We start from the raw sequence: 57,671 nt of genomic DNA on the forward strand, positions 1-57,671 counted from the left end.
CGCTCGGCGGCAAGGGCCAGTACGCCCACGTCGTCAACAACACGGGCGCGCCCACCTCGGGCACGGACACCGTCCCGTCCAAGGTCACGCAGTTCCCGTGATCCTGGACGGCGCCTGCTGACAGGCGCATGGGTGCCGGTGCTCCACCCCGGTCCGGGGGAGCGCCGGCGCCTTCGCGCGTCCGGCGTTCAGGGCCGGGCTCCCGTCGTCGTCCGTTCGGGCCGCCCGCTCACACCGAGCGGGAGCGCGTCACGGTCCACGCCGTGCCGGGAGACGTGTCGAGCGGCAGGTCATGAGCCCGGGGCGGCTCCTGGTCGGGCGGCCCCGCCGGTTCCACCCCGGCGGCGTGCACGAGGAGACGACGGGCGAGTTCACGTGCCTCGGCGGGGGTGAGGGAGGCCCACACCCCGTGCTCGTCGCCCTGGTCGGGACCCACGTCCAGCGTCACGCGGCCGATCGGCCGGCCCGGTGTGGGCAGCCTCAGTTCCTTCACGAAGATCCTGCGGCCACAGGACGTCACCAGGGGCGACTCTCCCGCCCCGGCCGCTCGTGACCGCCGCTGTCCGGACGCCGTCATCTCTCTCACGCCTTTCCACGAGCAGGACCGCCGGTGGGTCCACCGCACCGGACGGAACTCCGTGCTCCGGCATCCGCCGGGCCGTTCACGTCAGCGCCGAGTGGTCCGGGTTTGTTCCCGGCCTCCGCGCGCCGCGCGTCCCCGCGACCGGTCGCCGGGAGCCGTGCGTCGGCCCGTGCTCCTCCAACCAGGCCCGGTGTCCACGCCCTTGGCGGATGTCCACGCGGTACGCGAACGGGGAGGCCCGGTCCCGCGACCGGCCGGCGACCGGTCGGTGCCGGCCGGTCGGTGCCGGCCGGTCCGTGTCAGCGGTCGGTGGAACGCTTGCCGCGCAGCGCCCCGAGACGCTCCAGGAGGAGGCCCTCCCTGGTGGACCAGGGTGAGATCTCCACGCTCGTGGCCCGGCAGGCCTCCATCAGGGCTTCCGCGACCAGCGCCCCGGCCAGGGACTGCCCGGCCCGGTGACGTGAGATGCCCGGCAGCCGGCCGCGCCCCGCGGACCCGTTCTTCGCGAGAACGCCCACCGCGGCCCGCACCTCGTCGAGGGTCAGCCGCTGCGGGGCCCGGGAGCGGTCGCGGCCCGCGGTGGTGTAGCGGGCGAGCTGGGTGAAGGTCTTGGAGCAGGCGAGCACGCGCCCGTCCCGCTCGGCGTGCGGCAGGTCGGTCACCTCGGCGAGGCGGGCGCTCAGATGGTCGCGCACCTCGGCGAGCCGCCGCTTCGAGGACACGGCCTCGTCGAGCTTCCAGGCACGGGTGACCGTACGGGCGCCCAACGGCAGGGAATGGGACGTCCGGGGCTGCCCGGACGTCCCGGACGCGACCTCCACGGTCCCGCCGCCGATGTCGAGCACCAGCAGGGAACCGGTCCGCTCGCCCGCCCAGTGGCGCGCGGCCACATAGGCCAGACGGGCCTCCTCCTCACCGGACATCACCCGCAGTCGGGTGCCGGTGGCGCTGGCCACCTGGGCGAGGACCTCGTCGCGATTGGGCGCGTCGCGGATCACCGACGTGGCGAACGCGTACACCTCCGGCAGCGAGTCCCGGTCCTCGGCCAGCGTTTCGGCCACGGCCCGCTGCACACTGCGTACGCCCGACTTGCCCAGCCGGCCCGTGGAGTCCAGCGTCTCGTGCAACTGGAGTCGTACCTTTCGGGACAGCACCTCCTCCATGGCGACCCCGGCACGGCGCCGCGCCACGGTGAGCAGAGCACTGTGACACCCGACGTCTAGTACACCTGCCTGTCGCACTGTGTTAACCACCCGTTTCCTTGTCGAAGGCGACCCACGAACTCACCATTGTCCCGCAATGCGGCCAGGGTGACGCGACACGATTTCGTTTCGGCTCGTCAGGCACCTTTCAGGGCGTCAAAATGGCGCCGGGCGGCGGCTGGAGGGGACTTCGGGAGCGCCGCCGTGTGTCTGCGGTCACACCGGTGGCGGGGGCGGGCGTCAGGTGCCGGAGGGGCTCATGTCGGTGTCCGGCGTGTCGGCCAGTGCCACCACGGCGGTGATCCGTTTGCCGACGGGTTCCCGGTGCACCTCGAAGGCGTGGCACACGGCCATGACGATCTCCAGCCCGTGCTGGCCGACGCGGCCCGCGTCGGCGGCGCGCGCCACCGGAAGGGCCGGGTCGGAATCCCACACGGTCGCCCTGACGGAGCCCCCGTCCACCTCCAGGGTCAACAGGCACGGTCCGCCCGCGTACTTGACCGCGTTGGTCACCAGTTCGCTGACGACCAACGGGACCGTGCCCATCACCCGTCCGGAGACGGGCAGCCCGGCGACCGCCTGCACCCGCGTCAGGAATTCGCGGGTGAACGCCCGCGCCCGGGCGATGCACGCGGAGTCGCCGTCGTACGCGACGGAGGCCTCGATCAGCGCACCCCGCCGCCCCCGCTGTCCCTGCTGTTCCGCTTCGCTCACCGGCTGGCCCATACGATCCGTCCTGCGTCCACCTCTTCGACGTTCGCCGTCTGCCCCGGAAATCCGGCTTCACTCCATCCGGCCGCGCGGTCGTCGAAGGCCGCCGCACCGGGGCCCGGCGGGGTCAGCCGTCGGCGACCGTCACGGTGACGGGGGTGCCGGCCTCGATCGTGCGGCTGACCGTGCAGAGCCGGTCGTGCGAGGTCTTCACGGCACGGGGGAGGATGGCACGGGCGCGGTCGCCGGGTTCGCCGTCCGGGAACGCCACGGAGAAGGTGACCGCGAGGTCGGTCATCCGGTTCCCGTGCTCGTCGCTGATCTTGTCGCCGGTCACCGTCAGGGTGAACCGCGTGGGCTCCGCGTGGCGGCCAGTCGCGACGTCGACATCGGCCGCGGTGCAGCCCCCGATGGCGGCGAGCAGCAGCTCGACCGGGGTGAACTCGTCCTCCCCGGTCGTCCCGAAGGCGATCGTCCCGCCGCGCGCGTTCGTCGCGGTGAAGTGCCCGGTGCCGGTCCGTTCGACGGTGACGCGGCGCAGGTTGTCGTCAGTCATACCGCCGACCCTAATGTCGTACCGCGTCGCCCGCCTCGGCGGCGCCCTCGGTTCGGTCGGGGGAGGCGAGTGGTGCCGCGGTACCGGTCGGCCACGTCTCTCGGACGACCTTCACCCGCCAAAATGGCAGGGCTGACAATTGACAGACCCGGCGCGTGGTGGTGAGGGTGGCCCCATGCCAGAGAGAACCGAGAAGCCAGGGCTGCGCGAGCGGAAGAAGGAGGAGACCCGGCGCGGACTGCGCGAGGCCGCCGGCCGGCTCTTCGCCGAACACGGTTTCGCGCAGACGACGGTGGCCGACATCGCCGCGGAGGCGAACGTGTCGGAGCGGACCTTCTTCCGCTACTTCGACAGCAAGGAAGCGCTGCTCCTCCCGGACGGGATCGAGCTCTTCGCCCGCATAGAGGAAGCCTTCCTGGCCCGGCCGGACGGCGACACACCGCTCGAAGCGGCCTGCGGCGCCATCACGGACGCGGTCTTCTACTTCGCCACCAGCAGCCTGACCGCGCTCGCCCATCCGCTCGGCGAGATCCGCGAACAGGCGCGCGAGGGCCTGTCCCGGCAGTTCCAGCAGTTCGAGGCGCGCCTGACCGCGCTGGTCCTGGAGCGCCTTCCGGAGACGGAGCCGGACGCCGACCTGCGGGCCGCCGTGATCGCCAACTGCGCGCTGGGAGCCGCGCGCGCCGTCCTGCGGACCCTGCGCGACCGCCGTACGGCCGGAGTGCCGGTGGAGCCCGACCGTCTGCTCCCGCAGGCGTTCACCTTCCTGACCATGATCGGAGCCACCCCCTCGTGAACCGTCGCCGTCGTTACTCCGTCACCGCCGTATGTCTGACCGCCGTGGTCGCGGCGGCCGTGACCACCGACCTCGTCGTGGAGCACAAGGTGCGGGGCCGGGTCGCGGAGACCGCCGCGTGCCGTCTCGGCGCGACCAAGGGGGTGCGGGTGGACCTCGACGACACCCTGGCCGGACTCAGGGCGCTCACCGGCACGGTCGGGGCCGTCCACGTCAGTGCCGAGGGGGTGCGCCGCGAGGGCACCGAGATGGACGTCGACGCGCACCTGCGCGACGTGTCGACCGGCGGCGCCACCTCGGGCGGGACCGCCACCGCCACCGTCGCCTACGACGCGCTGGACCGGAGCGTCGGTGTGCGGGGCGGCGCCGACGGGCTGAGGACGGGTACGGACGGCACCCGTCTCACCCTCACGGGCACGGCGGGTACGACAGGTCTGCCCGTCACGGTGGCCACCACCCTGTCCACCACGTCCCACAGCCTCACCATCACCCCCGCGAGCGTCCTGGTCCTCGGCCGCGAAGTCCCGGTGTCGCAGCTCTCCGCCCTGCCGGGCGCCGGGGGGCTCGCCGCCGAGCTCGAGCCGCGCACCATCCGGATCAGGGAGCTGCCCCGGGGCACCGCGCTCGTCGGCGCCCACGCCGAAGGCGCCGGTCTCGTCCTGGACTTCACCGTGGCACCCACCGGTGCGCGGCAGGCGGCGCGGACGGCGAGCGAGGCGTCCGCGTGCGTGTCGGGGAAGGGGCGGGCCGAGAGCTGACTCCGCCGCGCCGGGCCTCGGCCGCTCGTCCGCGAGGCCCGGCGCGCCGCCGCCCGTCCGGGAGGCGGCGCCCCGTCCGCGCTCCGTGTGTCCGGGGGGCGCGGGGCGTCGATAAAAAATGGCAGAGATGACAATTGACGGTGCTGTCATCTTCCCGGTTAAGTTGTGGCAGCCCTGTCACTTCTTCTGGAGGCGCGGTGTCCCTTCCCCCTGCCCAGCTGTCCCCGGCTCCGCTTCCCGTCGTGCCCCGGCCGTCCGTCCTGCACCGCACGGGTGCCTTCTGCGCGCGGCACGCCGTGTGGGTGGTCGCCGCCTGGCTGGTGGTGCTGGCGGCCGCGTTCGCGGGCCGGCACGCGGTCGGCGCGAGCTTCGGCGACGAGGTCACCCTCCCCGGCAGCCAGGCGGGCATCGGTGCCGACCTGCTGGCGAAGTCCGACCCGGCGGCGGGCGCGCCCGGCGGAAAGGTGGTCTTCCATGTCGGCTCGGGCAAGGTGTCCGACCGCGCGGAGGGCCTGGAGTCGACGCTCGGGCGGCTGAGGGACCTGCCCCACGTCACCGCCGTCGCCGCGTTGGTGACCGGCACCGACGGCGCGACCGCGTACACCGCCGTGTCCTTCGACCGGAAGCTCAAGTCCCTCGGCCACGGTTACACCGAGCGGCTCGACGCGGCGACGGCTCCCGCCAGGGACGCCGGGATCGGCGTCGGCTACGGAGGCGACCTGCACGACATCGTGCGCGCCCCCGCCGACGACGCCACCGCCGAGGCCATCGGCGTCGGCGCCGCCCTGATCGTGCTGCTGCTCGCCTTCGGCAGCGTCGCCGCCGCCCTGATGCCCCTGGTCACCGCCCTGATCGGGGTCGGTGTCGGCCTCGGCGTGGTCGGCATCGTGGCCGGCACGCTCACCTTCGCCACCTCTGCGCCCACCCTGGCCACGATGATCGGGCTCGGCGTCGGCATCGACTACGCGCTCTTCCTGATCACGCGGTTCCGCCAGTACCTGATCGACGGGGACGATCCGCCGACGGCGGTCGGCCGTACGGCCGCCGTCAGCGGCAAGGCGGTTCTGGTCGCCGCCGGCACGGTGGCCGTGGCCCTGCTCAGCCTGTACGCCTGCGGTCTGACCATGATCGGGCGGCTGGGTCTTGCCGCCACGGTCGCGGTGGTCGTGACGGCGGCCGCGGCGCTCACCCTGGTGCCGGCGGCCATGGGGCTCGTGGGCCGCCGGATCGACGTCCTCCGTGTCCGCCGCAGGCCGGTCGCCGAGAGCTCCGGCGACCACGACGGGTGGCGCCGCTACGCGCGCCTGGTCGCCCGGCATCCGTGGAGGTTCTTCACCGCCGGACTCGCCGTCGTCGCCCTCTGCGCGACACCGCTGTTCTCGATGCGCCTCGGGCACATCGACGACGGCGCGGACCCGGCGGGCAGCACCACCCGCGACGCCTACGACTGGATCGCCGACGCCGACGGTCCCGGCTTCGGGCCGGGTGCCAACGGCCCCTTCACCCTCGTCGTCGACCTCACCCGCGCGAGCGTGTCCGCCGACCGGGTCGCGGGCCTGGTCGCCGACGGTCTGGCGGGGACGGACGGCGTCGCCCGTGTCACGCCCCCGCGCACCAGCCCGGACGGCAGGATCCTCGTCACCACCGTCGTCCCCGCCACCGGCCCCCAATCGGCCGCAACGGACGCCCTGTTCGCCACGCTCACCGGTACCGCCGTGCCCGGCATCCTCGAAGGCACCGGTGCGACCGGGCACTTGACCGGCAGCACCGCGGGCCAGCTCGAATTCCGCGACACCGTCACCGAACGCCTGCCCCTGATCGTCGGCATCGTGCTGGTCGCCGCGTTCCTGCTGCTGACGGCCGTCTTCCGCAGTGTGGTGATCCCGCTCAAGGCGGTCGTCCTCAACCTGCTCACGACGGGCGCGTCGTACGGCGTCCTGGTCGCCGTCTTCCAGTGGGGTTGGGGCGACGGCCCGCTCGGCCTGGGCGAGCCCGTGCCGATCGAGTCCTACGTCCCGATGATGATGTTCGCCATCGTCTTCGGTCTGTCGATGGACTACGAGATCTTCCTGCTCTCGCGCATCGCCGAGGAGTGGCACGCGACCGGTGACAACGAGCGGTCGGTCGGCACCGGTCTCTCGCTCACCGGGCGGGTGATCACCTGTGCCGCGCTCATCATGACGGCCGTGTTCCTGTCCTTCACCGGCTCCCCGGCCGTCGTGGTGAAGATGCTCGCTCTCGGCCTCGCCGTCAGTGTCGTCCTCGACGCCACCGTCGTACGCCTCGTCCTGGTGCCGTCCCTCATGTTCCTGATGGGGCGGGCCAATTGGTGGCTGCCGGGATGGCTGGACCGCCGGCTGCCGCGTTGGACCGTCTGATGCCGGGGGACCCGGGGCGCGGCTGCCGGCCGGGGACGCGGCGGGCCCCGCTCGACGCCGGAGCCGCTGAGGGCGTGCTCGAGGGCGGTCTCGATCCGGAGGACGTCCTGCTGCGGCTCGGCGCGCTGTGGAGGATCGCCCCGGCGTGGGGGGAGAGGTCCGTGCGGCGCGCGTCCTCGGCCCGATCGTCGACGGTTTCCGGCGGCCGCGTCCCGGACCGGCGGTCTGACGGATCCGGCGGGGAAGCGCCGATGTCGGACCCCGCCATCGCGGTCGTTATCATCCAGTAGAGACGCTTTGTCGATATTTATTTGATGTGTGGCTTTCATTCCGGAGTGGTGGATGTTCCGCAAGCCGTCGACGGGTGACGGCGACGAGCTGCTCGCCAGGCTCGGATCGCTGACCGCCCAGGCGCGTGAACGCGCGCAGTTCCAGCGCTCGCAGGTCGAACTGGCCATCGCGCTGCAACGCGGCATGCTTCCGGGAGACCTGCCCTCCGCCCCGGGGTTCGACGTCGCCGTCGAGTACGCGCCCGCCTGCCACGGCCTCAACGTGGGCGGGGACTGGTACGACGCCTTCGAACTGCCCGACGGGCGCATCGGCCTGTCCATAGGCGACGTGCAGGGCCACAACATCGAGGCCGCCGCGTTCATGGGGCAGGTCAGGGTCGGCCTGCGGGCCCTCGCCTCCGTCACCGGCGACCCCGGGGAGCTCCTCGAGCGGACCAACGACCTCATCCTCTCCATCGGCTCCGACCTCTTCGCCACCTGCACCTTCATGAGGCTCGACCCGGTCACCGGCGTGCTGGAGAGCGCGCGGGCCGGGCACATACCCTGCGTCTGGGCCACGGCGGACGGGAAGTCCGGCGTCACCGATGACGAGGGCGGGCCACCGCTCGGCATCGGGGCCGGGACGCGGTACCCGGTGACCCGGCACCGGCTCACCACCGGCGGAGTCTTCGTCCTGCTGACCGACGGCGTCGTCGAGGGCCCGGCGATGGACGTGGACGACGGGCTCGACCAGGTCGTACGCCTCGCCGGAGTCGCCGTCGGCGCGGGCCTGTCGGCCGGTTCGCTGGCCGCGGCGGTGATCAAGGGCGCCGAGGGGGTGGGACACGAGGACGACGCGGCCGTGCTCGTGGTCCGCCACGGCGCGCCCGCCGTCCCGTTCCGGTGAGGCGGCCGACGCCGTTCGCGGCGCGGGGGCGCTCGCCTCGCCGACAGGGCTCCGGCGGTGTCTGATGACTCTGTGGTGGCTGCACAGAAGATGCGCCGGCCGGCCGTCGTCGCCCTTCAGACGCTCGTGATCGCCGCCTGCTACTACGGAGCAGGACGGCTGGGACTCATGCGGCGGCTCACAGTCGAAGGGGCGGTGTTCACGCCCATCTGGCCGCCCACCGGTGTGGCCGTCGCCGCCCTGCTGCTCATCGGGCTGCGGGCATGGCCCGGGATCGCGATCGGGGCCCTTCTGGTCATCCTGTCCCTCTCCTCGTTCTCCTCGCTCGAACTCTCCGCGGCGGGCATCGTCGCGGGCAACACCGTCGCCCCCGTGTGCGCCTGGCTCCTGCTGCGCGCGGTGCACTTCCGCACCGATCTCAGCCGGTTCCGCGACGGACTGGCCCTGGTGTTCCTGGCGGCCCTGGGCGCCATGACGATCAGCGCGAGCGTGGACGTCGGCCTGCTGGTGGTCACGGGCAAACTCGCCCTGGGTGACTTCTGGCCGGTCTGGCTGGCGTGGTGGGTGGGCGACGCGATGGGCGTCCTGATCGTCACCCCGGTCATCCTGATGCTGTACACCGTACGGCCCCCGATAAGCCTGGCGCGGTGGAAGGAGGCCGCCGTGATCATCGTCGCGGCCGGCGTCATGGTGCCGGTCGCCACCCGCAGTTCCATCAGCATGCTGTTCCTGATCTATCCGCTGCTGATCTGGGCGGCCCTCAGATTCGAACTCCCGGGCAGCCTGGTGTGCGCCCTCTTCGCCTCCGTCATGGCCACCGTCGCGGCCACGGAGGACGCCGGTCCGTTCCACCGGCTGAGCCATACCGAGGTCATGATCAAACTACAGGCCTTCAACGGGACCATGGCCCTGACGGCCCTCCTCCTGTCCGCCGTGATCACCGAACAGCGCAACACCCGGCGCTCCGTGGAGCTGGCATGCCAGGAGCTGGTGGAGGTCCTCGAGCACCTGACCGCCGGGAACCCCACGCCCAGACCGCCGCCCGAGGAGGGAGAAGGCCGGGGCTGACGCCGTGGTCTCCCACCGTTGTCCGGACGCCCTCCCGGAGGCACCGTGCCACCACGCGGCCCGGTGGGGAAAGATGAGACCACCAGCGAGGAACCACCGACGTGGAGGTACGGGCACATGCAGCACGAGAGAGCGGGCCGGCCGGCCGACCCCGAGGACCTCGTCGACGTGGCCCGTCTGGTCACCGCCTACTACGCGCTCCACCCCGACCCGGCCGAACCCGGCCAGCGCGTCGCCTTCGGCACGTCCGGACACCGCGGCTCGTCCCTGGCGACCGCGTTCAACGAGGACCACATCGCCGCGACGAGCCAGGCCATCTGCGAGTACCGCGACGGCCGGGGCACCGACGGTCCGCTCTTCCTGGGCGCCGACAGCCACGCGCTCTCGGAACCCGCGAAGGTCACCGCCCTGGAGGTGTTCGCGGCCAACGACGTGACGGTGCTCCTCGACGCCGCGGACGGCTACACGCCCACCCCGGCGGTGTCGCACGCCATCCTCACGTACAACCGCGGACGGTCCGCGGGTCTCGCGGACGGTGTGGTGGTCACCCCCTCCCACAATCCGCCGGCGGACGGCGGCTTCAAGTACAACCCGCCGAACGGCGGCCCGGCCGGCTCCGAGGCGACCTCCTGGATCCAGGACCGGGCCAACGAACTCATCAGGGACGGCCTCAAGGACGTACGGCGCGTCCCGTACGCGAGGGCGCTCGCCGCACCCGGCACCGGCCGGTACGACTTCCTCGGCACCTACGTGGCCGATCTGCCGCAGGTGCTGGACCTGGACGCGATCCGCGCGGCCGGGGTCCGTATCGGCGCCGACCCGCTGGGCGGGGCCTCGGTCGCCTACTGGGGGCGCATCGCCGAACAGCACGGGCTGGACCTGACCGTGGTCAATCCGCTCACCGACCCCACCTGGCGGTTCATGACGCTGGACTGGGACGGCAAGATCCGGATGGACTGCTCCTCGCCGTACGCGATGGCCTCGCTCATCGAGCGGCGCGACCGCTTCCAGATCTCCACGGGCAACGACGCCGACGCCGACCGCCACGGGATCGTCACCCCCGACGGCGGCCTCATGAACCCCAACCACTATCTCGCCGCCGCCATCGCCTACCTCTACACCCACCGGGAGCGGTGGCCCGCCGGGACGGGGGTCGGCAAGACACTGGTGTCGTCCGGAATGATCGACCGGGTCGCCGCAGACCTCGGCCGGCGCCTGGTCGAGGTGCCCGTCGGGTTCAAGTGGTTCGTGGACGGGCTGGTCGACGGCTCCCTCGGGTTCGGCGGCGAGGAGTCGGCGGGCGCCTCCTTCCTGCGCCGCGACGGCTCCGTCTGGACCACCGACAAGGACGGCATCATCCTGGCCCTGCTCGCCTCCGAGATCACGGGAGTCACCGGGAAGACGCCCTCCGAGCACTACGCGGGCCTCACCGAGCGCTTCGGGGAGCCCGCCTACGAGCGCATCGACGCCCCGGCGACGCGCGAGGAGAAGGCCCTGCTGGCCAAGCTCTCGCCCGCGCAGATCACCACCGACACGCTCGCCGGGGAGACGGTCACCGCGGTGCTCACGGAGGCGCCCGGCAACGGCGCGCCCATCGGCGGCATCAAGGTGACCACCGAGAACGCCTGGTTCGCGGCCCGCCCGTCGGGCACCGAGGACGTGTACAAGATCTACGCGGAGTCGTTCCTCGGAACCGATCACCTGCGCCGGGTGCAGGACGAGGCGAAGGCGGTGGTCTCGGCGGCGCTGTCCGGCTGAGACCGGGCCGAAGGCGCCGTGGGCCCCGCGCCACGGCGCCTTCAGCCGTACATCGCCACCCGGTACAGCGCCGCGAGCGCCTCGTCGACGGGATGGGGCTCCGGCATCCCGGAGGAGTCGAGCCCGTTCCACCGCTGCGCGTTCACCGCGACCGCCAGCTGCCTCCGGCCGTCCGCGCGGGTCATCGCCAGCGCCCCACCGCCCCAGACCGTGCCGCCGTGGCCCCAGAAGGGGTCCCGCCCGGGACCCTCCGTCGGATGCAGGCCCAGGCCGTAGTCGATGGTCCTGAGTTCCTGGGAGACGACCGGGACCGTGCGCCGCATCTCCGCCAGCGACGACGGTCCGACGATCTCCCCGGCCAGCAGCAGACCGTAGAAACGGTTGAGGTCCGAGACGGTCGATATCAGCGAGGCCGACGGTCCCACCCATGACATGTCGAACACGCTGTAGTCGCGCGGCGGGTCGATCATGCCGAACCACATCTCGTAGAGCCGTGAGTGCGGCCCGTCGACGTACGGCCCTTCGGGGAACCCGGTGTCCCGGAGCCCCGCGCGCTCGATGACGTCCTCGGTGACGCGCCGCTCGGCCGTCGTGCCGGTCACCCGCTCCAGGAGCTGGGCGAGGAGCAGGTAGTTGGTGTTCGAGTACACCCCGGGGGTGCCGCCCGGGGCGCCGGACGCGGGTGCGGTGACCCCCGTCTCGATCAGTTCGAGGGGGTCGAACCGCGTGAACCGGTGGTCGTCCAGGCTCTCGGGTCCGGTGTCCGCGAGGACGGGGTACGGCTTGAGCGAGGGATAGGCGTACGGCAGGTACTCGGCGAGGCCGCTGGTGTGGTTGAGCAGCATCCGGACCGTGATCGCCTCGCCGCGTTCGCCGGGAACCAGCTCCGGAAGGTACCGGCCGATCGGTGTGTCGAGTCCGATCCGGTCCTCCTCGACCTGCCGGAGCACGGCTGCGGCGGTGAAGGTCTTGGTGATGCTGCCGACCCGGTGCCGCATGTCGGCGGTGACGGGGCGGCCGGTGGTGACGTCGGCGACCCCGGCGGCGCCGCGCCAGACCTGGTCGCCGTCCCGCACTTCGGCGAACAGGCCGGGCATCCCGGCGCGGTGGACGTTCTCGAGGGCGGCTTCCAGTGCCGCTGGATCCAGTGCGTTCTTCACGTCATGCGTCCTTTCGCACGTCCTGGAGCGGGCTCCGTCCCGGCCGCCCGACCCCGGTTGCCCGAACCCGGGCGACAGGGCACGAGCGGCCTGCCGGCCCGCCTCCCGTCGAGGTGTCGGGCAGGCCCTTGTCCTCATTATGCACGCAGTGCGTGCAACGCCAAGTGCAATGCCAGGCGCATCAGCTAGGCTGAAGTCCGGCGAGAGGAGCGGAATGACGGGCCGAAGGCGTTGGTCGACCGAGGAGATCCTGGACGTGGCGGCGGAGCTGCTGTGCACGAGCGACCCGGACTCGTTCAGCGTGCGCAAGCTGGCGGCGGCCCTCGGGACCGACTCCTCCAGCCTCTACCGGCACTTCCGCAGCAAGACCGAACTGCTGCGCGCGGTCGCCGACCGGATCCTCCTGACCGCCATGGACGGCTACCGCGCCGAGGGCGACTGGAGACAGCGGATCATGACCCTGGCCCTGCGGGTGAGGGACGCCTTCGGCCGGCAGCCCCAGCTCGCGGCGGTCTGGGGACGCCACGTCTCGAGCGGCACCGGTTCCCGGCTGGTCATGGAAGAGGCGCTGCAGGCGCTGCGCGCCTCGGGGCTGCCCGACGAGGAGATCCCGGCGCGCTACCACCGGATCGCGGTCCTCGTCTCCGCGCTGATCGCTTCCGAGGCCGGGGTCGACACGGTCACTCCGGAAGAGCGCGAACAGGGCATGGAGCTGTTCCGGGTGGCGGTACTGGGCGCCGACCCCGAACGCTTCCCGGCCCTGGCCCACTTCGCCCGTGACATCCGTCCCCTCGTGGTGGACCGCCGCGCCGCGTTCGAGGAGATCCTCGCCGCCCAGCTCGACCAGGTCGAGAACGCGGTCCGCCCGGGCCGGACGGCCGGTTCCGGAGTGCCCGCGGACGACTGAACGACCGCGGGCGCGGAGGGTCCCACGGCCTGGCCGCGCGGGCCCGGCTGCCGCGTGTCAGTGTGGACCGGGGGCCGTGCGACCGCGAGACCGCGAGGGTCTCGGGTGCCGGGCCCCGGACCGCCGAGCCGTCGGACCGACGATTCAGAGGAGGAGGCGGCGCGTGGAGGAGAGGGAATTCGTCCAAGCGGTGTCGGAGCGCACGGGCCTGTCACGACAGGAGTCGGCCGATCTGACACGGGCCACGCTGGAGACGCTCGCCCATCGGCTGAGCGGGGGCGAGGACCGGGCACTGGAGCTGGAGCTCCCGGAGGGCCTGGCCGAGTCCGTGCGGCGAGGTGCCACCTCGGCCATCGAGGCCTTCGGCTACGACGAGGCCGTACGGCGTGTCGCCGAACGCAACGTGCTCAAGAAGGAAGAGGCCGACAGTGGTGTCCGGGCCGTGCTCGTGACGCTGCGCGAGGCGATCAGCGAGAAGGAGTTCGGCAACATGATGTCGCAGCTCGGAGCCGATTTCGCCCACCCGGTCGAGGAGTTCGCCGGCTGACCCGCCGCGCCTTTTCACGGGGGCGTGATCCCGGGATCCCGTTCCCGAGTCCGGCCCGGCCCCGTTCCGTCACGGGGCCGGGCCGGAGCGCTCCTAGGACTGTTCCCCGACGGTCATCTCGCCCAGGAGGGACCAGTCGTCCTGGGGGATCTTCACGTTCACGATGCGCGGTGTCGAGGTCAGGTGGTCGGGCATGAGCTGCTGAGCGGCCTTGAAGTGCGCGGACTGTACATGGGCCGCCCCGGCCTCGTCGTCGCGGAAGGCCTCGACCAGGACGTACTCCGTCGGGTCGTCGAGGCTCCGGGACCAGTCGAACCACAGACAGCCGGGCTCGGCGCGGGTGGCGGCCGTGAACTCGGCGGTGATCTCCGGCCACTTCTCCGCGTCCTCGGGGCGGACGTTGAACTTGACGGTAATGAAGATCATGAGGGCTCCTCGGATCGCTGTCGAGTCATTCTGTGCCGTCCGCGGTCGTTGGACATCATGAGCCTGTGGGCCGACCGGGGGAACCCCGCGATGCGGCCACCTCTTCCGGAGCCGCCCCTCGGACCGTCCTGCCGTCTCTCGAACTTCCTTGCGGAGTCCCGCCGGGCTATGTATCGTTTTTCGATAACATCGATAATCGATATGGGGGAGTCATGGCGAGGCTGCGCAATCCACTGGAACCGATGTCGAGTGCGGTCACGGTCGTCGTGACGCTGTTCGCGGTGTTCATGGTGCTGGGCGTGTTCGGTTCGATGTTCCTGGACGGGGTGCACGTCCTCGGCATCGGCGACAAGTCCGTCTGTGTCACGGACACGACCGAGACGGTGGGCACCGACGCGGAACCGCACATGGGGTTCAGGGCGGCACCGGGAGCGACGATGGGCCTGGACGCCAGTCCGAACTACTGCACCGACGACCCCAGCACGGCTCAGAGCCTGCTCAACACCGCGACCAAGGTTCCCGACTTCGTCTTCACCGTCGGGGCGCTCCTGCTCGTTCTCCGGCTGATCCGGGGTGCCGAGGGCGACGGCCTCTACACCGCGCGGACGGCGGAGCGGCTGCGCAGGGTGGGCTGGTGGCTGCTGGCCGGCAGCGTGCTCGCCGCGATCGCGGAGTCCGTGAGCGAGAAGGCACTGATCGGCTCTCTGAGCAGGGGCGGCGACGTCAGTGCCCTCTCCGGGCTGATTTCGTGGGACGCTCCCTACATGGCGATATTCACCGGCCTCGGCGTCCTCTCCTTCGCGCGGATCATGCGCGTCGGCGTCACCATGCGAGAAGACCTCGACGGAACGGTCTGATGCCCGAGGACAAGGAGGAGCACGGGATCGAGGTCCATCTCGACCGTCTGCTCGAAGAACGCGGGATGACCCTGACGGAGCTCGCCGACCGGGTCGGTGTCACCCATGTGAACCTGTCGATCCTGAAGAACGGCAGGGCCAGAGCCGTACGGTTCACGACGCTGACGCGGCTCTGCGAGGTACTGGAGTGTCAGCCGGGAGACATCCTCAGCCACCGTCCGGGCTGAGGGCGGAGCCCGCGGTCCGCCCTCGGGCTCCGTCTCGTCCCCGCGCCCGGCCGCCCCGCCGGGCCGTTCCCGGGCCGCAGGACGGAGAGTCGGACGGACCGTCAGGTGGTGGCCCGTTCCCCCGCTCCGCCGGGGGTCCCGGCCTCGGGCCGTTCATCGGTGAGTTCGGGTTCCAGGCCTTCGGCGACGGGGGCCCGGGGCCTTCCGGTGTCGGCCCGCCAGGCCTCGAACGCCCAAGCCGTGAAGGCCACGACGGTCAGCCCGAGCAGCCAGCCGCCCAGCACGTCACTGAACCAGTGGACGCCCAGGGCGACACGGGTGAAGCCGACACCGACGACGGAGAGGACCGCGGCGCCCCAGCACGGCGCGCGCCAGGGACGCGGCACCATGGGCAGCAGGACCAGCAGCAGGACGGCGAACGAGGTCGTCGCGGTCATCGCGTGGCCCGACGGAAAGGAGAAGCCCGGGGCCCGTGCCACCGGATCCTCCAGCGACGGACGCGCCCGCTCGACGACCGTCTTCACCAGGAGCCCGATGAACCCGCCGGCCACGGCCGTCACCGCGGCCCACGCGGCCAGACGCCAGGCCCGGCGGTACACCAGCCAGACGGTCAGCAGCGCGACGGCCGTGCGCAGGGTGACCGGATCCCAGACCCGGTCGGAGAGGAAGCGCAGCGTACTCGTCCAGGCGGGATGATCGAGGGCGATGACGTGCAGCCGACGGGCGGCGCCCGCGTCCAGCCGGCGCAAGGGGCGCCACTGCCCCTCGACCAGGACGAGGAGCAGGCCGAACGGGACCGCGGTGACCGCGGCCGCCGCGGCCGCGCCGAGCAGCCGGGCGCCGAACCGCCGGTCCGCCTCCCGGCGGCGGTCCCGCAGGTTCCGGACCATGGAGCGCGTCGCCATCTCAGACCCCCGGATCGGGTTGGACCGGACCGGGGCGCCGCGCGCGCGAGGCCTCCAGCTGCGCGGCGAAGGACAGTCCGAGGAACAGGGCGATCGAGGTCAGATAAGCCCAGAGCAGCAGCGACATGAAGGCGCTGAGAGGACCGTAGACCGTGTCGAAGGAGCCGCTGAACTCGAGGTAGAAGCTCAGCAGCCAGGTCAGCGCGGTCCAGAGCACCAGGTACACGGCGGCGCCGAAGGCCAGCCAGGTGTAGCCGGGCTGGTGACGACGGGGCGAACGACGGAAGATCGCGCTGGCCGAGATGAGGGCGAGGAGCAGCCCGGAGGGCCAACGCAGCACGTCCCAGGCGGTCTTGGCTCCTCCGTCGAGGTGGTAGACGGTCACGACCGCGGACGCCAGGTCGTCGCCGGCCACCATCAGGACGAAACCGAGGCCGAGCGGGATTCCCGCGCTCAGGGACATGACCAGACCGCGCAGGTACTTCCGGTGGAAGACGCGGTCGCGCTCATTGCCGTAGATCCGGTTGGCGCCGCGCTCGATCTGGCACATCGCGGTGGTCACGTTGACCAGGGAGAAGGCCAGCCCGAACCACAGGGCGACCTGGGCCCCGTCGCCCGCCGTGCGCCGGCTGCGGCGCAGCGCGTCGTCGACGACCTCGGCGCTCGGACCCGCGCTGATCCGGCGGATCGTCAGTTCGGCGACCCGGCCGACGTCCTCGGTGTGCAGGGCCGAGGACAGGCCCACGAACGCGATGGCGAGCGGGACCAGGGCCAGGACCGTCTGCAGGGCGAGCGCACGGGAATGGCTGAACCCGTCGGCGTAGCGGAACCGGACGAACGCGTCGCGCAGCAGGGGCCAGCCGCCGTACCGGCGCAGGGACGCGAGGGCCTCGTCGGCGGAGAGTTCGTCGCCGGACATGGCATGGGTCTCCGGCACTCTCGTCGCGGTACCCATTCACTTCTCCCGGGAGGGCAGCAGGACGGTCAGCGCGCCGGGCTCGACCTCGGCGGTGAGGCGCCGGCCGGGGCCCACCGGGTCCCCGTCGAGTTCCCGGGACTGAGGCGTGTCGAAGACGAGTTCGGCGCGCCGGAAGGTGAAGAACTCCACGGGGACCTCGTCGTGGTCCTCTCCCTCCGCCGCGAGGGTGCGCACGGTGGACGGCCGTGGCGGCGTGGCGCGTCCGCGCAGCAGCGTCCGCACCGCTCGCAGCCAGCCGCCCGGTCCGCGCGGGTCGAGGACCAGGAGGTCGAGCAGCCCGTCGTCGGGACGGGCGGCGGGCAGCAGGGTGACTCCGCCCTGCACGGCCGCGACGTTGGCGACGAGCACCATGCGGGCCGTGCGGCGGAAGGCCGGGGATCCGTCCAGCCGGATCGTCACCCGCATGCGGGGCGTGCGCAGGGTCCCGATCCCGGCCAGCGCGTAGGCCGGCCAGCCGAGGGCGGCCTTCGCACGGGGATCGGTGTGCTCCATCATCGCGGCGTCGAGACCGGCCCCGGCCATCGCGGTGAACCGGGTGGCCTTCAGGCCGTCGCCCTCGACGGCCGCGAGGTCGAGCCGGTGCGGACCGCCGCCCAGCGCGGCCTCGAGCGCGGCGACGGGGGAGAGCGGCAGACCGAGGTTGCGGGCCAGCAGATTGCCGGTGCCGCAGGGGACCACGGCCAGGGGGACCCCGCTCCCGGCCAGGACGTCGGCGACCGTGCGGACCGTTCCGTCCCCACCGCAGACCACGACGAGTGCCGCGCCCTCGCGGACCGCGCGGGCCGCCTGTCCCGCCCCGGGGTCCTCCGCGGTGGTCTCCAGGAACACGGGTTCGCGGTGGCCGTGCCGTTCGAGGGTCCGCCGCAGCTCGTGGCGCTCGGACTCGTCGGTCACCGTGGGGTTCAGGATCACGGTGGTCGTACCGGGCGGACGCTCGTCGGCGGTCCGGCCCGCGGGTGCGCCGTCCGTGGACGGGGCGGCGGCCACGGACCGGTCGACCAGCAGGGCGCGCCCCACGATCAGCAGGGACAGCCCGCCGTTGACGAGGCCGCCCAGGACGTCCGTGGGGTGGTGCATGCCCCGGTAGAGCCGGGCGAGGCCCACGAGCAGCGGCAGGAGCAGCAGCAGCCCGGCCACGACCCTGCGCCACGGCCCGCGGATCCGGGACAGCGCGAGAACCGCCAGACCCGCGTAGACCGCGGTGGCCGCCCCGGTGTGTCCGGAGGTGTAGCTCGACGTGGGCGGTGACGCGTCGAGGCGGTCCACGTCCGGCCGGTGCCGGTCCACCGACTCGGTGATCGCCAGGAAGACCAGCGACTGGAGCGACACGGCGACGGCGAGGAAGACCGCCTGACGCCACATCGGGAGGCGGGGTACCAGGAGCAGGCCCAGGCAGGCCAGCAGCGTGACGGTGATGACCGTGAGGGTGTTGCCGGCCTCCGAGGCGACGGAGGACAGCGTGGTGAGGGCGCCGGTCCGGGCCTGTTCGAGGCCCTCGTTCACGGTGTCCTCGGCCGTCAGCGGCCACAGTCCGCGGGCGGGACCGGTGATCAGGAGTCCGAGGCCCACCATCGACGCCGCCTGGCACGCGGTCAGCGCGGCGATACGGGCGGCGGTCCGGCCGGTGCCCCGGGGCAGTGCGAACGAGCGGGCGGAGCCCGTGGCTTCGGTCCGGCTGCCGGACATTCCGGCGGCTCCGTCCGGTACGGCGGTCGGCATGGAGGGCTCCCAGGGGCAGCGCGGTGCGTCCGGATTCCGCCCGGGACGCGCTTCCTCCCGGGTCCATCGCCGTCTGCCCCGGATCGTCCGGGACAGGCGTGTCCCGGCGCGGAACCGGATCCGCCCCGGGCGGAGCGATCACCTGATCGCTCCGCCCGGGGCGGTCGTTTCCGGTGGACGGTGCCCGGCGGCCGGACGACGGCCGGTCGGCGGGCACCGGCGCCCCGCTCAGCCGTGGTACGAGATGTAGCCGTTGCCGTCGCGGTCGTTGGCCGACTTGGTGTACGAGTGGACGTCGGCGCGGGCGCCGGACGACTTGTACAGGTAGATGCTGTCCTTGTCGTTGTTCCAGATGAAGTTGCAGTTCTGGCGGTAGACGACGTTGCGGGCGTCCGAGTCGGTGCCGTGGCCGCCGCGGAGCTTGATGGAGTCCCCGGGCTCCAGGTAGTGGTTCGCCGGGAAGGTGAACTTGTTGCCCGTGGCGTCCTTGACGACGTAACCCTTCAGGTTGACGGTCGTGCTCGACGAGTAGTTCTTGATCACCAGGTACTCGTCCTTGGAGTTGCCGCTGGAGCAGCTGTTGGAGTCCCGGCCGGGCGCGTCGTACTGGACGCCCTTGATCTTCAGCGCGGACGAATACTCCGCGGCCTGGGCCGGGGCCGTGGCGATGGCGGCGAGCGTGCCGGCAGCGGCGGCGGTGACGGCCAGGGCATGACGGATACGCATGAGGAATCCCCCCTCGGTGGTGCGAATGGAGCTCCAGGAGCATACCGATGATGTGATCAACGGATGGCGGGGATGTGGAGAACGCGTGCACACCTTCCGGTCGCGCGTGTTCCGCGCGGCCCCCGCGGACGGGCCCGCCGGTCTGCCGCGGGACCGGCCCTCGCGGCCCCGACCTGCTGTGACTTCGCCCACCTCCTCTTGTCCCGACAAGAAAGGCATACCTAAGTTCTCTCCCATGGCCCCACAAAATCCCCCGCTCCCGCACGGCCCCGGCGAGGCCGGAGCATCGCGCCCGACGGGTGCCGGCCGGCCGGACGCCCCCGAGCTGTTCGAGTTCGCCGTCGACCTCACCGCCCAGGAGGTCCTGCGGCAGGCCCAGGTCCTGGCCGTCCTCGGTCCCGACTGGGACCCGGTGGAGGTGATGCGCCAGGAGGAGGCCGCGTACGCGCTCCTGTACTCCGGCCTCGACGCCGGACAGCAGCGCGTGTACGACGACCTCGTCGCGGCCGGCGTGCTTCCCCGCCGTGGAGACGGCCGTGCTGCCGCTTGACCCGCAGGCGGACATCGGGCGGCGCGCCTGGGTGAGGTGTCCGAACTGCGCCGACAGCCACGGGTGCGCCTCCTGTGAGCAGCGGCGGTCGTGCTCCGACCACTGGCGCTACCTGCTCTCCACCACCGGGAGCCTGCTCCATCTGCAGTGCCCGTCGTGCACCCACGTATGGGTCCACGAGACCGGATTCGGCGCCACCCGCTCCTTCTGGGAGCGCGTCAGGGGTGGCCGCTCCTGACGCCGCCCGGCGGGCGGGCGCCGTGGAACAAATCTTTGCCCACCCCAAAGGGTCCGCACGTCAGGCCGGGGTTATCCTCAGGGCCCCAGGCGGGTCGAACTCGTCCGACGCGCCGCTGTGGGAAGATCGCAACCCCGCGCGACAGCAGTCCGGGCCCGCGCACGCCATCGCTCGTAGATTCGAGGACGCTCGCGGCCCACCGGTGGATGACGGACCGGCCCGCGCGGGTAAAGAAACTCCATGCGCATCAGCGCGAACATCCCACTGCCGAAGGACTGCCGGTCTTGGACCTCCCACACTCAGAATCTGCTGCCTCGCGGCGTCCCGGACGCACGTGGACCGTCCGCATCTCCGGCCACAGCGACCGCACCGCGTCGGTCACGTGCTCCTCTCCCTGCGCCATGCCGCCGCGGTCCCGTGACCTCGCCGCGCTGCGCCGCTTCGCCGAAGCCCATGTCGGGGCGCACGCCCGCGCGGCCACCGTGCACGCGGACGCCGCCTGCGCCTGCCGGCAGACGCAGTGCGCCTCCCACGAGGGCAGCCAGGTGCACTGCATGGGCAGTGTGCTGCTGGTGCTGCGCCATGATCCGGCCATTGCCCAGGTGTGGACCCTGAAGGAAGTCTGCGCCGCCTGCGCCCCGTTGATGACGCACACCCGCGTCGTGGGCCGTGCGGTGCCCCGCACCCGTACGCCGTCCGCGCCCTCCGCTCCGACGGCCGCCACCGGTGCCCCCGCGGCCGCTCCCGCGGTTCCCGGCGGATTCAGCGCCCCGAGCGGGCCCGGTTTCAACAGCGGGGACGCGCCCCCGGCACCGTCACGTCGCCGCGCCGGCGGTCGTGGCCGCACCCAGTCCCGGCAGGGCCGACGGGACCAGGGCAGATCTCGCGGCTGACCGTGCCCGCACGGCCGTTCGCGGCCCTGCCCGCACCCGGTCGACCCGCGGTTCCGTCCACGCCCGCCCGGCCGCGGACCTGCCCGTATCGTCCCGGCCGTGAACCCGGCCCGTAGACCACGGCCCCGACGGCCGACCGGCCACGGTCCGGCGCGGTCGGCCGCGCTCCCGTCGTGGCCGGCTCCGCCCATGGCCCCGCCGGTCACCCTCCGGCCGCCGTGGAGCGCCGTCGTCCGGGTTGTCCCGTCACGTATCCTGCCGCGCGTCCGTCCACGGCGAGCCGGTGACGCGCGCGCCGCGCCGAAGGCGGGCGCAAGACCCGGGCGGGGGCATTTCGGTGAACAACACCGGTTCGGTTGAGGCTTCATCATCGACTGAAAGCCGTTGCATGCCTTTGCGCAATTCTTGCAGGCGTTGCAGGGTGGCACCGCGCCGCGGCTCCACGGCCGCCGCTTCCGCCGACATGAAGGACGCCACCATGTTCACCACCAGCCGCTCCGTACGTCCGCGCGCGCTCAGGACGGCTCTGGGGCTGTCCGTCGCGGTTCTGGGCCTGCTGGGGGCGGCCGGAGCGCCCGCCGCCGCGCGGGACGCCGGTCGGGGCGCCCCCGTCGGCGATGTCGTCGACCCGGCCCCCGTTCCGGACTGCGTCCACTACTACAGCGACTGGCGCTACACGACCGTCGTCAACGACTGCGACGCCACCGTGGACGTCACCGTCCGGTACACCGACGGTCAGGGCGCCCCTTGCCGCACCCTGCTTCCCCGGGCGATCGCCACCTTCGCCGGCTACGGCCCCCAGCTCAACTACGTCACCGGCCTGAGCGCCTGCACGCCGTCGAGCGTGTGAGACCGCCGGGCGGCCGGGTTCCTCCTCGCCCGGTCCGCCCGGTCTCCCCGCCTCCCGCGTCCTCGCGCCGCCGCGGTGACGTCACGGGCAGTGGTACGTGAGCTCCGCCGAGACGGTGCGGCGCACGGGGGAGAGCAGGCGCAGCTCGGCGCGCGCCTCGTAGCGGCCCTCGCCCTGGAACGTCCACAACAGGTGCAGCTTCGCCTGTTTCTGATTGCGCGTCAGATCCTCGCGCAGCACCTTCGAGGAGGTGCCGTCGCTGCGGACCCAGCGGTACGTGAGCTCGCCGGGCCTGCCGTTGGTGGTGACCGTGCCCGTGATGTCGGCGGTCTCGTCGCACCCCGGGGAGGGGGACGCGGCGGAGACCGTGACGTTGTCCACGCCGAGGGACGGCGCGGAACGGTGCCACAGGAGAAGGGCGACGACGGCCAGCAGCACCACGGCCGGGAGCGCGTGCCGGCGCCAGGTCCGGCGGCGTGCCGGAGCGGCCGGGGGAACGACGCCGACCCGGCGCACGGTGTCGGCGTTCACGCCGGGACCGAAGCGCAGCAGGGTGCCCTCGACCCGGTCGGGTGCGACGCCCTCGGCCATGGTGTCACCGGCACCGGCACCGGCACCCGACAGCTCGAGTGTCGCCGAACCGTCGGTGAGGGCGAGGGTGTCGGAGGAGTCCGGCCGCTGGATCCAGTGACTGGCCAGCACGGTCGCGCTGTAGTCGTCGTCGGGGGAGGAGGCGCCCGAGGCGCTCTGGTTCTGGTTCATCCGATCGAGCACCGCCGGGTGAGGAGCTGCTGCCAGGCGCCGCCGTCGGCGGACACCGGCCGGGTGTCGGCCCGCACGCCCCAGTAGCAGCCCGTGCCCTGGAACGTGTGCTCGAGGGCGATGGTGTACTGGGTCGCGCCGCTGCGCCGGTACGTCTCCGCCGCCCCGTCCTGGGTACCGGGCCGGCCGCTGACCTCACCGGTGAACCAGGCGACCGTGATGGTGACCGGTCCGGTCCCGTCGGTGGTGACGGTGGCGGTCGCGGCCGCCGTCGCCGTGCCCGTCTGCCGGAAACCGCTGAACGAGACGGACTTGACGCTGACGGTGGGGGTCGGAGTGGGGGTGGGCGACGGGGAAGCCGTGGTGGGCGGTTCGGCCGTCGGCGTGGCCGTCGCCGTCGGAGGCGCGACCGTGGGCGGCGCGGACGCACCGGTGGTCACGGACACCGACACGGTCGGCTGCGCCGTGGCGTCCGAGGCCGAAGCGGACGGTGTGGGCGGAGCCGTCACGGACGACGAGGGGGACGGCGTGGGGGAGCCGGGGTCCGTCGTCGTGGGGCCGCCCTCACCGGTCGGCCGCGCGCTGGTGGTGGCCAGTGCCTCCGCGGCCCTGCGGGGTGTGCCGATGTCCGGGGCGCTCCGGTCGATGCCGTACGTCAGGAGGAGGGCCGCCACGAGCGCGGCCCCCGACACGAGCAGCGAACGAAGACTCGGCCGCCAGGACCGGAGCCAGTCGGGTGCCCCGCCGAGGACCGTGTGTGCCGTGTCCGTGGCGTGGCGCGGCACGGAGGGGGCGGAGGGCAGCAGCAGGAGGCACAGGGCCACGAGCGCCGCGAGCTGCCGACGGCCGCGGTCCTCCCACTCCGGACCGTACGCGCCGCCGGCCGTCGCCTCGAGTTCCGCGACGAGGTCCTCGGCGTGGGCGGGCCGTTGTCCGGGCGTCTTGGCGAGGCCGCGCAGGACGAGGGAGCGGACCGGCTCGGGGACCTCGTCGGCGGGGATGACTCCGTCCACGTGCTGGAGGGCGAGTTCGGCCAGGTTCGCGCCGGTGTAGGGCTTGCGGCCGGTCAGGCACTCGAAGAACGTCGCGGTCGCGGCGTACACGTCGGCGGCCGGCGAGGCGGGGGCGCCGGTCCACTGCTCGGGAGCCATGTACGACGGGGTGCCCGCGATGCCGGCGGTGGTGCCGTCGGTGGCGGCGATCCCGAAGTCGACGAGCTTCGACGTGCCGTCGGCGCGGACGAGGACGTTCTCCGGTTTGTAGTCACGGTGGACCACGCCGAGGCGGTGGGCGTCGGCGAGGCCGAGCAGCGAGCCCTTGAGCAGCACGAGAGCGGCTTCCGGTTCGAGGGGGGCCTGCCGGCCGAGCAGGGTCCGCAGCGACACCCCGTCCACCAGCTCCATGACGATGGCCGCGCCCTCGGGTCCCTCCACGTACTCGTAGAGGCCGGCCACGTGGTCGCTGTGCAGCCCGCCGAGCAGTCGGGCCTCCGCCCGGAACTCCTGCACGAAGCCCGGGCGGGTGCGCAGCGCGTCACTGAGGTACTTGACCGCGACCGGGTGGCCGGTCTCCTCGTGAACGGCCAGCGCGACGCGTCCGCTCGCCCCCGAACCGAGCTCGCGGGACTCGGCGTAGCCCGGTACCGCCCATGTGCTCATGACCCATGCCTCCCCGAGACGTGGGGCGCGCGGGGCATTCCGGTCCCCGCGCGCTCCAGTCGTGTGCTGAGACACGATCGGGGCCGCTTCGGTTGCAGGAGGCGCGGAACGGATCGCCGGGCGTTCGTCACCCCAGTTCGGCGAGGTCCTCGGCGGTCAGTTCGAGGGCACCGGCGGCGATGTTCTCCTCCAGGTGTGCCAGGGAGCCGGTGCCGGGGATGAGGAGGATGTTGGGCGACCGGGCCAGCAGCCAGGCCAGGGCCACCTGCGGTGTGGTCGCGTCGTGGCGTGCGGCCACGGCCTCCAGGTGCTCGGCGGTGACCGGCTGGAAGCCGCCGACCGGGAAGAAGGGGACGTAGGCGACCCCGGCCTCCGCGCAGGCGTCGACGAGGGGATCGTCGTCGCGCCGGGACAGGTTGTAGAGGTTCTGGACGCAGGAGATGGGCGCGATCTTGCGGGCCTCGGCGAAGTCGTCCGCCGAGATGTTGGAGATGCCCAGATGCCGGATCAGGCCCTCCTCGCGCAGCGCCAGCAGCGTCTCCAGCGGCTCGGCCAGGGACACGGCGTCGGCCCCGCCGAGGTCGCCCATCCGGAGGTTCACCACGTCCATCCGGTCCAGGCCGAGCGAGCGCAGGTTCGCCTCGACCCCCCGGCGCAGGTTGTCGGCCGTCAGGCCCGTCTTCTCGGCCGCGGGCAGGGCGATGTCGGCGCCCTCGACCAGCGCGCCCACCTTGGTCACGATCACCAGGTCGTCCGGGTAGGGGTGCAGTGCCTCCCGGATCAGCTCGTTCGCCGACACCCCGTCACGCGCGTAGTAGTACGAGGTGTCGATGTGGTTCACCCCGAGTTCCACGGCGCGGCGCAGGATCCCCAGTGAGGTGTCCCGGTCCGGCCGTTCGCCCCTCGGCCAGCCGGTCAGCTTCATCGCGCCGTATCCGATGCGCGCGACGTCCAAGTCGCCGCCGAGTTCCCATCGTTGAGTCGTCACGATCACCACCATAGACGCCGGGCGCAAGGCGATACCGGTGGCACGGACCGCTGTCCGGGGGCTTCCGGTCCCGGCCGTCGCCGGGTCACAGGCTCCGCGCGGGCCAGTCCAGCAGCCGGGCGCCGATGACCGCGGTCTGCAGCGTGTAGCGGTGCGCCGGATCGGCGGGGTCGGCGCCGGTGAGCTGGTGGATGCGTTCGAGACGGTACGTCAGGGCCCGCACGCTCAAGGAGAGCCGACGGGCCGCCGCGGCGGCGACGCAGCCCGTGTCGAAGTACGCGGTGAGCGTGTCCAGGAGCGGCCGGGCGCCGCCGCGGGCGCCGGTGAGGGGACCGAGGGTGACGAGGACCAGGTCGGTCATCGCCTGGCGGTCCCGGGTCAGCACCGGGTACACGAGCAGGTCGGCGGCGCGCAGCACGGGCGTGTCCAGGCCGAGCCGCTCGGCGAGTTCGAGGGCGTTCAGCGCCTCCTCGTAGGACTGGACGATCCCGCGGGGGCCGGGCTGGGAACGGCCGATCGCCACCTGTCCGCCGTCGGCCGCCGCGTGCGCCTGTTTCGCGAAGTGGGTGAGGACGTCGTCCTGTTCGCCGGGGGCGATGCACAGCATCCTGCCGTCCTTGGTGGTGAACAGGATGCTGCGGTCGCCGAAGCGGGCGATGAGCTCCCGTTCCACCTGGCGGGGCACCGGCGCCGACTCGTCGTAGACCGCCGGGCCCCGCGCGACGGCGACGGCGTGCGTGGGGGAGAGCCGCAGACCGAAACGCTCCGCGCGCTCGGCCAGACGGCCCAGGTCGCTGCGCCCGTAGAGCAGGTCGTCGATGAACTCGCGCCGGGCGGCCTCCTCCTTGCGCACGGCGAGGAGCTGGGCCCGGCCGTAGCCCTCGGTGAAGGCGTCGATGACCTGCTGGACCGTGGCGAGCGCGCGGTCGGCCGAACCGGGTGAGGCGGGCCAGGCGGCGCGGGCGGCGGAGAGGTGGGCGCTGACGAGGGCGGGCAGGCCGTGACCGGCGTCGGCGGCCCGTTCACCCAGGGCCCGTCGGGACTCGATCTCGTCCCGGGTCAGGCGCCTGCCGGTGACGGAGACATCGGCCAGTATCCGGGCGTAGCCCTCCAGGTACTGCTCGGGTGTCTGCCGTTCCATCAGTTCGTCCCCCGGTTCCTCGACGGCCCGGTGACGACTTCTCGGTGGTGACCGGCACACAGAGCCTAGGCAACACTGCCGGGAACCGGCAATGCGCATGCCATGCACGGGGATGCACGATGTCGGCGGGGAGCACGGCGGACGGTCCTGTGCCGGACACCGGAAGGATCGAGGGTGTCCGGCACGGGACCCGGGCCGCCGGGGCCGCCGGCGTGTGCCCGGTCGGCAAGGATGCCGGACTCAGGGGGCGGGCCAGTTCCGCAACAGGGCGTCGAGGGCGTCCATGACACGCGCCCAGCTTTCCTCCGAGTCGGGGGCGCTGTGGCTGAAGCCTCCGCTCATCTCCAGGCTCACATAGCCGTGGAACACGCTGCCCAGCATCCGGACCGCGTGGGTCTCGTCCGGTTCCGTGAGGTCGTACCCCCGCAGGATCGCGCGCATCATCCGCGCGTGCTTGACGCCCGCGCTCGCCGCCGCGGTCTCCGGGTCGAGTCTCAGTTGCGCGGCGGCGTAGCGGCCTGGGTGTTCCCGGGCGTAGTCGCGGTAGACGCCGGCGAAGGCGGTCAGGGCGTCCTTGCCGGCCCGCCCGGCCAGCGCGGCGGCTCCCCTCTCGGCGAGTTCGTCCAGGGCCAGCAGGGCGATCCGGGTCCTGAGGTCCTGCGAGTTCTTCACGTGCGAGTACAGGCTCGCCACCTTGACGTCGAACCGCCTGGCCAGCGCCGAGACGGTCACCTGATCGAAGCCGACCTCGTCGGCCAGTTCGGCCCCCGCCCGTGTCAGGCGTTCGGTGTTCAGCCCTACGCGGCCCATGTCCTTCCTCTCCTCGGCTTAATCGATTATGCATTTGCCTAAAGCCTTTAGGCAAATTACCGTGAGTCTTATGAAGCCGTTGACCGAGCAAGAGATCCGTACCGCGTTCGTGAACTGCACCAAGGGCGAGGCCAAGCGCCTCTCCGTCCCGCGCGACCTGGCCGAGAGGCCCTGGGACGACCTGGACTACCTCGGCTGGCGGGACCCCCAGGCGCCCGACCGTGCCTATGTCGTGGCCGAGCTGGGCGACGGCCTCAAGGGCATCACGCTGCGCTGCCCCGGTACGACCGTGGGGCAGTTGCGGCGCAGCATGTGTTCCATGTGCGTGACCACCCACACCGGAGGTGTCTCCCTGATGGTCGCGCCCAAGGCGGGCAGGGCCGGTCAGCAGGGCAACTCGGTCGGTGCCTACATCTGTAGTGACCTCGCCTGTTCGCTGTACGTGCGGGGGAAGAGGGACGCGGGCGTCGGCGGGCGGCTCCACGAGTCGCTGACCCTGGAGGAGAAGATCCAGCGGACCGTGGCGAACCTCGCCGCGTTCGTCGCCAAGGTGACGGCCTGAGCGGCGCTGTGCGGCGGCGGGGCACGGCGACGGGCCGCGGCGCGAACGCCGCGGCCGTGGCACCGGACCTCACCGGCCCCCGCGGGACTTCACCGGCCCCCGCGGGACCTCACCTGTCGCTCTGCGGGACCTCACCTGTCGTCGCGGTGCCGGAGACCGCCTGTGGGAGAGAGCCCACCCGCGGGATCGAAGAGGTCGCGCGGATGTCCAAGCGTCGTACGGTGGAACGGGGTTGAGCGGTTCAGTCGCCGGACGTCCCCGCCTCCGCCTTCACCGGCTGCTCCGCGCCCGGCGACGGCACCGACGCCTCTTCGGCGTCGACGGCCGTGTAGAACACGGAACTGCCCTGCTTGGCGCGGTGGACATGGCTCTTGGCCACCAGGTTCTCGAGGCTGGTCCGGACGACGTTGGTCTGGATGCGACGGTCGGGATGGGTCTGGCCCAGTGCCGTGGACACCTCCGCCGCGGAGCGCGGTTCCCGCTGCTCCGTGAGGTAGCGGCGGATGAGTTCGATGAGGGTGGGCTGGTCCGAGGTGGCCTTGGCCGCGGGCTTCTTGGCCGCGGAGGTCCGCGCCGCCGTGCTCTTCGCGGTGTCCGCCTTCTTGGTGTCGGCCTTCTTGGTGTCGGCCTTCCTCGTCCGTGCGCGCCTGCCTCCGGCGGACTTTGCGGCCGTCTTCTGACGGGGTACCGCGGGCGCCGCCGTCGGCTCGGGGCCGGTCTCGACGGGCGCGCTCGTGGCTCCCAACGCCTGGTGCAGGTTGGTGAGGACGGCGTGGTCGTGCCGCAGGGCGTTCAACTGCTCCTGCAACTCCTCCATTTCCGCGCCGATGCGTTCTTGTTCCTTGGCATTGCGCTCCAGGTCGGCGACCACCTGGGCCGTGTACTGCGATGTCAGTCCGGTGGGAGTCTTGGTGTCGGGCACGATGGGACCTCTCTTCGGTGCGCGGTCGCCACATGAACACACGGGGAAAGCGCCGCGGGGCGGGGCGCGTTGGTGTTGACCGGCTGCATGGCTGGACGACCGCACGTGATGCGTATGCCCCGGCTTACAGATAGTACGGACAGTGTTGGCTCGTTGTTCCTTTCGCGTGACGGTTCGCCCCAAAGTGGAGGCCGGGCAGTGGTGCGTTATTGACTCCCCCGCGCGCCGCCGGGGTTGTGTGCCGGACACATGAAGTGTTGCCCGAACTCGTCCGCGGGACAGGTGTGGAGCCGTGATGTGCCGGGGCGCGGACGATGGTGCCGACTGCGCGGGCGGCTTCCGGGTACACGGCCGGGGAGAGGACATGGACGACGAGAGCGGAAGCGAGGTCGGGCGATGGCGGTCAAGGCGATGGGCTGGGCGCACTCGTTCCCGGTTTCCGGAGGGGTGGCCGCCGGACGGCGCTGGACCCGTGGACACCTGGAGTCCCTGGCGTGGACGGCGGAGGAGCCCGAGACGGTGGACGCCGTCGTGCTGACGGTGTCCGAGCTGCTCACCAACGCCCACATCCACGCTCGCAGCGACGCGCATCTCGTTCTGACCTGGGACGGCGACTGCCTGCACGTGAGCGTCCACGACGAGGACCCCGCCCTGCCGCTCCAGCGTGCCCCGGAGCCGGGAGCGGTGTCGGGCCGGGGGGTGGGGATCGTGCGGATGCTCGCCGACGAGTGGGGCATGAAGTGCCAGCGGCACGGGAAGACGGTCACCGCGTGCTTCCGCCCGGCCGGCGCCCGACAGGGTGGTGACGACGGCTGAGACCCCTGTCTCCCGGGGCCGGGCCGCCCGGTCGCCGCCGGTGAATCGCGGTACGCCTCCACGACGGCCCGCCGTACGGCTCCCGGGGCGACGGCCGTCGGCGCGCGGCGGGCCCGCACGTCCGGCCCACCCACCGGGCACGCTCATGGCCCGACGCCTATCGTGAACGGGTGAGTGGCTCCAGCGTTCCGCCTGAGAGCGGGGACGGCGCGGACCGGTCGGCGAGCCACCGGACCGACTACGCCGGCGCCATCTACGGCTCGATCCTGGCCGCCTCCGTGGTGGCCACGGCCGGAACGACAGGGGAGTACCCGCGGCTCCAGGCCATCGTGCTGCTGATGATCACCGGCCTGGTCTTCTGGGCGACCCACGTGTACGCGGAACTCGTCGGGGAACGCGTCGTCGGCCAGCGCTGGTCCCTGCGCCAGATCCGCCGGACCGCCGCGCACGAGTGGTCCATCGTCGAGGCGGCCACCCTGCCCGCCGCCGCGGTGGCCCTCAGCGCCGTGTTCGGGCTGAGCGTGAACACGGGCCTGTGGATCGCCCTGGGCATCGCGGTGGCCCAGCAGGTCATGTGGGCGTGTCTCGGAGCCGTCCGCGCGGGCGCCCCCCGCGGGCTGGTCGTCGCCGAGGGCTTCGTCAACCTGGCCCTCGGACTGATCATCGTGGCCGCCAAGGTCGTCCTGAAGCACTGAGCACTGAGCACTGGGTACTGAGCCCTGGGCGCCGGGACCCGCATGCCCGAAGACCCCGGCCCCGCATGCGCCGACCTCCCGGACCCCGGACGACTCGTTAGCCTGGAGCGGAGGGAGAGGCTCGGGTGACGGCCCAGAGGAGGCCGGTATGGCCGGTACGGCAGACATGAATTCCGGGTCCGGAGCCGACGACGGGACCCATGGCGTGCCCGGTGGCCCGTACGGCGACGACGGGACCCGCGGCGCGCCCGGTGGCCCGTACGGCACGGGCACTCCCCGCTACCTGCCGATCGCCGACCACGGTCTGATCGGCGACCTGCGCAGCGCGGCCCTGGTCGGCACCGACGGCACCGTCGACTGGTACTGCTGTCCGCGCTTCGACGCGCCCAGTGTCTTCGCCTCGATCCTGGACGCCGACCGCGGCGGCCGCTTCGAACTCGCCGCGGACGTCCCCGCGCGTACGAAGCAGTTCTACTTCCCCGACACGAACGTGCTGATCACCCGGTTCTTCGCGGACGACGGGGTCGGGGAGATCCAGGACTTCATGCCGGTCGTCGACGAGTCCCGCGAGGCCGACCGGCACCGTCTGATCCGCCGTGTGGTGTGCGTCCGCGGAACCCTGCCGTTCCGTGCGCGGGTGGCCCCCCGCTTCGCCTACGGGACGGTCCCGCACACCCTGCGCGTCGACGCCGGCCATGCCGTCTTCTCCACACCCGCGCTCAAGCTGGCCCTGACCTCGACGGTGCCGATCGAGGCCGCGGGGTCCGACGTGTGGTCGCTGTTCAAGCTGCGCGAGGGGGAGACCGCCGTCTTCGCGCTCGACCGGATCACCGACGAGGTGGCACCGCGCTTCTGCGCCGTGACGGAGGCCGAGCGGGAGTTCAAGGCCACCGTGCGCTACTGGCGGCACTGGCTGTCGCAGTCGCGCTACCGGGGCCGCTGGCGGGAGATGGTGCACCGCTCGGCCCTCACCCTGAAACTGCTCACGTACGCCCCCACCGGCGCCATCATCGCCGCGCCGACCACCAGCCTGCCCGAGCGGATCGGCGGCGAGCGCAACTGGGACTACCGCTACGTGTGGATCCGCGACGCCGCCTTCTGCGTGTACGCCCTGCTGCGCCTCGGCTTCACCGACGAGGCCGAGGCGTTCATGGGCTTCCTGTCCGAGCACGTCCAGAGCGAAGTGCCGGAGGACATCGGCCCCGACGGCCCGCTGCAGATCATGTACGGCATCGACGGGCGCCGTGAGCTGCCCGAACAGGAGCTGACCCATCTCGAGGGCTATCGCGGATCCGCACCCGTACGGATCGGCAACGGCGCCGTCGGCCAGCTCCAGCTGGACATCTACGGCGCCCTGATCGACTGCCTCTACCTCTACGACAAGTGGGGCCAGCCGCTTTCCAGCGCGCACTGGGACAACATCCACGGACTGGTCGACTGGGTGTGCGAGCACTGGGACCAGCCCGACGAGGGTGTGTGGGAGACCCGAGGAGGCCGCAAACCCTTCCTCTACTCCCGTGTCATGTGCTGGGTGGCCATCGAACGTGCCATGCGGCTGGCCCGGCACCGCGGCCTGCCCGCCGACATCCTGCGCTGGGGCGACGCCCGCGACGCGATCTACCAGCGCATCATGAGCCAGGGCTGGTCCGCCGCCCGCAACGCCTTCACCCAGTGCGAGAGCAGCGACATCCTCGACGCCTCGCTGCTCATGATGCCGCTGGGCAAGTTCATCTCCCCGACCGACCCGAAATGGCTCGCCACCCTCGACGCCCTGGGCGAGGACCTGGTCTCCGACTCCCTGGTCTACCGCTACGACCCGCAGACGAGCCCCGACGGCCTCGAGGGCGAGGAGGGCACCTTCTCGATCTGTTCGTTCTGGTACGTCGAGGCACTCACCAGGGCGGGCCGGCTCGACGAGGCCCGGCTCGCCTTCGAGAAGATGCTCACCTACGCCAACCACCTCGGCCTGTACGCGGAGGAGATCGGCCACACCGGTGAACAGTGCGGCAACTTCCCCCAGGCCTTCACCCATCTCGCGCTGATCAGCGCCGCCTTCAACCTCGACCGCAGGCTCGGCTGACCCCTCGGGACCGCGGGCCCGGCCGGTGCCCGGGAGGGATGACAGCGCCCCCGGGACCGTGGCGGAGAGCGGTCCGCGCGCTCAGGGCGCGGTGAAGAGGCCGGGGAAGCGGGGCGCGAGCCAGGGCTTGCGGCCCCGGACGAGGATGCGGCCGCGGAGGATGGGGCCCGCCTGTCCCTGGCGGCCGAGCGCCATCAGCAGGAAGGTGACCGGCTCGATGGAGATGGTGCAGTCCGGGCCGGCCGGCGGCCGCTCGTCGACGGTCACCGCGCCGTCGGCCAGCGTCACGCCGAACGCGCCGCCGCCCCACAGCCGTACGGCGTAGCGGGCGTTCATGCCGGCGGTGTTGCGCGGCTCCGCCACCCGCGGCATCACCCTGAGCAGGAACGGCAGGGTCAGGCCGACCCGAGCCCGGTCGAGCATGTGCGGCCGGCCCAGCGCGCGGGCGAGGTCGTAGCCGTGGCCGAGCATGTGCGTGAGCAGGTACGCCCCGAGCTCCGGTGGGCTCATCGTGCCCAGCGGGGTGTCCACGGACCCCTCCGGGGTGCCTTCCTCCAGCGCCCTCGCGCAGGCGTCGGCGTGTTCGACGATCATCTCGGCCAGGGGTTCCGCCCGCCGCTCCCCGAACTCCGCCAGCGACCGCTCGTTGGCCCCGGCGAGGCTCTGCGGTGTGCCGTCCCCGTAGGGGCGCGGTCGCCCCGCCGCTATGTGGGCCATCAGTTCGTTGGCCAGGCCGAGATGCGCGGCCGCCTCGCCGACGTTCCACTCGGCCCCGGGGATCCGGCGTTCCATGTCGGCGTCGGCCCGCAGCAGCGCGGCGATCTCCTCGGCGGTCTCGCGTATCGCCGTGCCCAGTCCGTCGGGCAGCGCCCTCCGTGCGTCCTGCCCCGCCACCGCGTCCACGTCGTTCGCCCCTCCTCGTCGGCCCCGCCCCATCCGGGCCGCGGGCGGACCGTGATGCGGCGAGGCGCCATGTGCCCACCGGGCGTACAGAAGACCAGGCATCGGAGGCGGCGACAAGACCCTGAACAGGAAGGACGCGCGGAGGAGAGGGGACTCGGAAGGCATAAGGGGGCATTCGCGTCAGGGCCGGGGCCCGGCGGCGCGAGGGGTTCTCACGGCCGCCCGGGCACGCCGCCCCCTCCACCGCTTACCTCCCGGGTAATCGACGCCCCCGCGCGTGCCTGGCAGGGTCGTCCGTGTACGGAGAACGGACAGCAGGAAGGGACGACATGACCGCGTACGTCATAGGGCACCTGCGGGAAGCCGCACCGCACCCCGAGATCGCCGAGTACATCGAGCGGATCGGTGCCACCTTCGAGCCGTACGGCGGCAGCTTCCTCGTGCACGTCTCGCGGCACGAGGTGCTCGAGGGCGGCTGGCCCGGCCATGTCGTCGTGATCGGCTTCCCCGGTGTCACCGAGGCGCGTGCCTGGTGGGACTCGCCCGCGTACCGGGAGATCGCTCCGCTGCGCTCACGGCACATCGACGGGGACATCATTCTGGTCCCGGGCGTTCCCGACGGCTACGACCCGACGGCCACCGCGAAGGCGATGCGGGAGACGCTCCCGGCCGGCCCCGGGGGCACGGACTGAGGGGACGGCGCCGCCCGGACCTCGGGTGGCGCCGTCCCCTCGGGGCACCACGCGGCGGGAGGCCGCGAGCCGACGGTCACGGACGGGGCACCCCCCGGGGGCCCCGTCCGTGACCGCTCAGGTGTCAGCAGGCGCCTTCGTCCTGCCACGGGCCCCAGTCGGCGCCGGTCGGCGCCTCGTTCTGGGTCCACCACTTGGCCTTCCAGTTGTGGTGGTTGTACGAGGCCTCGTTGCCCGCGGTGTAGACCGTGGCCGCGTTCCAGGCCGCCTTGCAGCCGCCGCCCGGCGGTGTGGGCGTGGGCGTCGGGGTGGGGGTCGGTGTGGGCGTGCCGGTGGGCGGGGTCGCGCCGGCGAACTTCACCGAGTACTTCGCGAAGTCCCAGGAGTTCTGGGCCACGCTGGAGCAGGTGCCCGACGTACGGCCGCCGTTGTCGGCTGGGGAGCACTGGCGGTCGCGATTGAGGGACCAGAAGGTGAAGCGGTCCATGGTGTGGCTCGTGGCGAAGTCCAGCACCGTCTGGAAGTCGGCCTGGGAGAAGTACTCGCCGGTGTCGCTGCGGCCGTTCATGCCGGAGAAGCCCTCGTGGGCGTACGCGGTCGCCTGGTCCCAGCCGAACGTCGACCGGAGGATCGTGTTGAAGTTGGCGAGCGCGCTCGTCTGGGACGCGGCGCCGTTGAAGCCGCCGTCGAACGGCATGATGGAGAAGTTGTTCGGGGTGAAGCCCTGGGACTTCGCCTCCAGCAGCATCTGCTTGCCGAACCAGCCTGTTCCGTCCGCCGTTCCGGCCGTGGTGACGGACACGTACAGGCCCGGGTTGTTCTGCTGGAGGATCTTGGCGGCGCCGATCTCGTTGTGCACGGCGGCCGTGTTCTCGTACTCCGGCTCCTCGAGGTCGAAGTCGATCGCGTGCAGGCCGTACTTGGTGATGACCTGCTGGTACGCGGCGGCGGTGGCGGCCGGGTCCGAGCAGGCCTGGCCGAGCTTGGTGCCGCCGTAGCCGCCGATCGAGACGGAGACGTCGCCGCCCTTGGCGCGGATGGTGTTGATGACCGACTGCACCGCGGTGTCCGAGGAGACGGGCGACGTTCCGCCCCAAGTGGGCGAGCACCCGCCGCCGTTGGGGGCGAGGACGAAGGCGAGCTGGAACGCCTTGAGGCCGGTGGCGTCCATGATGGCGCCCGCGTCCGGCGGATCGTTGTCCGTCGGCATCAGGTAGGGGGCGGCGGCGTACCACCGGTTGCCGAGCGCGGTGGTCGCGCCCGAGGCGCTGCCCGCGACGAGAGCGGTCGTGCCGACCGCGGCCAGGCTCACGGCGGCTGCCGCGCCCAGACATGCGCGAAGACGTCTCACTGTGCCTCCAGAGGGGTGGGGGAGCCTCCAGCCTCCGGGCTCTGTCGCGATCACGTCAATATGTTGGACTAGACCAAATGAGTTTTGGACTAGACCAGATGAACTCTTTACCCGTCGGCCGTCCCGGCCGGGACCGTGCGGTGGCCCGCGGTGCCGACTGCCGGGCCCCGGGGCGCCGTTGTCGGTACGGCAGGTCCTCCGGCTGTCAGTACGGCAGGCCCTCCGACGCGGCGTGGAGCGCGGCGTGCAGGCATGCGGCCAGGTCCTCCTCCGAGGCCCGTGCCTCGTCGGCGAAACGTACGGCGAAGTCCTCCGCCGCCGCGCGCAGCGCTCCGTTGACGGTGGCCGCGTGCACCTTCACCCGCAGGTCGTCGGCGCTCCCTCCGGAGCGCCGGGCGAGGACCTCGGTGAGGACGGGCAGCGCGTCGTCGTGCGCCTGGAGCCAGACGGCACGCAGTGCGGGCTCGGTGGGGGTCATGCGGATCAGGTCGAGCACCGCGGGGTCGGCGGACGGCAGCGTCCCGTGGCGACAGGAACGGGTGAGGAAGTCCAGCAGGCCGGTCTCCGGCGGCCAGTGCCGCAGTTGGTCCGTGGCGGCGTCGAGTCCCGCCGTGAGCAACGGACGTACGCAGCTCTCCTTGGTGGGGAAGTGGCGCCACAGCGTACGGGTCGAGACGCCCACCGCCTCCGCGATCTGGTCCCCGGTGGTGCTCGTGACGCCCTGGGAGACGAACAGGCGCACGGCCTCGCGGGCTATGTCCAGCCGGAGGGCCTCCTTGCGTCGTTCGCTCAGTGACGGCCGCGCGGCCGTCGTGGCCCGGTCTGCGGGTGCCGCTTCGCGCACCGTCGCCCCACCACCCCTGTCTCATCGACCGGAGCAGCATATCGAGCCGCGCAGAACTGACGCGTGCAGACATCTTGTCACTGAGTGACATCCGCTCCTACTCTCCTGATGTGACTCGGGAGTAACTAGTGGGCGTCGAACGGGACTTCGACGTCCGCCACTTCCGGGAACAGAGACAGGAACAGAGCGGCACAGGACAGCGGGAAACGGAACGCGACGGCGGAGCAGCAGCCACGAGCCCCCAGGCTCCGCCGAACACGGAACCCTCCGGCCACGCCGCCCCGCCCGACGTCGTACGACGTCGGGCGGGCGCCGTACCGCGCGCCGTCCGGCCGACGGCGCGCGGGCGGTGCCTTCGTCCTGTCCGCCTCCGCGACGCGGCCGGGCGTGGTCCCGCCCTGCCCGCGTCCGGACCGGGGCGCCGCCCTTCCCCCTTCACCGACCCGGAACGCCGCCGGCAGTCCCCCGGTTGCGGCCCGGTCGGCACCCCGGCCGCAACCGGCGCCACTCCATGGACGCCGGCACCCCAGCGACACCCGGCGTCGCGCCATCGACGCCGTCGGCCGCCCGCACGACCCCCACGTTTTGACGAAGCAGGGAGTGAGCCGTATGGAACGACCCCACAGCACCCCTCAGCCCCACAGCACCCCTCAGCCCCACGGCACCTGTCAGCCGCACCCGGTGTCCGGCCGGCGTCCCCGCGCGGAGCGGCCCTCGCCCTCCGCGCACCCCGGTCCCGCCGCACGGAACCGGGGCCGCCTCCTCGCCACCGCACTCGCGGTGCTCGCCTGCCTGGGCGTCCAGGCGCTCCCCGCGGCGGCCGCAGGCACGGGCGACGTGGTGTCCCGGGGCGTGACCATCCCCGCGTTCTACACGCCGCCCGCGAACCTCCCCGCCGCCAACGGCGCCCTGATCCGCAGCGAACCCCTCCCCCTCGCGATCAGCCTGCCCGGCCTCGACGGTCCGCTCCCCGGCACCGCGACCCGTCTGATGTACAAGTCGACCGACTCCAACGGGCGGCCCGTCGCCGTGACCGGCGCCTACATCGAACCCTCCGCCGACTGGAAGGGCGACGGTCCGCGCCCCCTGGTGGCCGTGGCCCCCGGCACCATGGGCCAGGGCGACCAGTGCGCGGCCTCCATGGGTCTTCAGCACCCGATCACCCTGAACGGCGAGACGGTCTCGGTCGGTTACGAGGACCTCGCCATCTACCGGCTCCTCGCCACCGGCGCGGCGGTGGTCGTCACCGACTACGTCGGGCTCGGCGCCACCGACCGGCTCCACACGTACGTCAACCGCCTCGACGGCGGCCACGCGCTGCTCGACGCCGTCCGCGCGGCCCGCGCGCTGACCGGGGCGTCGGTCACCTCCGCCTCACCCGTCGGCCTCTTCGGCTACAGCCAGGGCGGCGGCGCCAGCGCGTCGGCGGCCGAACTCCAGCCCTCCTACGCCCCGGACGTCACACTGGCCGGGACCTATTCCGGCGCGCCGCCCGCCGACCTCACCGAAGTGATCAAGGGTATCGACGGCAGCGCCCTCGCCGGCGCCCTGGGCTGGTCCCTCAACGGCTTCCTACAGGCCGACCCCGACCTGCAGGCCGTCGCCGACGCGAACCTCAACGCCGCGGGGAAGGCCGCGCTGAACGACCTCTCCACGACATGCGTCGGCGACGCGATCCTCGGCTACGCGTTCAAGAAGAGCACGTCCTGGACGAAGGACGGCAAGTCCGTCAGCCAACTGGTCGAGAGCTCGCCCGAGCTCCAGAGGACCCTCGACGAGCAACGCATCGGAAACCTCGAGCCGACCAGTCCCGTACGGCTGGTCACCGGGGTCCAGGACGACATCGTCCCGCACGCCCAGGCGCGTCAGCTCGCCGTCGACTGGTGCCGCAAGGGCGCCGACATCACCTATGACGCCGTCATCCTGCCGAACCTCGGCGACAAACTGCTCACCAACCACATGGCGCCCCTCCTCACCGACCAGGGCGACGCCATCTCATGGCTGACCGACCGTCTGGAGGGCAAGCGCGCCTTCTCCAACTGCTGGACGATGCCCCTCCAGCCCTGACCCGCGCGGTGCGGGCCCGGCGCCGTTCCACGGCGCCGGGCCCGTCCGCCCGCGTGGATCCGATCCGAAAGGCAAGCGGTCGTCATCGCTCAAGGAGTGCCCATTAGCGGCAAAGCACCGTGAAACCGTCCGGGAATTCCTAGGCTCGCCTCCTGTTTCTCAGCATCCGGGAGGACCCGCGTGCCGCAACACCATCGGACGAACGAGAACGATCTCGTCCTCCCCAGTGGTTTCGACGACATCGTCCGAGTGATCGACCGGTACGTCGTCGACCGCCGGACCGGCGTCCCGCACGGGCGGCAGCACCCGAGACACCGGCTGCCCGCCCTGCTCCTCACCCGCGAGCCCGCGCCCGGCACGACCGCGGACGGCGCCACCGCGCCCGGCGCCCCGCCGGCGGACACCGGACAGGGCGAGCCCGATCCCGCGCTCCCGGACCTGGTGCACCTCTACCACCACCGCCTGGTGCGCCTCGACACGGGCGGGACGGGCCACCTGGCCAGCCTCGCGCCCCACGCGCTGGTCGACGAGGAACTGCTCGCCTGCGAGCACCCCGGGGAGGGCGCCGAGGAGCGGGACGGCCCCCACGTACGGCTGCTGGACCGGGTGGCCAGACAGCTGCGCGTCACCATGCCGGACGGTTCCGGCACCTTGCGGCTGCCCGAGTTCGACGCGTGTCTGTCGGTGCTGCGCGCCGCCGTCGTCGACGGCGACGTGCGGGACGAGCGGCGGGCGCTGCGCGACCGGATCTACGACAAGTACGCCTGGAAGTTCGGCTTCGCCGCCGAGGTCGGCGCCCTCGGCGAGGAACTCGGCGCCAGACACTGGTCGGCCGTCACGAAGCTGGTGACCACGCCACTGGCCTGGCTGTGGCGGTGGTCGTACGGTGTGCGGATCGACCGCGGCGCCCGCCTCCGGTGGGTCGGCGGGATGCTGGACGAGCCGGGGCGCAGCTTCCTCAACGCCGCCCTGTCCCTGCGCGACGCCCACCTGCGTTCCCGGGCCCAGGACAGGGCCGACCGGGAGGGGCCCGCCGACGCGGGGGCCCCGGTGGTCCCGGCCGGGTCCGCGGCCTCCGCCGTGTCGGCCCGCGACGAGGCCGTGGTCCGGCAGGTCCTGCTGACCGCGCTCATCCACGACCTGGCGCGGGCGGCCCGCCCGCCGGTGTGGAGCGCGCGCAGGCCCCGGAGGCGATGGCCCTTCGTCCTGCTGCTGCCGACGGTCGGCGGCGACGGTTCCCCGAGCCGCAAACTCCTGAACTCCTTCTCCGCCGTGGCCGAGGAGACCGGGAACTGCCCCCTGCTCGTCCTCGGCGCCGCCACGGCGGACATCCCGCCGTACGCCGTCGGCCTGCCCCGGCCTGGGGTCCCGAGCCAGAATCCCGGGCCGAGCACCTACGGCGCGACGGCTCGTGCGGTGGCCTCGGTACTCGCCGCGGGTGCCTCGGGGCAGCAGGTCGAGGCGGTGCGCGCGGTGCCGCTGTCCCGTGTGCCCGACAACGGGACGAGCGCCGAACGGCCCGCGGCGCAGCGGACGGTGCGCTCCCGCGAGCGGCGCGCGAGCGACTGGCTGCGTCCCGTCGTGGCCGCCGCGGCCGTGCTGGCGGTGGTCGCCGCCGGACTGTTCCAGGTGCCGTGGCCCGGTGCGGCGCCCACCGGCACCGAAGCCGCCCCCGCACCCCGTGCCACCGACACCTGGTGTCCGAAGGTCGGCACCGGCGAACGGGTGGGGATCACCGACGGCAGCGACGACTGCGAGCTCGCCCACGGTCTGTACGCGGACGAACTGCGTTCCCTCGAAGCCCGGCTGGGCCGCCAGAACGCGGAGGTCGACCGGTCCAGGCCCTATCGCACCCTGGTCTTCTTCGCCCCGCTGAGCGTCGGCTCCACATCGCGCCGCGCCGTGCCCACGGGTCTCCAGATGCTGCGCGGCGCGCTGCTCGCCCAGCACCAGGCGAACAAGCTGCTCCTCAAGTCACAGATGCCGATCCGGCTGCTCGTCGCCAACGCGGGCGAATACTTCACCTTCGGATCGCGCGGCGGACTCAACACGAAGAACCACAGCGGCGTCGACGTGGCCCGCATGATCATCGACCGTATCCAGCGGGACCGCATCGCCGGCGTCATCGGTCTCACGCAGAGCCGTCCGGAGTCCCTCCAGGCGGCGATCGAACTCGATGCCCAGGGCGTCACGGTCCTCGGCACCGGGGTCTCCGGCCAGCCCATGGTCGAGGGTGACTCCCCGGTGTCGTACTTCCAGCTCTCGGCGCCGGACGAACGGGTCGCGCGCGTCATGGCCTCCTTCGCCCGGCGCTCGCCCCGGCTGGCGGCGCTGACCAAGATCCCCCAGGGACACACCGCTCCCGCCGCCGTCCTGGTCTTCGACCCGCACGACCACTACTTCAGCGTGGACCTGAAGAAGCGGTTCATCCGCAACTACGGTTCGGCGGGGCCGGTCTACCCGGTGCCGTACGGCGAATCGAGCAAGGACGCCCAGACCCCCTCGGTGGCGGCCGGCATCTGCGCGCTGGTCCGCAGGACCGACGGGTTCGTCCTCTACGCGGGCCGGTCCAGCGTCATGTACGACCTGTTCTACTACCTCCAGAAGGACAAGGAGTGCCGTACGCACCGGGGCCGCATCGCCGTGCTGGCCGAGAGCGCCGCTCCCAGTCTCGTACTGCATCCGGAACTGATGGCACAGCAGTACGGCTCGCTCAGCCTCTTCTACAACCAGTTCAGCCTGCCCGACGACAAGGGGGCCTTCGCCACCGACTTCCGGAAGGAGTACGCGGTCCCGTCCGACAGCGACGCCGCCGCCGGGTACGACGCGCTGAACGTCTTCTTCACGGTGATGAACGACATCGCGGTCACCGACCCGAAGTTCACCCCCAGCGCCGTCGTCACCTATCTCCAGTCGACGGGGGTCACGAACTTCGTCGGCGAGTCGGGGATCATGACCTTCGGCAAGGGCCACAAGTACCCGGTGAACAAGGAGATCGACATCCGGGAGATCACCGCGGACGGCAAGAAGGTCACCGACCTGACGTGCGGAGCCGTGGCCGCGGAGGAGAAACCGGTGACGCGCTGGGGCCCCTCCGGGGACTTCCTCTGTCCCGACGACGACTGAACCTCCCCCTCAGGCATGTCCTTCTCCGCCCCCGACGCCCGACTCCGTTTCCCTTCGGGGCAGTTGGGACGGGAAACGCCATCGGTACGAGGCAACCCCCGGGCTTCCTCCTCCGTCCTCGTGGGACGGGGGAGCGCTCCGGGACCGACGGGGCGACGGGGGTGAATGCCGACCAGGAGGAGAAGAACCTTGTTCCGTGTCCGGCGGATAGGGATCGTCGCTGCGGTGTTGCTCGCAGCGGTCGCGGGATCGCCAGGATCGACCCAGGCACAGCAGGACCCGGCCGGCTCCGCACGGTCCGTGGGACCCGCGCCGACCGCGGACGCCGACGGCGGGCTTCCCGCCGGGTGGAGCGTCACCGGCGAGGGAACGGCGCGGCAACTGGTCTGGCACTCGGACGAGCCGGTGCCCGTCAGCGACTCGGGTGTCGCGTTCTACGCCGGGGACCGGTTCCTCGGCCGGCCCGTCGGGACGCCGGACGGCCGCTCCTTCCGGCTCAGGCTCGGCCCGGCACGGCTCGGGGATCCGTCCGGCCTCCAGGCGCGGACCGGGGAACGGCGCCTGGACGCGGCGGGCGCCGGACCGAACCGGCCCGCCGGGCCCGACCGGCCCGGAGAACGGCCCGGACTGTCGGCCCGGCCCCCGGCCCGGCTTCCCGCGAACGCCGTCGACCCCGGCAGGCCGGGCTCCTACCGGACGGCCACCGGCGACTACAGGCTCCCCTCGGTCCGCCTGCCCGGCTTCGCCGCGCGCGTGGAGATGCGCGCCGTGGTGGTCGCGCCCACGAACGCCCCGGGACACCGGCCGCTGGCCCTGTTCCTGCACGGCCGCCACGCCACCTGCTACGGCGTCCGCGGCGACGACGCGAGCGGCGCGTGGCCCTGCCCCTCGGGCACCCGGCCCATCCCGAGCTACCGGGGCTACCTCACCGACCAGAAGCTGCTGGCCTCGCAGGGGTACGTGACCGTGTCCATCGCCGCCAACGGCATCAACGGGCAGGACTACGCGGCGGAGGACGGCGGCGCGCAGGCCCGCTCCTCCCTGGTGCGGCAGCACCTGGCCCGCTGGGCGGCCTGGTCCGCTCATCCGGCCTCCGCGCCCCCGATCGTGCGGCGGACCGCCCCCGCCGACCTCTCGCGCGTCCTGCTGATCGGCCACTCGCGCGGTGGTGAGGGCGTGAACCGGGCCGCCATGGACAGCCTGTACGGTGCCCCGGCCGACCAGGACGGCTACCACGGGCCGGTGCGCTGGCACATCCGCGGCACCGTCCTCATCGGTCCCACCGTCTTCGGGCACAACCCGACGCCCGACGTGCCCTCGGCGACGATCCTGCCCGGCTGCGACGGCGACGTGTCCGACCTCCAGGGCGAGATGTACGTGGACGCGACACGCGGAGTCAGCCGCGGGGCCGCCCTGCACAGTGCCGTCCACATGGTCGGCGCGAACCACAACTTCTTCAACAGCGAGTGGACGCCGGGCCAGGCCCAGGCACCGGCGGAGGACGACTTCTGGAGCGGGGACGAGCGCGACCGGGTGTGCTCGCCGGGTACCGCCACGAGGCTGACGGCCCGTCAGCAGCAGACCGCCGGCGCGGTCTACATCGCCGCCGCCGCGCGGCTGTTCGTCGCCGGTGACGACCGCGTACGGCCGCTGCTCGACGGTTCGGGCCGGCGCGCGCCCTCCGCCGGTCCCGTGCGGGCCCTCACCCACGCGGTCGGCGGACGCCGCACTCCGGCGTTCCTGCCGGACGGGCGGGTCACCGTCGACGGCGGCAGGCTGTGCGAGGAGGTGACCGACGTCGTGTCGGCGGCCTGCCTCGGCTCCGGCGGGAGCGGGGTCTCGCCGCACTTCGTCCCCTGGGAGGCGTCGAAGGAGCCGGGCCGGCGTGCCGTGGCGCTGCGGTGGTCGGCCGCCGGCTCCACGGTCCGGGTCCGTTCGGCGGAGCCGGTCTCGATCGCCGGCTCCCGGGCTCTGGCGATGCGCCTGATCGTTCCGCCCAACAGCAGGGACACCCGGCTCGACGTCGGACTGACCGACACCTCCGGCCGCCGGGCGACCCTGGGCCGCGTGCGTCTCGACGGCCTGCCCGGGACCGACCGGACCGCCTCCTACTGGGGGCAGGAGGTCCGGCTGCCGCTGGCCGCCGCCGTCCGCGCGGGAGTCGATCTGCACCGGCTGAAGTCCCTGGAGATCGTTCCGCGCACCGGCTCCGGACGGGCGTGGCTCGTCGACTCGTGGGGATGGCGCGCCGGAACCCCCGCCGTCCGGGCCGCCGACCTGGCGCGCGTCGACATCGGCCGGCTGACCGTCGAGGAGGGCGACACGGGCGTGCGGACCTACCGCGTGCCGGTGAAGGTCACCGGGCACGGGAACGGACGGGTCCGCCTGTTCGTCGCCGACCCCGGCACGGGCGGGGTCACCTCGCGCGAGGTGACCGTACGGCCCGGCGGCCCCGGTCCCGAGGTGCGGGTCGAGGTCAGGGGTGACACGCGCTACGGCTACGACGTGTCCCACGACGTCTTCGTGAAGGCGGTCCGCGGCGCTGTGGCCGGTTCCTACCGGGGCGGTGTCACGGCACGGAACGACGATCCGGCACCCACCGTCGGGGTGGCCCCGGCCTCCGCGAGTGCCACCGAGGGCGGGAAGCTGACCTGGCGGATCACCCTCTCCGAAGCGGCCGACGTGGAGATCTCGGCCGACGTCGTCGTCCTGCCCGTCACCTCCGGCGCCGAACTGTCCACCACCGATGTCGATCCCCGGTGGCTGGACATGAACTCGGGGGAAAGGCCACTGCCGTCACGGCCCCTGTCCCGGCTGCGCGGACTCTCCCTGTACGCCGACGTCCCGCCCGGCCGGACGAGCGCGGAGATCACCGTCCCCACGGTGACGGACACCGTGACCGAGCCCGCGGAGACGGTACGGCTGCGGCTGCGGATCTACGACGAGAGCGGTACGCGGCACAACGGGCCGGAGTTCACCGGCACGGTGCGCGACCCGGCCTAGGGTCTGCCACCGGCCCGAGCGCCGGTGCGCCGGTCCGCCCGCCCGGCGGGCGGACCGGCGCGTCCGGCTCAGGCGGTGTGCAGCCGGAGCCCGTAGCGGTTCAGGATCTCGTTCACGGGCTGGTACCAGGTCTGGCCGCCGCTGCTGCAGTTGCCCCAGCCGCCGGAGGTGACGCCCTGTGCCTGGTCACCGCTGATGAACGAGCCGCCCGAGTCGCCGGGTTCGGCGCAGACGCTCGTCTTGGTCATCTGGTGCACCGCGCCCTGGCTGTAGTTGACGGTCTCGTTCTTCGCGAGGACGGTGCCGCAGTGCCAGTGCGAGGTCGAACCGGAGCGGCAGATCGACGCCCCGACGGGGGCCTCGCCCGATCCCCGGACGAGCTGGTCGGAGACGGTGCCCCAGCCGAGGACGACGGGGACGGTCCACCAGCCGCTGCCCACGTTGACCCAGGCGTAGTCGTTGTCCGGGAACGAGGAGCCCTGGAAGTTGCCGATGTAGCTGCCGTCCCAGCCGCGGACGCCGGCGCCCGGCTGGGCGCAGTGCCCGGCGGTGACGAAGCCGCCGTACACCGAGAAGCCTATGGAACAGCGGACGTTGCCGGTGTAGTACGGATCGCCGCCCACCGTGCCGGCCGCGAACGTCCTCGGTGTCCCGGCGGTCTGCCGCACGGTGACGGGACCGGCCGCCCGGGCACGGGTGACGAAGGCCCGGACATCGTTGTCGTCCTTGTGCGTGGACACCACGTCGACGACCACCGAGTTGGCCCTGGGGTCGACGTGCCAACCGCCGACGCCCGCAGGCGCGTCGAGCGCGTCGATGCGCGCCATGGTGGCGTCGAGCTGTCGCCCGCTGTGCTCGACGAGGGTGACGCGCGCCCCGGTCGCCTCGACGGCGTCGCGTGAGGCGGCCTCGGTGACGGCCACGACGAGCCTGCCGCTCCCGGCGTCGAACCAGGAGCCCCCGTAGGAGGCGCCGGCCGCGCGCCGGGCGGTGCGTTCGATGCCGCGCGCGGCGGCCTCCCGGGCCAGCCGGGTGGTCGCCTGCCGCCTGGTGAGTCCGAGGTCGTGCTGCATGGCCGAGACGAGTGCCGAGGAGGCGGGTGCCCGGGACGCCGTGGCGGTGAGGGGGGCCTCGCCGGCGGCGGCCTGGACCGGGCCGAGCGTCGTGGCGCAGGCGAGCAGGCCGGCGGATAAGGCGATGCGCAGAACTGTGGTGCGTCTCACGATGGTTGCCTTTCGTCGATCCGATGGTCGGTGAGTGGGGCGAAGGGCAGGAGAGAGCGCTCTCAGAGTTGCGTGAAAGAGGGTAGTGTCAGGTTCCGACCAGGTCCATACCAAATGCGGTGGACGCTCGGTCGGTCCGTGTCCGAAGTGCGGGGGGTTCTCGTGGTTCACGGCCGTCGGGAAGCCTTTCCGCACCCCGTTCGGCGGGCCTTGCGGCCATCCCCGGAGTCACGTTCGGTCAGCGTCCGATGGCGCACCGAAGGGTCTCCGCGATCTTGAGGCCGAGGGTGAACAGCGTCTGATCACCGTCGCGTTGGCAGTAGGCTCGACCTGCTGCGGCGCCCCGATGATCACTCATGCTCGGTAGGGCATCGAGCCGTGGCGTTCGACGGGAATCCAACGGCGTGAGGATGAAGCACAAGTGCTGATAGCGGGGCGGTATCGGCTGCAGACCACTCTCGGGCGGGGTGCGATGGGGGAGGTGTGGCGGGCCTACGACGAGATGATCGGCCGGTCCGTGGCCGTGAAGCTGCTCCTCTCCCAGGACGCCGACCCGACGGCCGCGGCCCGGTTCCGTCTGGAGGCCCAGACCGCGGGCCTGCTCAACCACCGTCATGTGGTGGGGGTCCTGGACTTCGGGGCCTACGACAACCGGCTGTTCCTCGTGATGGAGCTGGTCGAGGGCGACAGTCTCGCCGGTGTCCTCACCGGCGCCGGGAGGCTCCCCGCCGACCGGGTCGCGCGGATCGCCGCCGAGGCCGCCGCGGGGCTGGCTGCCGCGCACCAACAGGGCATCGTGCACCGGGACATCAAGCCCGGCAACCTGCTTCTGGACGCCGAGGGAAGCGTCAAGATCGGTGACTTCGGGATCGCCCGTTTCATGGACGACCCGGCGGGTGGTCTGACCGCGACCGGGCAGATCGTCGGCACCAGCCTGTACCTGGCTCCCGAGCGGGCCCTCGGCAAGACCGCCGGGCCGCCCTCCGACATGTACTCCCTGGGCTGCGTCCTGTACCAACTCCTCACCGGACGGCCGCCGTTCCAGGCGGGAAGTCCCGTCGCGGTCCTCCATCACCACCTCGACACCGCCCCGACCCCGCCGCGCGAACTCGGCGCCGATCTGCCGCCCGCCTTCGAGAACTACCTGCTCGGCCTTCTCGCCAAGCAGCCCGAGGACCGGCCCACCGCGCTCCAGGCGGCCGCCTGGTACAGCTCGGGTGCCTGGCGGGGGCGCCCCGAACCGCTCCCGGCCGCGATGCCGGAGCCGGGGCGGTACCGGCAGGACGTCAGGGCCGCGGGCCCCGCGACCACGTACGCCCTGCCCTCGGTGGTGAGGGACACCCCGGGCGGCGGCCACCGGTCGCGCAGACGGCAGCGCTCCTCGGGAGCCTCCGACCTCCTCGCCGACCTCCTCGCGGACCGGAGGAGGATCGTGGGAGCGGCCGCCGGAGCCGTGGTCTTCCTGCTGGCGGTGCTCGTGGGCGTGGCGGTGTTCTCGCCGGACAGCAGCTCCGCGGAGACCCCGGAGTCCGGCTCGACCGGAGGGGTGAGCACGTCCTCTCCCGCCGCCACGGAGCCGGCCGGCCCTCCCGCCGGTTCGTGACCGGCCGGACGCGGGCCGGGGGCGGCGGGGCGGTCAGGAGCCCGGCGAGGGCGCGCGGGCGGGCCGGTGCCGGATGTGGCCGAGGGCGCGGCGAATGAGATAACTCCCCTGTATTTGTGGGGAGTTCGTCAATCTGGCACATGTGAGACGTGGCGCTTTCGTGCCAGCGCCCGCTGTTCCCTCCGCAGGTCCGGGGCCGATAGAAAACGCTCCATGATCTCCCCCATACCTCCCCGTCGAAGCAGCCGAAGAGCGCTCGCGGCAGCGGTCGGTACCCTCGCGGTCCTGACCTCCCTGGCCTGGCCGCCCGGTGTCGCCGTGGCCGACGCCTCGTCGACGTCCGTTCCCGCGAGCCCTGTCGCGGCGTCCGGGACCGGGCAGCACACCGTCACCCTCCTCACCGGCGACGTCGTACGCGTCACCGGTCTCTCCGGCGGTGAGCAGACCGCCGACGTGACCCGCCCGCCCGGTGCCCTCGGAGGCGTGCGCACCGAGACCGTCGGCGGCGACCTCTACGTCTACCCGGACGAGGTACTGCCCTACCTGGCCGCGAACCGGCTGGACCGGCGGCTGTTCGACGTCACCGCCCTGATCGAGCAGGGCTACGACGACGCCCACAGCACCGGCATCCCGCTGATCCTGAACTACGGCGCCAAGACCGCGCCGGCCGACCGGATCACGCCCGCCGGCGCCACCGAGGTGCGTTCCCTGCCGATCGTCCGGGGCACGTCCGTCCGGGCGGCCAAGGAGCAGGCCCGCAAGCTGTGGAAGTCCGTCGCCCCCGCGGCGTCCGCGACCGGGACCGCGGCCCCGGCGCCGAAGCTCCGGGACGGTCTGTCCAAGATCTGGCTGGACGGCCGGGTCAAGGCCACCCTCAAGGACAGCACCGCGCTGATCGGCGCCCCCGACGCCTGGGGCAAGGGCCTCGACGGCAAGGGCGTCAAGGTCGCCGTGCTGGACACCGGCGCCGACTCCCACCACCCGGACCTCGCCGACCGGATCGGCGAGTCGCAGAGCTTCGTGCCCGACGAGACCACCGACGACGGCCACGGGCACGGCACCCACACCGCCTCCACCGTCGGCGGCAGCGGAGCCGCGTCCGACGGCGCCGAGAAGGGCGTGGCACCCGGCGCCGATCTGATGGTCGGCAAGGTGCTCTCGAACGACGGCTACGGCCAGGACTCCTGGGTCATCGCCGGCATGGAGTGGGCCACGAGCCACGGCGCCAAGGTCGTCAGCATGAGCCTGGGCTCCTCCCAGCCCTCCGACGGCACCGACCCGATGAGCCAGGCCGTCGACAGGCTCACCGAGGACACCGGCGCGCTCTTCGTGATCGCCGCGGGCAACTCCGGCTACGAGACGGCCATCGGCAGCCCCGGCGCGGCCGACGCGGCGCTGACCGTCGCCGCCACGGACTCCGCCGACAAGCTCGCGTCCTTCTCCTCCCGGGGTCCGCGCCTCAACGACTACGCCCTCAAGCCCGACATCGCCGCCCCCGGCGTCGCCGTCCTGGCCGCCAAGGCGGGCGGCAGCGCGGCGACCGGGTGGTACCAGTCGATGAGCGGCACCTCGATGGCGACCCCGCACGTCGCGGGCGCCGCGGCGATCCTCGCCCAGGAGCACCCGGACTGGAAGGCGCGGCAGCTCAAGGACGCTCTGATGAGCACCTCCAAGAAGCTGACCTCGTACACCGCCTACCAGGTGGGGTCCGGACGCCTCGACGTCTCCGCCGCGACCGCCGCCACGGTGACCGCGACCGGCTCGGCGTACTTCGGCTTCGACGCCTGGCCGCACGAGGGCGCGCAGCCGGTCGACCGCACGATCACCTACTCCAACAGCGGTGACTCGCCCGCCGAGCTGCACCTGTCGCTCAACGCCACGATCGCGGGCGGCCCGTACGACACCGACCCGTACGTCGACAAGGGCAAGCCCGCCCCCGACGGCATGTTCACCCTCTCCGCCGACACCGTGACCGTGCCCGCCCACGGCACCGCCACCGTCACCGCCACCGCGAAGCCGGGCCTGGGCGCCGACGGCCGCCGCTACCTGGGCGAGATCACCGCCACCGACGGCTCCGGCGCGGCGCTCGCCCGCACCCAGGTCGGCCTGTACCGGGAGGACACCCGGCACACCCTGCACATCTCCCTGAAGGACCGTTCCGGCAAGCCGGCCGCGGGCTACGTCGAGATGCAGCAGTTCGGCAGCGACACGGACCCCTGGGCCGCGTACGTGGACGACAGCGGCGAGCTCGACCTGCGGATGCGCGAGGGCACCTTCAGCCTGGTGGCGTTCCTGGACGTGGCCGGCAGCCACGGTCCGGACTCGGCCGGCATGGCGCTGCTGGGCGACCCCGAGGTCGTCCTCGACCAGGACCGGGACGTCGTCCTCGACGCGAGCCGCACGCGCGAGGTCAGCGCGGAGGTCCCGCGCAGGACCGAGAACCGGACGCTGTCCATGAACTGGTACCGCGCCGACGGCTCGGACCTCAACCAGTACGGGTTCGGCATCCTGGAGGTGCAGTACCTGCTGGGCGTCAAGTACGACAGCATGTTCGTGCTGCCCACCCGCAAGGTGACGACCGGCTCCTTCGAGTACGAGACCCGCTGGCGCAAGGCGGTCCCGTTCCTCACCCTCACCGACGACGGGCGCGAGCTCCGGCCGATGGGCCAGGCCGGCAGCGCGCTGTACGACGGGGACAAGCGCCTGGACACGGTGTACGCCGGTACCGGCACCGCCGCCGAGTACGCGAAGCTCCGCGTCAAGGGCAAGGTGGCGCTGGTGACCCGCTCGGACGTCGTCTCCGCCGCCGACCGCGCGCAGGCCGCGGCCGACGCCGGGGCCGCGCTGCTGATCGTCGTCGACGACCGGCCCGGCAAGCTGATGGAGTACGTCGGCACCGCGGGCGGCGGCTACAGCGCCGTACCGGTGTTCTCCCTGACCGCGCGCGAGGGCGCCGCGCTGATCGCCGACGCCAGGCGCGGCCGGGGCCGGCTGGGCGTCGAGGGTGTGCCCAACTCCCCGTACGTGTACGACCTCTCCGACGCCCACCCGGACCGGATCCCGTCCACCGGGCTGACCTACCGGCCGCGTCCGTCCGACCTGGCCACCGTGGACATGCGCTTCCACGGCACGACCACCACGCCGAGCGGCGAGTACCGGTCGGGCTTCCGTCCGTACCGCAAGTACGGCTCCGGGTACCTGCAACGCCTGGACATCCCCGGCACCCGCACCGACTACGTCTCGGCGCAGCCGGGCACGCGGTGGGTGGACACCCTGGCCACCGGGCCGGAGTTCGTGCTGTCCTCGCAGAGCGTACGGACCCGGTACCAGCCGGGCTCCCGGCAGGTCCGCGATTTCTTCGGAGCGGTGACGCGGCCCGCCAACGGCGGCACCTACTGGTGGTCGCAGCGGCAGAAGGCCCAGGTCGCGTTCAACGTCCAGCCCTGGGCCGACAGCGGTGCGGGACAGCACGCCGGTGTGATGCAGGACGGCGACACGATCAGCCTGAAGGTCTACCAGGACGGCGTCCTGAAGAAGACCAGCACCTCACAGGCCGCCACGCTCTACCCCGCGCCGACCACCCCGTCCGTCTACACCCTCGACCTCACCGCCGAGCGTGACGCGGACACCTATCGGCTGTCCACCCGCACCCACACGGTGTGGCAGGTGAAGTCCGACCCGGTCACCGACCCGACGAAGATCGAACGCATGGCCGTGCTGCAGATGGACTACGGCGTCGACACCGACCTCGCGAACAACGCTCGCGGCGGCCGGCAGACACTCCGCCTGACGCCTCGCCACCTCGAGGACGCGGCCGGCGCCGGGACGGTCCAGGGCGCGACGCTGTCGGTCTCGTACGACGACGGAGCGACCTGGAGGCCGGTCAAGGTCACCGGCAAGTCCGGTACCTGGACGGGTAGTTACGACGCCCCGCGCCATGGTTTCGTGTCGCTCAGGGCCGAGGGCTGGGACGACGCGGGCAACCGCATCGACCAGGAGGTGATCCGCGCCTACGGCCTGAAGTAGTCCGTGTGCGGAGGCCGTCGCCCCGAGCCGTCGTGCCGCCGCCCGGGCGACCGGCGGAGGGGGCGGCCTCCGCCGGTCGCCGGGGGCCGGACGGTTCCCCCGCCGCCGGGGACGGCGACCCGTCCCCGCGCGGTCCGGGCAACCAATACGGGTGCTCGGTCGTCCTTTGGTCAAGGATCCCGGAACGGGAGGCGCCGATGGGCCTGGTGCGTGCACTGCTGCCGTTGTCACGGGTGACGGCCCGGCTCGGCCCCGGCCCGGGGCGGCGGCTGCTCGGCGCCGCGCTGACCCGCTGTCTGGCGCCCGGCTGGGTGCTGCTGCGGCCGCCCCCGGCGCCGCGCCGGCTCGCCTGGGCGGAGGAGGCGACGGCCGTGTACCGGACGCTGGCCGAGGCGGAGGGCGCCCGCCCGAGGGACCGGGACCTGCTGGCCCGGAGCCTTGTCTGGCACGCCTACACGCTGGTGCTCGTCGGCCGCTGCGAACAGGCGTACACGGTGCTGGACGCCTCTTCGGACGTACCGGACGCGCGGTGGCCGCCGGCCCAACGGGCCCTCCAACTGCATCTCCGGGCACAGGCGTTGTTCGGCCTGGCACGGCTGGACGAAGCGCTGGGTTCGGCGGGGGAGGCCGTGGCCGCGTACCGCCGCCTCGTCCCCGCCCGCCGGGACCGGACCCTGGGCGGTCTGCCGGGCGCGTTGCGCACCTACGCGCTGGTGCTGGCCGCCCTGCGCCGCACGGAGGAGTCGGTGGCCGCCTACGAGGAGTGCGTCGGGCTGTTACGGGACATGTCCTTGGGCGAGTTGAGCCACGCGATCCTGGTGCGGGTACGCGCGCTGTGCGAACTGACCTCCGGCCTCGAGGCGTTGGGCCGGTACGAAGAGGCACTGTCCGTCGGCCGGGAGGCCCGGGACGCCGCGGACCCGGTCATGGTGCGGGTCGCGCCCGAGATCGTACGGCCGCTGAGGGTGAGGCTCTTCGCGGACCTGGCCCGCTGCCTGGAGGTCACCGGAGACCTGGCCGCGGCGCGGACGACCGCCGCGGAGGCCGTGGCCGAGGCCCGGACCCTGGCGGTCCGTGACCGGGCGGCGGGCGAGCCGCTGCTCGTCATGGCGCTCGACCGTCTCGGCGACCAGCTCGGTGAACTGGGTGACCTGGCGGCCGAGTCGGCCGTACGGCGGGAGCTGGTGGAGCTGTCCGCCGCCCTCGCCTCCGAACGGCCGGACGTCTACGAACCTCTCCTCGCCGTCTGTCTCGAGCGGCTGGCCGGCTGCCACGAGGCGTCGGGCGACCGTCGTGACGCGGTCCGGGCGGGTGAACGCGCCGTGGCCGCGTACCGGCGTGCGGCGGCCCTCGACCCCCCGGTGCACGAGCCGCAACTCGCGCGCGTGCTCGCGGACCTGAGCCGGCTGCGGGAGGACGACGGGGACCTCGACGGCGCGATCGGGGACGCCCGGGAGGCGGTCGCCCTCACCCGCCGTCTGGCCGAGGCCGACTGGCCGGTCCACCACGCCCTGACGGCCGGGCGCCTTCGGGTGCTCGGCCGTGTCCTGCACCGTGCCGGCGATCACGGCGCGGCCGTCGCCTGCTACGCGGAGTCGGAGGCCATCCTCGTCGACGAGGCGGCGGATTCCGGGGCCGGCCGGTACGCGGCGTCCCTGGCCGCCGCGCGTTCCGGTCTCTCCCTCGCGCTCGCCGGGGAGGCCCGCGCCCACCTGGCCGACGGCCGTGCCGACGACGCGGTCGCGGCGCTGCGCTCCCTGCTGGCGCTCACCCGCCGTGCCGACGGGACGCACGTCCACGCCCGCTGCGTCACCGCCTTCGCCGACGCCCGCGCGGAGCACCGGGACACGGTCGTGCCCGCCTGGACCCGGGCGACCGGACAGGACTTCCCCACGTTCGTGTACCGCTTGTCCAAGGACGTGAGCGGGGAGTCACCGACCGGCGGGAACTGAGCCCGGAAGCGGAGCGCTCCTTCTTAAGTGCGGGTTAAACGCGTCTTAAGCAACCGTGGCTGTCACCCGCTTCATCAAGTAACCCCAGGTCAGAGCGATTTGGCGCGCATCGGCGGCAGTTGGTCTCTCGGTGGCTCGTGCGTAGCATCGGGGCCCACCGGTACGGACCAGTACGGGAAGAGAGCGCTCTCAAGGACGGAGGGCCGCTCTCCCCGCTCGCACGGCGGGCGTGGTCGCCGCGCCGGTTCAACCCCCCCCACAGCCGCACAGACAAGGGGTGTTCAGTCATGGCTGTTCATCGCGCACGCAGATGGTCCCTCGGCGGACTGGCGCTGCTGCTCGCCACCGGTGCCGCCGGCGGTGTCCTGTTCACCGCCACGGGTCCCGCCGCGAACAGGGCCCACGCCGCCTCGGCCGTCCAGACCTGGTCCGACGAATTCGACGGAGCCGCCGGAAGCGCGCCGGACTCCGCCAAGTGGACCCTGGAGACCGGCGGTTCGGGCAACGGCAACCACGAGCTGCAGTACTACACGAAGAGCGCTGACAACGTTGCCCTCGACGGGGACGGCCACCTGGTCATCACCGCGCGCAAGAACGGCGACAGCGGGCTCCAGTGCTGGAACGGGACCTGCCAGTACACCTCGGCCCGGCTCAACACCGCACGGACCTTCACCCAGGCGTACGGCCGCTTCGAGGCCCGCATCAAGGTGCCGCGCGGGCAGGGCGTCTGGCCCGCCTTCTGGATGCTGGGCGACGACCTGGGCAGCGCGGGCTGGCCGAACAGCGGCGAGATCGACGTCATGGAGAACATCGGCAAGGAGCCCGGCACGGTGCACGGGACCATCCACGGTCCGGGGTACTCCGGCGCGGGCGGCATCGGCGCCGCGTACACGCTGCCGAACGGCAAGGCCTTCGCGGACGACTTCCACGTCTTCGCCGTCGACTGGAGCCCCACCGCCATCACCTGGTCCGTGGACGGGCAGACCTACGAGACCCGCAAGCCGTCCGACGTGAACGGCAACAAGTGGGTCTACGACCACCCGTTCTTCGTCATCCTGAACCTCGCGGTCGGCGGCGACTGGCCCGGCGGCCCGGACTCCGGCACCTCCCTCCCGCAGAGCATGACCGTCGACTACGTGCGGGTCACCGCCGCGGACACCGGCAAGCCCGCCGCCGGGACCGGAGCCGTCAAGGGCGTCGGCGGCATGTGCGTCGACGTGGCCGGCGCCTCCGGCGCCGACGGGACGCCGATCCAACTGCACAACTGCAACGGGGCCGACGCCCAGAAGTGGACCGTGGGCGCCGACGGCACCGTACGGGCCCTCGGCAAGTGCCTCGACGTACGGGCCGCCTCCACCGAGAACGGCGCCCCGGTCCAGCTCTACGGCTGCAACGGCACGAAGGCGCAGGCGTGGAACCTCACCTCCGCCGGTGACCTGACGAACACCGGCTCGGGCAAGTGCCTCGACGCCAAGGACAACTCCTCGGCGGACGGCACCCGATTGCAGATCTGGACCTGTGCCGGAACGGCCAACCAGAAGTGGACGCTCGGCTGACCGGCCGTCACCCGGCCCGGCGCGGACGGCCCGCCGCCCTCGGGCACGGCCTCGGCCGGCCCTTCCGGCACCTGTCCGGCCCCCTGTCCCCTTCCCCTCCCCCCCACCGCCTCTCCGAGGCACGAGCACCAAGGAGCACACGTAAAATGACGCCCCGTCACCAGCGGAACCTGACCCGTCGCAAGGCCCTGTTCGCCCTCGGCGGCGCGGCCGTGGCCGCACCCGCCATCGCGGCGATCGCTCCGTACGCCATGGCCGGCCAGACGGACGCCTCCACCAAGGCCGCCGCGGGCTCGCTCCCGCTGACGATCGTCAACAACAGCGGCTCGTTCGGCAACGGCTCGGTGTACGTGTACATCGTCGGCAACCAGGACGGGAAGCAGGTCCGCGTCACCCAGGACGGCAAGCTCGCGCCCATCTCCCTCTCGGACAACGGCGCCGACGGGTTCACCGACTACGCGATTCCCCTGGCCGGCAGCGGCGAGACGAAGCTGAGCCTCCCGTTCATGTCGGGCCGCATCTACGTGTCGCTCGGCGCGAAGCTGAAGTTCAAGGCGGTCCAGGGCGGGAACGGCGACGCGGCCCTCCAGTTCCCGGCCGGCTGGGTCAAGTCCGACCCCAGCTTCGGGGTGCTGCACGACTGCGCCGAGTTCACCTTCAACTCCGCCGGCATGTTCTGCAACACGACGATGGTCGACATGTTCAGCGTGCCCATGAACATCCGCCTGGAGGGGGCCGGGCAGCAGACCATCGGCACCATCCGCGACGGCGGACGGGCCGCCGCCTTCGCCGCCGTCAAGCAGAACGAGGACTTCGCGCCCCTCGTGGTGGACGACCTGCGCATCATGGCCCCCGGCCACGGTCTGGACGCCGGGCTGTTCGCCAAGGACTACTTCGCCCCGTACATCGACGAGGTGTGGAGCACCTACACGGGCAAGGATCTGACCGTCAAGACCAACGCGGGCACGTTCACCGGCCGGGTGCGCGGGGACAGGTTCACGTTCGACGGACCCGCCTCCGTCTCGTTCGCCAAGCCCTCCACCCGTGACGTCCTGTTCTGCGACGGCAACCTCGCCGCGCCCAACGACGGCACGACCGGACCGGTGGCCGCCGTGCTCGGCGCCGGGTTCAACCGCTCCACCCTGCTCAGCAACCCGGCGCAGCCGACCACCTCCGCGGCCGACTTCTACCGGACCGAGCTGACCAACCACTACTCCAAGGCCGTCCACGCGGCCACCGAGGACGGCAAGGCCTACGGTTTCGCCTTCGACGACGTCGCCGACTTCGCCTCCTTCATCCAGGACAACGCGCCGACGGCGATCCGCCTGACCCTGTCGGCCTTCTAGAACCCCGGGTGCCCCGCCCGCGGGGGCGGGGCACCCGGTCCGGCGGCGCTCCGGTCGCGCGTCGCCGGTGAGCGCATAAGGTAGAACCCTGACAAACCGGAATGTATAGGTGGTCAACGGTCTACGGAAGTGTCATGGTTGCATCGCTGGGCGGACATGGCCGACCGGGGTCGGAGCTGGACCACGCCGTCCTCGGGGCCCTCTTCTCCGAGTCGACCGTGGGCCTGCACGTCCTCGACCCGCAGCTCCGTCTGGTGCGCTTCAACACGGCCGCGCGCTATGTGAAGGCCTTCGCGCTGGAAGAGGCCCTGGGACGCCACCCGAGGGAATGGGCCGGCGACTTCTACTCCGGGAACTACGAGGCGACGCTGCTCGAGGTGCTGGACACGGGTGTGCCGTCCCTGGACGTGGAGGTGCGCGGCCACCTGAGGCCCGACCAGCCCGAGATCGTGCTGTCGGTGTCCTGCTTCCGGCTGGAGGACGCGGCCGGCGGCGTCCTCGGACTGGCGACGGCGATCGTGGACATCACGCAGCGCAAGCGGTCGGAGGCGCGGCTGGCCTTCCTGGAGCACGCGGGCGGGCGCATCGGCACGACACTGGACATCTTCCGCACGGCACAGGAGTTCGCCGAGGAGATGGTCCCCGCGCTGGCCGACACGGTGGTCGTCGAGGTGCTGGACTCCGTCCTGCGGGGCGAGGCCAGCACGCCGGGCACCGCCATGGAGTACGGGGCGCTGCGGTGCACGGGCCGCCGTTCCGCCGCCCTGGACGCCGAGCGGTACCTTCCCTCCATCGGCGAGGCGATCGGCCTGTCCGCCGCGACGCCCTTCGCGCTGTCCCTGTCCGATCTGCGGCCGCGCGCGGTCGGGCACCTCGGCCCGGACGCGGACTGGCTGATGCGGGAGCCGGTGCGGGGACGGCGTCTGACCGAGGCGGGGGCGCATTCGCTGCTCGTGCTGCCGCTCACCGCCCGCGGATCCGTGATCGGGGTGGCCCACTGCTACCGGAACCGCACCCCGCACGCCTTCGACGAGGGCGACCTCGCGCTGGCCGCCGAACTCGCCGACCGCGTGGCCCTGTGCCTGGACAACGCCCGGCTGTACGCCAGGGAGCGGTCGGCCGCCCGTGTCCTCCAGCTCAGCCTGCGGCCGGCCCGCGTCCTCGGGCACGGCGCGGTGGAGACCGCCTACAGCTACTGCCCGCTCGGCGCGGGCGGGGACTGGTTCGACGTGATCCCGCTGTCCGGGGCGCGGGTGGCCCTGGTGACGGGCGACACCGCGGGCCGGGGCCTGGAGGCCGCCGCCACCATGGGCGAGGTGAGGGCCGCGATCAGCGCGCTGGCCGTCCTCGACCTGGCCCCCGAGGAGGTACTGGAACGGCTGCACGCCCTGGTGACCCGGCTCCACGGAGAGAGGCCGCGGCGTCCGGACGCCGCGGCGGACGACGGGCGCGGGGACACCACGTGCCTCTACCTCGTCTACAGTCCCGTCACCCGCCGCTGCGCGGCCGCCAGCGCCGGGCATCCGCCTCCGGTGCTCGCCCTGCCCGACGGGACCGTCGAGTACGCGATGGCGC

Annotated in this window: 50 protein-coding genes (2 of these 50 running past the window's edge); 29 read left to right on the forward strand and 21 right to left on the reverse strand. The window is 72.5% G+C overall.

The annotated features are described in order from the left end of the window. On the forward strand, nucleotides 1–101 hold the 3' portion of the coding sequence (locus CW362_RS01995) for a discoidin domain-containing protein (RefSeq protein WP_103547503.1). The gene continues 2,446 nt to the left of window position 1, outside the view; the window shows 101 of its 2,547 coding nt (coding positions 2,447–2,547); its start codon lies beyond the left edge, outside the window; it ends in the stop codon at nucleotides 99–101. Nucleotides 102–229: 128 nt separating this feature from the next. On the opposite strand, the gene CW362_RS44305 is transcribed toward CW362_RS01995, so the two are convergent. The 4 genes from CW362_RS44305 to CW362_RS02015 form a co-directional block, all read right to left on the reverse strand. Beyond that, entirely contained in the window at nucleotides 230–493 is a 264-nt protein-coding gene (locus tag CW362_RS44305; protein WP_240657603.1) for a hypothetical protein, read from the reverse strand. Nucleotides 494–882: 389 nt separating this feature from the next. Next, the gene (locus tag CW362_RS02005) at nucleotides 883–1,836 is read right to left on the reverse strand and encodes a Ppx/GppA phosphatase family protein (RefSeq protein ID WP_338069047.1); all 954 of its coding nucleotides are present in this window, start codon (nucleotides 1,834–1,836) and stop codon (nucleotides 883–885) included. Nucleotides 1,837–2,025: 189 nt separating this feature from the next. Continuing rightward, entirely contained in the window at nucleotides 2,026–2,499 is a 474-nt protein-coding gene (locus tag CW362_RS02010) for an ATP-binding protein (protein WP_240657604.1), read from the reverse strand. 124 nt (nucleotides 2,500–2,623) lie between these two features. Further along, the gene (locus CW362_RS02015; protein ID WP_103547506.1) at nucleotides 2,624–3,052 is read right to left on the reverse strand and encodes an OsmC family protein; all 429 of its coding nucleotides are present in this window, start codon (nucleotides 3,050–3,052) and stop codon (nucleotides 2,624–2,626) included. 175 nt (nucleotides 3,053–3,227) lie between these two features. On the opposite strand from CW362_RS02015, the gene CW362_RS02020 reads away from it, so the two are divergent. From CW362_RS02020 to pgm, 6 genes are all read left to right on the forward strand, one after another. Beyond that, complete coding sequence (locus CW362_RS02020) at nucleotides 3,228–3,848, forward strand: TetR/AcrR family transcriptional regulator (RefSeq protein WP_103547507.1); 621 nt, start codon at nucleotides 3,228–3,230, stop codon at nucleotides 3,846–3,848. Continuing rightward, complete coding sequence (locus CW362_RS02025; RefSeq protein ID WP_103547508.1) at nucleotides 3,845–4,606, forward strand: LmeA family phospholipid-binding protein; 762 nt, start codon at nucleotides 3,845–3,847, stop codon at nucleotides 4,604–4,606. Before CW362_RS02020 ends, CW362_RS02025 begins: the two co-directional genes overlap by 4 nt. Before the next feature lie 197 nt (nucleotides 4,607–4,803). Further along, complete coding sequence (locus CW362_RS02030; protein WP_240657605.1) at nucleotides 4,804–6,984, forward strand: MMPL family transporter; 2,181 nt, start codon at nucleotides 4,804–4,806, stop codon at nucleotides 6,982–6,984. Between the two features lie 342 nt (nucleotides 6,985–7,326). Beyond that, complete coding sequence (locus CW362_RS02040; protein WP_103547510.1) at nucleotides 7,327–8,160, forward strand: PP2C family protein-serine/threonine phosphatase; 834 nt, start codon at nucleotides 7,327–7,329, stop codon at nucleotides 8,158–8,160. Nucleotides 8,161–8,232: 72 nt separating this feature from the next. After that, entirely contained in the window at nucleotides 8,233–9,228 is a 996-nt protein-coding gene (locus CW362_RS02045; RefSeq protein ID WP_103547511.1) for an MASE1 domain-containing protein, read from the forward strand. Nucleotides 9,229–9,345: 117 nt separating this feature from the next. Continuing rightward, nucleotides 9,346–10,986 carry a phosphoglucomutase (alpha-D-glucose-1,6-bisphosphate-dependent) gene (gene pgm / locus CW362_RS02050; protein WP_103547512.1) on the forward strand — a complete coding sequence of 547 codons (1,641 nt, stop codon included), beginning with the start codon at nucleotides 9,346–9,348 and terminating at the stop codon, nucleotides 10,984–10,986. 41 nt (nucleotides 10,987–11,027) lie between these two features. On the opposite strand, the gene CW362_RS02055 is transcribed toward pgm, so the two are convergent. Beyond that, a complete protein-coding gene (locus CW362_RS02055; protein ID WP_240657606.1) occupies nucleotides 11,028–12,146 on the reverse strand; it encodes a serine hydrolase domain-containing protein in 1,119 nt (372 codons plus the stop codon). A 214-nt stretch (nucleotides 12,147–12,360) separates the two neighbouring features. On the opposite strand from CW362_RS02055, the gene CW362_RS02060 reads away from it, so the two are divergent. After that, complete coding sequence (locus CW362_RS02060) at nucleotides 12,361–13,053, forward strand: TetR/AcrR family transcriptional regulator (RefSeq protein ID WP_103547514.1); 693 nt, start codon at nucleotides 12,361–12,363, stop codon at nucleotides 13,051–13,053. Nucleotides 13,054–13,216: 163 nt separating this feature from the next. Then, nucleotides 13,217–13,600, forward strand: a complete 384-nt coding sequence (locus tag CW362_RS02065; protein WP_103547515.1) for a DUF2267 domain-containing protein — start codon at nucleotides 13,217–13,219, stop codon at nucleotides 13,598–13,600. A gap of 93 nt (nucleotides 13,601–13,693) precedes the next feature. On the opposite strand, the gene CW362_RS02070 is transcribed toward CW362_RS02065, so the two are convergent. After that, nucleotides 13,694–14,026, reverse strand: a complete 333-nt coding sequence (locus CW362_RS02070; RefSeq protein ID WP_103547516.1) for a putative quinol monooxygenase — start codon at nucleotides 14,024–14,026, stop codon at nucleotides 13,694–13,696. A gap of 242 nt (nucleotides 14,027–14,268) precedes the next feature. On the opposite strand from CW362_RS02070, the gene CW362_RS02075 reads away from it, so the two are divergent. Beyond that, nucleotides 14,269–14,883 (forward strand): DUF2975 domain-containing protein, encoded by a 615-nt coding sequence (locus CW362_RS02075; protein WP_162683937.1) that lies wholly within the window; start codon nucleotides 14,269–14,271, stop codon nucleotides 14,881–14,883. Further along, the gene (locus tag CW362_RS02080; protein WP_103547518.1) at nucleotides 14,883–15,110 is read left to right on the forward strand and encodes a helix-turn-helix domain-containing protein; all 228 of its coding nucleotides are present in this window, start codon (nucleotides 14,883–14,885) and stop codon (nucleotides 15,108–15,110) included. The genes CW362_RS02075 and CW362_RS02080 overlap by 1 nt, the downstream gene beginning before the upstream one ends. Before the next feature lie 101 nt (nucleotides 15,111–15,211). On the opposite strand, the gene CW362_RS45235 is transcribed toward CW362_RS02080, so the two are convergent. From CW362_RS45235 to CW362_RS02100, 4 genes are all read right to left on the reverse strand, one after another. Next, complete coding sequence (locus tag CW362_RS45235; RefSeq protein WP_103547519.1) at nucleotides 15,212–16,015, reverse strand: phosphatase PAP2 family protein; 804 nt, start codon at nucleotides 16,013–16,015, stop codon at nucleotides 15,212–15,214. Nucleotide 16,016: 1 nt separating this feature from the next. Further along, entirely contained in the window at nucleotides 16,017–16,970 is a 954-nt protein-coding gene (locus CW362_RS02090; protein ID WP_103547520.1) for a YihY/virulence factor BrkB family protein, read from the reverse strand. Continuing rightward, entirely contained in the window at nucleotides 16,971–18,713 is a 1,743-nt protein-coding gene (locus CW362_RS02095; protein WP_103547521.1) for a bifunctional phosphatase PAP2/diacylglycerol kinase family protein, read from the reverse strand. 228 nt (nucleotides 18,714–18,941) lie between these two features. Continuing rightward, complete coding sequence (locus tag CW362_RS02100; RefSeq protein WP_103547523.1) at nucleotides 18,942–19,439, reverse strand: lamin tail domain-containing protein; 498 nt, start codon at nucleotides 19,437–19,439, stop codon at nucleotides 18,942–18,944. Between the two features lie 235 nt (nucleotides 19,440–19,674). Here CW362_RS02100 and CW362_RS02105 point away from each other — a divergent pair, with 235 nt between their 5' ends. The 3 genes from CW362_RS02105 (at nucleotide 19,675) to CW362_RS02115 (ending at nucleotide 21,120) form a co-directional block, all read left to right on the forward strand. Further along, on the forward strand, nucleotides 19,675–19,989 hold the full coding sequence (locus CW362_RS02105) for a DUF6400 family protein (protein WP_240657607.1): 315 nt from the start codon (nucleotides 19,675–19,677) through the stop codon (nucleotides 19,987–19,989). Further along, nucleotides 19,976–20,227 carry a hypothetical protein gene (locus CW362_RS02110; protein WP_103547525.1) on the forward strand — a complete coding sequence of 84 codons (252 nt, stop codon included), beginning with the start codon at nucleotides 19,976–19,978 and terminating at the stop codon, nucleotides 20,225–20,227. Before CW362_RS02105 ends, CW362_RS02110 begins: the two co-directional genes overlap by 14 nt. A gap of 401 nt (nucleotides 20,228–20,628) precedes the next feature. Then, the gene (locus CW362_RS02115; protein WP_240657608.1) at nucleotides 20,629–21,120 is read left to right on the forward strand and encodes a hypothetical protein; all 492 of its coding nucleotides are present in this window, start codon (nucleotides 20,629–20,631) and stop codon (nucleotides 21,118–21,120) included. Between the two features lie 246 nt (nucleotides 21,121–21,366). On the opposite strand, the gene CW362_RS02120 is transcribed toward CW362_RS02115, so the two are convergent. Further along, entirely contained in the window at nucleotides 21,367–21,609 is a 243-nt protein-coding gene (locus CW362_RS02120; RefSeq protein WP_162683938.1) for a hypothetical protein, read from the reverse strand. Between CW362_RS02120 and CW362_RS02125 the strand changes: the two genes are divergently transcribed. Further along, on the forward strand, nucleotides 21,599–21,970 hold the full coding sequence (locus CW362_RS02125) for an alpha-amylase (RefSeq protein WP_103547530.1): 372 nt from the start codon (nucleotides 21,599–21,601) through the stop codon (nucleotides 21,968–21,970). The genes CW362_RS02120 and CW362_RS02125 overlap by 11 nt on opposite strands. Nucleotides 21,971–22,051: 81 nt before the next feature. Here the strand turns inward: CW362_RS02125 and CW362_RS02130 are convergent, their stop codons facing one another. From CW362_RS02130 to CW362_RS02150, 5 genes are all read right to left on the reverse strand, one after another. Then, nucleotides 22,052–22,732, reverse strand: a complete 681-nt coding sequence (locus tag CW362_RS02130; RefSeq protein ID WP_240657609.1) for a hypothetical protein — start codon at nucleotides 22,730–22,732, stop codon at nucleotides 22,052–22,054. Then, the gene (locus tag CW362_RS02135; RefSeq protein WP_103547533.1) at nucleotides 22,729–24,390 is read right to left on the reverse strand and encodes a serine/threonine-protein kinase; all 1,662 of its coding nucleotides are present in this window, start codon (nucleotides 24,388–24,390) and stop codon (nucleotides 22,729–22,731) included. Before CW362_RS02135 ends, CW362_RS02130 begins: the two co-directional genes overlap by 4 nt. Nucleotides 24,391–24,517: 127 nt before the next feature. Next, nucleotides 24,518–25,390, reverse strand: coding sequence for an oxidoreductase (locus tag CW362_RS02140; RefSeq protein ID WP_103547534.1), 873 nt, complete (start codon nucleotides 25,388–25,390; stop codon nucleotides 24,518–24,520). A gap of 73 nt (nucleotides 25,391–25,463) precedes the next feature. Beyond that, on the reverse strand, nucleotides 25,464–26,519 hold the full coding sequence (locus CW362_RS02145; protein ID WP_420856853.1) for a PucR family transcriptional regulator: 1,056 nt from the start codon (nucleotides 26,517–26,519) through the stop codon (nucleotides 25,464–25,466). Between the two features lie 240 nt (nucleotides 26,520–26,759). After that, nucleotides 26,760–27,329, reverse strand: a complete 570-nt coding sequence (locus tag CW362_RS02150) for a TetR/AcrR family transcriptional regulator (RefSeq protein ID WP_103547536.1) — start codon at nucleotides 27,327–27,329, stop codon at nucleotides 26,760–26,762. A 70-nt stretch (nucleotides 27,330–27,399) separates the two neighbouring features. On the opposite strand from CW362_RS02150, the gene CW362_RS02155 reads away from it, so the two are divergent. Next, nucleotides 27,400–27,891: an FBP domain-containing protein gene (locus CW362_RS02155; protein WP_103547538.1), complete on the forward strand. Its 492-nt coding sequence runs from the start codon at nucleotides 27,400–27,402 to the stop codon at nucleotides 27,889–27,891. 241 nt (nucleotides 27,892–28,132) lie between these two features. Here the strand turns inward: CW362_RS02155 and CW362_RS02160 are convergent, their stop codons facing one another. After that, complete coding sequence (locus CW362_RS02160) at nucleotides 28,133–28,813, reverse strand: hypothetical protein (protein ID WP_103547539.1); 681 nt, start codon at nucleotides 28,811–28,813, stop codon at nucleotides 28,133–28,135. A 396-nt stretch (nucleotides 28,814–29,209) separates the two neighbouring features. Between CW362_RS02160 and CW362_RS02165 the strand changes: the two genes are divergently transcribed. The 3 genes from CW362_RS02165 to CW362_RS02175 all read left to right on the forward strand — a co-directional run bounded on the left by CW362_RS02165 (nucleotide 29,210) and on the right by CW362_RS02175 (nucleotide 32,404). Further along, on the forward strand, nucleotides 29,210–29,629 hold the full coding sequence (locus CW362_RS02165; protein ID WP_103547541.1) for an ATP-binding protein: 420 nt from the start codon (nucleotides 29,210–29,212) through the stop codon (nucleotides 29,627–29,629). Between the two features lie 170 nt (nucleotides 29,630–29,799). Further along, entirely contained in the window at nucleotides 29,800–30,324 is a 525-nt protein-coding gene (locus tag CW362_RS02170) for a hypothetical protein (protein ID WP_103547542.1), read from the forward strand. 148 nt (nucleotides 30,325–30,472) lie between these two features. Then, complete coding sequence (locus tag CW362_RS02175; protein WP_240657610.1) at nucleotides 30,473–32,404, forward strand: glycoside hydrolase family 15 protein; 1,932 nt, start codon at nucleotides 30,473–30,475, stop codon at nucleotides 32,402–32,404. 81 nt (nucleotides 32,405–32,485) lie between these two features. Here CW362_RS02175 and CW362_RS02180 read toward each other — a convergent pair whose 3' ends face one another. Then, the gene (locus CW362_RS02180) at nucleotides 32,486–33,307 is read right to left on the reverse strand and encodes a maleylpyruvate isomerase family mycothiol-dependent enzyme (RefSeq protein WP_376454676.1); all 822 of its coding nucleotides are present in this window, start codon (nucleotides 33,305–33,307) and stop codon (nucleotides 32,486–32,488) included. Between the two features lie 329 nt (nucleotides 33,308–33,636). On the opposite strand from CW362_RS02180, the gene CW362_RS02185 reads away from it, so the two are divergent. Then, nucleotides 33,637–33,999, forward strand: a complete 363-nt coding sequence (locus CW362_RS02185) for a DUF1330 domain-containing protein (protein WP_103547545.1) — start codon at nucleotides 33,637–33,639, stop codon at nucleotides 33,997–33,999. A gap of 124 nt (nucleotides 34,000–34,123) precedes the next feature. On the opposite strand, the gene CW362_RS02190 is transcribed toward CW362_RS02185, so the two are convergent. Further along, a complete protein-coding gene (locus CW362_RS02190; protein ID WP_206300831.1) occupies nucleotides 34,124–35,350 on the reverse strand; it encodes a chitinase in 1,227 nt (408 codons plus the stop codon). Between the two features lie 205 nt (nucleotides 35,351–35,555). Then, a complete protein-coding gene (locus CW362_RS02195; RefSeq protein ID WP_103547547.1) occupies nucleotides 35,556–36,194 on the reverse strand; it encodes a TetR/AcrR family transcriptional regulator in 639 nt (212 codons plus the stop codon). Nucleotides 36,195–36,875: 681 nt separating this feature from the next. Between CW362_RS02195 and CW362_RS02200 the strand changes: the two genes are divergently transcribed. The 3 genes from CW362_RS02200 to CW362_RS02210 all read left to right on the forward strand — a co-directional run bounded on the left by CW362_RS02200 (nucleotide 36,876) and on the right by CW362_RS02210 (nucleotide 44,390). Next, nucleotides 36,876–38,261: a lipase family protein gene (locus tag CW362_RS02200; RefSeq protein WP_206300837.1), complete on the forward strand. Its 1,386-nt coding sequence runs from the start codon at nucleotides 36,876–36,878 to the stop codon at nucleotides 38,259–38,261. 180 nt (nucleotides 38,262–38,441) lie between these two features. Next, entirely contained in the window at nucleotides 38,442–41,387 is a 2,946-nt protein-coding gene (locus CW362_RS02205; protein ID WP_103547549.1) for a type 1 periplasmic-binding domain-containing protein, read from the forward strand. Between the two features lie 189 nt (nucleotides 41,388–41,576). Next, a complete protein-coding gene (locus CW362_RS02210) occupies nucleotides 41,577–44,390 on the forward strand; it encodes a hypothetical protein (RefSeq protein WP_103547550.1) in 2,814 nt (937 codons plus the stop codon). Between the two features lie 68 nt (nucleotides 44,391–44,458). Here the strand turns inward: CW362_RS02210 and CW362_RS02215 are convergent, their stop codons facing one another. After that, nucleotides 44,459–45,613, reverse strand: coding sequence for a S1 family peptidase (locus CW362_RS02215; protein WP_103547552.1), 1,155 nt, complete (start codon nucleotides 45,611–45,613; stop codon nucleotides 44,459–44,461). Between the two features lie 472 nt (nucleotides 45,614–46,085). Between CW362_RS02215 and CW362_RS02220 the strand changes: the two genes are divergently transcribed. The 6 genes from CW362_RS02220 to CW362_RS02245 all read left to right on the forward strand — a co-directional run. Beyond that, nucleotides 46,086–47,216, forward strand: coding sequence for a serine/threonine-protein kinase (locus CW362_RS02220; protein WP_420856854.1), 1,131 nt, complete (start codon nucleotides 46,086–46,088; stop codon nucleotides 47,214–47,216). 213 nt (nucleotides 47,217–47,429) lie between these two features. Next, entirely contained in the window at nucleotides 47,430–51,242 is a 3,813-nt protein-coding gene (locus CW362_RS02225; protein ID WP_103547556.1) for a S8 family serine peptidase, read from the forward strand. Between the two features lie 197 nt (nucleotides 51,243–51,439). Continuing rightward, nucleotides 51,440–53,194 (forward strand): tetratricopeptide repeat protein, encoded by a 1,755-nt coding sequence (locus CW362_RS02230; protein ID WP_103547558.1) that lies wholly within the window; start codon nucleotides 51,440–51,442, stop codon nucleotides 53,192–53,194. Between the two features lie 287 nt (nucleotides 53,195–53,481). Further along, on the forward strand, nucleotides 53,482–54,750 hold the full coding sequence (locus CW362_RS02235) for a glycoside hydrolase family 16 protein (RefSeq protein WP_103547559.1): 1,269 nt from the start codon (nucleotides 53,482–53,484) through the stop codon (nucleotides 54,748–54,750). Nucleotides 54,751–54,896: 146 nt separating this feature from the next. Beyond that, entirely contained in the window at nucleotides 54,897–56,096 is a 1,200-nt protein-coding gene (locus tag CW362_RS02240; RefSeq protein WP_103547560.1) for a glycoside hydrolase family 64 protein, read from the forward strand. Between the two features lie 134 nt (nucleotides 56,097–56,230). Continuing rightward, on the forward strand, nucleotides 56,231–57,671 hold the 5' portion of the coding sequence (locus tag CW362_RS02245; RefSeq protein ID WP_162683939.1) for a SpoIIE family protein phosphatase. 653 nt of this gene lie beyond the right edge of the window; only the first 1,441 of its 2,094 coding nucleotides appear in the window; its start codon is at nucleotides 56,231–56,233; its stop codon lies off the right edge, out of view.

The organism is Streptomyces populi (assembly GCF_002911015.1).
Lineage (GTDB): Bacteria > Actinomycetota > Actinomycetes > Streptomycetales > Streptomycetaceae > Streptomyces > Streptomyces populi.

What these genes read in the sequence shown, in the direction of transcription:
- CW362_RS02145 (WP_420856853.1), bottom strand. Translation starts at nt 26,519, where the DNA reads ATGGAACGGCAGACACCCGAGCAGTACCTGGAGGGCTACGCCCGGATA.
- CW362_RS02235 (WP_103547559.1), top strand. Translation starts at nt 53,482, where the DNA reads ATGGCTGTTCATCGCGCACGCAGATGGTCCCTCGGCGGACTGGCGCTG.
- CW362_RS02015 (WP_103547506.1), bottom strand. Translation starts at nt 3,052, where the DNA reads ATGACTGACGACAACCTGCGCCGCGTCACCGTCGAACGGACCGGCACC.
- CW362_RS02135 (WP_103547533.1), bottom strand. Translation starts at nt 24,390, where the DNA reads ATGAGCACATGGGCGGTACCGGGCTACGCCGAGTCCCGCGAGCTCGGT.
- CW362_RS02225 (WP_103547556.1), top strand. Translation starts at nt 47,430, where the DNA reads ATGATCTCCCCCATACCTCCCCGTCGAAGCAGCCGAAGAGCGCTCGCG.
- CW362_RS02080 (WP_103547518.1), top strand. Translation starts at nt 14,883, where the DNA reads ATGCCCGAGGACAAGGAGGAGCACGGGATCGAGGTCCATCTCGACCGT.
- CW362_RS02090 (WP_103547520.1), bottom strand. Translation starts at nt 16,970, where the DNA reads ATGGGTACCGCGACGAGAGTGCCGGAGACCCATGCCATGTCCGGCGAC.
- CW362_RS02125 (WP_103547530.1), top strand. Translation starts at nt 21,599, where the DNA reads ATGTTCACCACCAGCCGCTCCGTACGTCCGCGCGCGCTCAGGACGGCT.
- CW362_RS02150 (WP_103547536.1), bottom strand. Translation starts at nt 27,329, where the DNA reads ATGGGCCGCGTAGGGCTGAACACCGAACGCCTGACACGGGCGGGGGCC.
- CW362_RS02175 (WP_240657610.1), top strand. Translation starts at nt 30,473, where the DNA reads ATGGCCGGTACGGCAGACATGAATTCCGGGTCCGGAGCCGACGACGGG.
- CW362_RS02060 (WP_103547514.1), top strand. Translation starts at nt 12,361, where the DNA reads ATGACGGGCCGAAGGCGTTGGTCGACCGAGGAGATCCTGGACGTGGCG.
- CW362_RS02220 (WP_420856854.1), top strand. Translation starts at nt 46,086, where the DNA reads ATGGGGGAGGTGTGGCGGGCCTACGACGAGATGATCGGCCGGTCCGTG.
- CW362_RS02070 (WP_103547516.1), bottom strand. Translation starts at nt 14,026, where the DNA reads ATGATCTTCATTACCGTCAAGTTCAACGTCCGCCCCGAGGACGCGGAG.
- CW362_RS02095 (WP_103547521.1), bottom strand. Translation starts at nt 18,713, where the DNA reads ATGCCGACCGCCGTACCGGACGGAGCCGCCGGAATGTCCGGCAGCCGG.
- CW362_RS02115 (WP_240657608.1), top strand. Translation starts at nt 20,629, where the DNA reads ATGCCGCCGCGGTCCCGTGACCTCGCCGCGCTGCGCCGCTTCGCCGAA.
- CW362_RS02240 (WP_103547560.1), top strand. Translation starts at nt 54,897, where the DNA reads ATGACGCCCCGTCACCAGCGGAACCTGACCCGTCGCAAGGCCCTGTTC.
- CW362_RS02100 (WP_103547523.1), bottom strand. Translation starts at nt 19,439, where the DNA reads ATGCGTATCCGTCATGCCCTGGCCGTCACCGCCGCCGCTGCCGGCACG.
- CW362_RS02130 (WP_240657609.1), bottom strand. Translation starts at nt 22,732, where the DNA reads ATGAACCAGAACCAGAGCGCCTCGGGCGCCTCCTCCCCCGACGACGAC.
- CW362_RS02040 (WP_103547510.1), top strand. Translation starts at nt 7,327, where the DNA reads ATGTTCCGCAAGCCGTCGACGGGTGACGGCGACGAGCTGCTCGCCAGG.
- CW362_RS02105 (WP_240657607.1), top strand. Translation starts at nt 19,675, where the DNA reads ATGGCCCCACAAAATCCCCCGCTCCCGCACGGCCCCGGCGAGGCCGGA.
- CW362_RS02155 (WP_103547538.1), top strand. Translation starts at nt 27,400, where the DNA reads ATGAAGCCGTTGACCGAGCAAGAGATCCGTACCGCGTTCGTGAACTGC.
- CW362_RS02165 (WP_103547541.1), top strand. Translation starts at nt 29,210, where the DNA reads ATGGCGGTCAAGGCGATGGGCTGGGCGCACTCGTTCCCGGTTTCCGGA.
- CW362_RS45235 (WP_103547519.1), bottom strand. Translation starts at nt 16,015, where the DNA reads ATGGCGACGCGCTCCATGGTCCGGAACCTGCGGGACCGCCGCCGGGAG.
- CW362_RS02185 (WP_103547545.1), top strand. Translation starts at nt 33,637, where the DNA reads ATGACCGCGTACGTCATAGGGCACCTGCGGGAAGCCGCACCGCACCCC.
- CW362_RS02140 (WP_103547534.1), bottom strand. Translation starts at nt 25,390, where the DNA reads ATGGTGGTGATCGTGACGACTCAACGATGGGAACTCGGCGGCGACTTG.
- CW362_RS02020 (WP_103547507.1), top strand. Translation starts at nt 3,228, where the DNA reads ATGCCAGAGAGAACCGAGAAGCCAGGGCTGCGCGAGCGGAAGAAGGAG.
- pgm (WP_103547512.1), top strand. Translation starts at nt 9,346, where the DNA reads ATGCAGCACGAGAGAGCGGGCCGGCCGGCCGACCCCGAGGACCTCGTC.
- CW362_RS02075 (WP_162683937.1), top strand. Translation starts at nt 14,269, where the DNA reads ATGTCGAGTGCGGTCACGGTCGTCGTGACGCTGTTCGCGGTGTTCATG.
- CW362_RS02230 (WP_103547558.1), top strand. Translation starts at nt 51,440, where the DNA reads ATGGGCCTGGTGCGTGCACTGCTGCCGTTGTCACGGGTGACGGCCCGG.